The organism is Paractinoplanes deccanensis (assembly GCF_016862115.1).
GTDB lineage: Bacteria > Actinomycetota > Actinomycetes > Mycobacteriales > Micromonosporaceae > Actinoplanes > Actinoplanes deccanensis.
Window position 1 is genome coordinate 1 of the sequence record NZ_BOMI01000005.1, and the last position, 54330, is coordinate 54330.

52 protein-coding genes and 3 tRNA genes (1 of these 55 only partly in view) are annotated in these 54330 nt (G+C 72.0%); 23 read left to right on the forward strand and 32 right to left on the reverse strand.

Annotated features, from left to right (window positions below; genetic code table 11):
• Nucleotides 1-144: 144 nt before the first annotated feature.
• The 3 genes from Ade02nite_RS01775 to Ade02nite_RS01785 all read right to left on the reverse strand — a co-directional run bounded on the left by Ade02nite_RS01775 (nucleotide 145) and on the right by Ade02nite_RS01785 (nucleotide 418).
• A tRNA-Val gene (locus Ade02nite_RS01775) sits at nucleotides 145-216 on the reverse strand.
• A 21-nt stretch (nucleotides 217-237) separates the two neighbouring features.
• A tRNA-Cys gene (locus Ade02nite_RS01780) sits at nucleotides 238-308 on the reverse strand.
• Nucleotides 309-345: 37 nt separating this feature from the next.
• A tRNA-Gly gene (locus Ade02nite_RS01785) sits at nucleotides 346-418 on the reverse strand.
• 178 nt (nucleotides 419-596) lie between these two features.
• On the opposite strand from Ade02nite_RS01785, the gene Ade02nite_RS01790 reads away from it, so the two are divergent.
• Nucleotides 597-1778 carry a GNAT family N-acetyltransferase gene (locus tag Ade02nite_RS01790; RefSeq protein WP_203759702.1) on the forward strand — a complete coding sequence of 394 codons (1182 nt, stop codon included), beginning with the start codon at nucleotides 597-599 and terminating at the stop codon, nucleotides 1776-1778.
• Between the two features lie 11 nt (nucleotides 1779-1789).
• Nucleotides 1790-2038: a hypothetical protein gene (locus Ade02nite_RS01795; protein WP_203759703.1), complete on the forward strand. Its 249-nt coding sequence runs from the start codon at nucleotides 1790-1792 to the stop codon at nucleotides 2036-2038.
• Between the two features lie 46 nt (nucleotides 2039-2084).
• On the opposite strand, the gene Ade02nite_RS48980 is transcribed toward Ade02nite_RS01795, so the two are convergent.
• A complete protein-coding gene (locus tag Ade02nite_RS48980) occupies nucleotides 2085-3833 on the reverse strand; it encodes a CocE/NonD family hydrolase (protein ID WP_275409863.1) in 1749 nt (582 codons plus the stop codon).
• Between the two features lie 150 nt (nucleotides 3834-3983).
• Here Ade02nite_RS48980 and Ade02nite_RS01805 point away from each other — a divergent pair, with 150 nt between their 5' ends.
• A complete protein-coding gene (locus Ade02nite_RS01805) occupies nucleotides 3984-4544 on the forward strand; it encodes a TetR/AcrR family transcriptional regulator (RefSeq protein ID WP_203759704.1) in 561 nt (186 codons plus the stop codon).
• Here the strand turns inward: Ade02nite_RS01805 and Ade02nite_RS01810 are convergent.
• The 3 genes from Ade02nite_RS01810 to Ade02nite_RS01820 all read right to left on the reverse strand — a co-directional run bounded on the left by Ade02nite_RS01810 (nucleotide 4512) and on the right by Ade02nite_RS01820 (nucleotide 8854).
• The gene (locus Ade02nite_RS01810) at nucleotides 4512-6341 is read right to left on the reverse strand and encodes an ABC transporter ATP-binding protein (RefSeq protein WP_203759705.1); all 1830 of its coding nucleotides are present in this window, start codon (nucleotides 6339-6341) and stop codon (nucleotides 4512-4514) included. The genes Ade02nite_RS01805 and Ade02nite_RS01810 overlap by 33 nt on opposite strands.
• Nucleotides 6338-7921 (reverse strand): ABC transporter transmembrane domain-containing protein, encoded by a 1584-nt coding sequence (locus tag Ade02nite_RS01815; RefSeq protein WP_203759706.1) that lies wholly within the window; start codon nucleotides 7919-7921, stop codon nucleotides 6338-6340. Before Ade02nite_RS01815 ends, Ade02nite_RS01810 begins: the two co-directional genes overlap by 4 nt.
• Nucleotides 7922-8278: 357 nt before the next feature.
• Complete coding sequence (locus Ade02nite_RS01820) at nucleotides 8279-8854, reverse strand: TetR/AcrR family transcriptional regulator (RefSeq protein WP_203759707.1); 576 nt, start codon at nucleotides 8852-8854, stop codon at nucleotides 8279-8281.
• A gap of 86 nt (nucleotides 8855-8940) precedes the next feature.
• Here Ade02nite_RS01820 and Ade02nite_RS01825 point away from each other — a divergent pair, with 86 nt between their 5' ends.
• A complete protein-coding gene (locus Ade02nite_RS01825; RefSeq protein WP_203759708.1) occupies nucleotides 8941-9309 on the forward strand; it encodes a DUF4267 domain-containing protein in 369 nt (122 codons plus the stop codon).
• Between the two features lie 21 nt (nucleotides 9310-9330).
• On the opposite strand, the gene Ade02nite_RS01830 is transcribed toward Ade02nite_RS01825, so the two are convergent.
• The gene (locus Ade02nite_RS01830; RefSeq protein WP_203759709.1) at nucleotides 9331-9504 is read right to left on the reverse strand and encodes a hypothetical protein; all 174 of its coding nucleotides are present in this window, start codon (nucleotides 9502-9504) and stop codon (nucleotides 9331-9333) included.
• A 130-nt stretch (nucleotides 9505-9634) separates the two neighbouring features.
• Here Ade02nite_RS01830 and Ade02nite_RS01835 point away from each other — a divergent pair, with 130 nt between their 5' ends.
• Nucleotides 9635-10597: an NAD-dependent epimerase/dehydratase family protein gene (locus tag Ade02nite_RS01835; RefSeq protein WP_203759710.1), complete on the forward strand. Its 963-nt coding sequence runs from the start codon at nucleotides 9635-9637 to the stop codon at nucleotides 10595-10597.
• On the opposite strand, the gene Ade02nite_RS01840 is transcribed toward Ade02nite_RS01835, so the two are convergent.
• A complete protein-coding gene (locus Ade02nite_RS01840) occupies nucleotides 10594-11331 on the reverse strand; it encodes an SDR family NAD(P)-dependent oxidoreductase (protein ID WP_203759711.1) in 738 nt (245 codons plus the stop codon). The two genes, Ade02nite_RS01835 and Ade02nite_RS01840, sit on opposite strands and share 4 nt — an antisense overlap.
• Nucleotides 11332-11340: 9 nt before the next feature.
• Nucleotides 11341-12141, reverse strand: a complete 801-nt coding sequence (locus Ade02nite_RS01845) for a TIGR03620 family F420-dependent LLM class oxidoreductase (protein ID WP_203759712.1) — start codon at nucleotides 12139-12141, stop codon at nucleotides 11341-11343.
• 79 nt (nucleotides 12142-12220) lie between these two features.
• On the opposite strand from Ade02nite_RS01845, the gene Ade02nite_RS01850 reads away from it, so the two are divergent.
• The 3 genes from Ade02nite_RS01850 to Ade02nite_RS01860 all read left to right on the forward strand — a co-directional run bounded on the left by Ade02nite_RS01850 (nucleotide 12221) and on the right by Ade02nite_RS01860 (nucleotide 14152).
• Complete coding sequence (locus Ade02nite_RS01850) at nucleotides 12221-12823, forward strand: TetR/AcrR family transcriptional regulator (RefSeq protein ID WP_239168448.1); 603 nt, start codon at nucleotides 12221-12223, stop codon at nucleotides 12821-12823.
• 80 nt (nucleotides 12824-12903) lie between these two features.
• Nucleotides 12904-13740 carry an enoyl-CoA hydratase/isomerase family protein gene (locus tag Ade02nite_RS01855; RefSeq protein ID WP_203759713.1) on the forward strand — a complete coding sequence of 279 codons (837 nt, stop codon included), beginning with the start codon at nucleotides 12904-12906 and terminating at the stop codon, nucleotides 13738-13740.
• A 64-nt stretch (nucleotides 13741-13804) separates the two neighbouring features.
• Entirely contained in the window at nucleotides 13805-14152 is a 348-nt protein-coding gene (locus Ade02nite_RS01860) for a hypothetical protein (RefSeq protein WP_203759714.1), read from the forward strand.
• A gap of 130 nt (nucleotides 14153-14282) precedes the next feature.
• On the opposite strand, the gene Ade02nite_RS01865 is transcribed toward Ade02nite_RS01860, so the two are convergent.
• From Ade02nite_RS01865 to Ade02nite_RS01875, 3 genes are read right to left on the reverse strand one after another with little or no spacing between them, the layout of a single operon-like run.
• Nucleotides 14283-15011, reverse strand: a complete 729-nt coding sequence (locus Ade02nite_RS01865; protein ID WP_203759715.1) for an FAD:protein FMN transferase — start codon at nucleotides 15009-15011, stop codon at nucleotides 14283-14285.
• A gap of 32 nt (nucleotides 15012-15043) precedes the next feature.
• A complete protein-coding gene (locus tag Ade02nite_RS01870) occupies nucleotides 15044-15556 on the reverse strand; it encodes an FMN-binding protein (RefSeq protein WP_203759716.1) in 513 nt (170 codons plus the stop codon).
• Between the two features lie 13 nt (nucleotides 15557-15569).
• Nucleotides 15570-17303 carry a ferredoxin reductase family protein gene (locus tag Ade02nite_RS01875; RefSeq protein WP_239168449.1) on the reverse strand — a complete coding sequence of 578 codons (1734 nt, stop codon included), beginning with the start codon at nucleotides 17301-17303 and terminating at the stop codon, nucleotides 15570-15572.
• A gap of 115 nt (nucleotides 17304-17418) precedes the next feature.
• Between Ade02nite_RS01875 and cbiE the strand changes: the two genes are divergently transcribed.
• The 6 genes from cbiE (at nucleotide 17419) to Ade02nite_RS01905 (ending at nucleotide 22709) form a co-directional block, all read left to right on the forward strand.
• Entirely contained in the window at nucleotides 17419-18630 is a 1212-nt protein-coding gene (gene cbiE / locus Ade02nite_RS01880) for a precorrin-6y C5,15-methyltransferase (decarboxylating) subunit CbiE (protein ID WP_203759717.1), read from the forward strand.
• Nucleotides 18585-19373: a precorrin-4 C(11)-methyltransferase gene (cobM, locus tag Ade02nite_RS01885; protein ID WP_239168450.1), complete on the forward strand. Its 789-nt coding sequence runs from the start codon at nucleotides 18585-18587 to the stop codon at nucleotides 19371-19373. Before cbiE ends, cobM begins: the two co-directional genes overlap by 46 nt.
• A complete protein-coding gene (locus Ade02nite_RS01890) occupies nucleotides 19358-20074 on the forward strand; it encodes a cobalt-precorrin-6A reductase (protein WP_203759718.1) in 717 nt (238 codons plus the stop codon). Before cobM ends, Ade02nite_RS01890 begins: the two co-directional genes overlap by 16 nt.
• A 250-nt stretch (nucleotides 20075-20324) precedes the next feature.
• Entirely contained in the window at nucleotides 20325-20765 is a 441-nt protein-coding gene (locus Ade02nite_RS01895) for a MarR family winged helix-turn-helix transcriptional regulator (protein ID WP_203759719.1), read from the forward strand.
• Complete coding sequence (locus Ade02nite_RS01900) at nucleotides 20762-22114, forward strand: MFS transporter (protein WP_203759720.1); 1353 nt, start codon at nucleotides 20762-20764, stop codon at nucleotides 22112-22114. The genes Ade02nite_RS01895 and Ade02nite_RS01900 overlap by 4 nt, the downstream gene beginning before the upstream one ends.
• Before the next feature lie 10 nt (nucleotides 22115-22124).
• Entirely contained in the window at nucleotides 22125-22709 is a 585-nt protein-coding gene (locus Ade02nite_RS01905) for a hydrolase (protein WP_203759721.1), read from the forward strand.
• Nucleotides 22710-22713: 4 nt separating this feature from the next.
• On the opposite strand, the gene Ade02nite_RS01910 is transcribed toward Ade02nite_RS01905, so the two are convergent.
• From Ade02nite_RS01910 to Ade02nite_RS01925, 4 genes are all read right to left on the reverse strand, one after another.
• Nucleotides 22714-24105 carry a glucose-6-phosphate dehydrogenase gene (locus Ade02nite_RS01910; protein ID WP_203759722.1) on the reverse strand — a complete coding sequence of 464 codons (1392 nt, stop codon included), beginning with the start codon at nucleotides 24103-24105 and terminating at the stop codon, nucleotides 22714-22716.
• A gap of 30 nt (nucleotides 24106-24135) precedes the next feature.
• A complete protein-coding gene (locus Ade02nite_RS01915) occupies nucleotides 24136-25095 on the reverse strand; it encodes a GlxA family transcriptional regulator (RefSeq protein WP_203759723.1) in 960 nt (319 codons plus the stop codon).
• Between the two features lie 238 nt (nucleotides 25096-25333).
• Nucleotides 25334-27016, reverse strand: coding sequence for an alpha/beta hydrolase (locus tag Ade02nite_RS01920; RefSeq protein ID WP_203759724.1), 1683 nt, complete (start codon nucleotides 27014-27016; stop codon nucleotides 25334-25336).
• Nucleotides 27017-27186: 170 nt separating this feature from the next.
• Nucleotides 27187-27903, reverse strand: a complete 717-nt coding sequence (locus tag Ade02nite_RS01925) for a SemiSWEET transporter (protein WP_203759725.1) — start codon at nucleotides 27901-27903, stop codon at nucleotides 27187-27189.
• A gap of 180 nt (nucleotides 27904-28083) precedes the next feature.
• Between Ade02nite_RS01925 and Ade02nite_RS01930 the strand changes: the two genes are divergently transcribed.
• Entirely contained in the window at nucleotides 28084-29295 is a 1212-nt protein-coding gene (locus Ade02nite_RS01930; RefSeq protein ID WP_203759726.1) for a hypothetical protein, read from the forward strand.
• On the opposite strand, the gene Ade02nite_RS01935 is transcribed toward Ade02nite_RS01930, so the two are convergent.
• Both Ade02nite_RS01935 and Ade02nite_RS01940 read right to left on the reverse strand, forming a co-directional pair.
• Nucleotides 29296-29745, reverse strand: coding sequence for a YdeI/OmpD-associated family protein (locus Ade02nite_RS01935; RefSeq protein WP_203759727.1), 450 nt, complete (start codon nucleotides 29743-29745; stop codon nucleotides 29296-29298). It abuts the gene before it with no gap.
• 5 nt (nucleotides 29746-29750) lie between these two features.
• Entirely contained in the window at nucleotides 29751-31532 is a 1782-nt protein-coding gene (locus Ade02nite_RS01940) for a penicillin acylase family protein (protein WP_203759728.1), read from the reverse strand.
• A 50-nt stretch (nucleotides 31533-31582) separates the two neighbouring features.
• Here Ade02nite_RS01940 and Ade02nite_RS01945 point away from each other — a divergent pair, with 50 nt between their 5' ends.
• Nucleotides 31583-31999, forward strand: a complete 417-nt coding sequence (locus Ade02nite_RS01945; protein WP_203759729.1) for a nitroreductase/quinone reductase family protein — start codon at nucleotides 31583-31585, stop codon at nucleotides 31997-31999.
• Between the two features lie 42 nt (nucleotides 32000-32041).
• Here the strand turns inward: Ade02nite_RS01945 and Ade02nite_RS01950 are convergent, their stop codons facing one another.
• From Ade02nite_RS01950 to Ade02nite_RS01970, 5 genes are all read right to left on the reverse strand, one after another.
• On the reverse strand, nucleotides 32042-32614 hold the full coding sequence (locus tag Ade02nite_RS01950; protein ID WP_203759730.1) for a hypothetical protein: 573 nt from the start codon (nucleotides 32612-32614) through the stop codon (nucleotides 32042-32044).
• 755 nt (nucleotides 32615-33369) lie between these two features.
• Nucleotides 33370-34020 carry a class I SAM-dependent methyltransferase gene (locus tag Ade02nite_RS01955; protein ID WP_203759731.1) on the reverse strand — a complete coding sequence of 217 codons (651 nt, stop codon included), beginning with the start codon at nucleotides 34018-34020 and terminating at the stop codon, nucleotides 33370-33372.
• Between the two features lie 37 nt (nucleotides 34021-34057).
• On the reverse strand, nucleotides 34058-35020 hold the full coding sequence (ligD, locus tag Ade02nite_RS01960) for a non-homologous end-joining DNA ligase (RefSeq protein WP_203759732.1): 963 nt from the start codon (nucleotides 35018-35020) through the stop codon (nucleotides 34058-34060).
• A 1-nt stretch (nucleotide 35021) separates the two neighbouring features.
• Nucleotides 35022-36740, reverse strand: coding sequence for an acyl-CoA dehydrogenase (locus tag Ade02nite_RS01965; RefSeq protein ID WP_203759733.1), 1719 nt, complete (start codon nucleotides 36738-36740; stop codon nucleotides 35022-35024).
• A 47-nt stretch (nucleotides 36741-36787) separates the two neighbouring features.
• Complete coding sequence (locus Ade02nite_RS01970; protein WP_203759734.1) at nucleotides 36788-38575, reverse strand: sensor domain-containing diguanylate cyclase; 1788 nt, start codon at nucleotides 38573-38575, stop codon at nucleotides 36788-36790.
• 167 nt (nucleotides 38576-38742) lie between these two features.
• Here Ade02nite_RS01970 and Ade02nite_RS01975 point away from each other — a divergent pair, with 167 nt between their 5' ends.
• Nucleotides 38743-40500: an alpha/beta hydrolase gene (locus Ade02nite_RS01975; RefSeq protein ID WP_239168451.1), complete on the forward strand. Its 1758-nt coding sequence runs from the start codon at nucleotides 38743-38745 to the stop codon at nucleotides 40498-40500.
• Here Ade02nite_RS01975 and Ade02nite_RS01980 read toward each other — a convergent pair.
• Entirely contained in the window at nucleotides 40497-41039 is a 543-nt protein-coding gene (locus Ade02nite_RS01980) for an antibiotic biosynthesis monooxygenase (RefSeq protein WP_203759735.1), read from the reverse strand. The genes Ade02nite_RS01975 and Ade02nite_RS01980 overlap by 4 nt on opposite strands.
• An 83-nt stretch (nucleotides 41040-41122) precedes the next feature.
• Here Ade02nite_RS01980 and Ade02nite_RS01985 point away from each other — a divergent pair, with 83 nt between their 5' ends.
• Together Ade02nite_RS01985 and Ade02nite_RS01990 are read left to right on the forward strand one after the other, a co-directional pair.
• Nucleotides 41123-42166, forward strand: coding sequence for a WD40/YVTN/BNR-like repeat-containing protein (locus Ade02nite_RS01985; RefSeq protein WP_203759736.1), 1044 nt, complete (start codon nucleotides 41123-41125; stop codon nucleotides 42164-42166).
• 36 nt (nucleotides 42167-42202) lie between these two features.
• Complete coding sequence (locus tag Ade02nite_RS01990; protein ID WP_203759737.1) at nucleotides 42203-42925, forward strand: Type 1 glutamine amidotransferase-like domain-containing protein; 723 nt, start codon at nucleotides 42203-42205, stop codon at nucleotides 42923-42925.
• Between the two features lie 30 nt (nucleotides 42926-42955).
• Here the strand turns inward: Ade02nite_RS01990 and Ade02nite_RS01995 are convergent, their stop codons facing one another.
• From Ade02nite_RS01995 to Ade02nite_RS48985, 7 genes are all read right to left on the reverse strand, one after another.
• Complete coding sequence (locus Ade02nite_RS01995) at nucleotides 42956-43714, reverse strand: GNAT family N-acetyltransferase (RefSeq protein ID WP_239168452.1); 759 nt, start codon at nucleotides 43712-43714, stop codon at nucleotides 42956-42958.
• Nucleotides 43715-43788: 74 nt separating this feature from the next.
• Nucleotides 43789-44133 (reverse strand): hypothetical protein, encoded by a 345-nt coding sequence (locus Ade02nite_RS02000; protein ID WP_203759738.1) that lies wholly within the window; start codon nucleotides 44131-44133, stop codon nucleotides 43789-43791.
• A gap of 61 nt (nucleotides 44134-44194) precedes the next feature.
• The gene (locus Ade02nite_RS02005) at nucleotides 44195-46933 is read right to left on the reverse strand and encodes an ATP-binding protein (RefSeq protein WP_239168453.1); all 2739 of its coding nucleotides are present in this window, start codon (nucleotides 46931-46933) and stop codon (nucleotides 44195-44197) included.
• Complete coding sequence (locus Ade02nite_RS02010; RefSeq protein WP_203759739.1) at nucleotides 46900-47103, reverse strand: hypothetical protein; 204 nt, start codon at nucleotides 47101-47103, stop codon at nucleotides 46900-46902. The genes Ade02nite_RS02005 and Ade02nite_RS02010 overlap by 34 nt, the downstream gene beginning before the upstream one ends.
• 134 nt (nucleotides 47104-47237) lie before the next feature.
• Nucleotides 47238-47651, reverse strand: a complete 414-nt coding sequence (locus Ade02nite_RS02015) for a pyridoxamine 5'-phosphate oxidase family protein (protein ID WP_203759740.1) — start codon at nucleotides 47649-47651, stop codon at nucleotides 47238-47240.
• Nucleotides 47652-47672: 21 nt separating this feature from the next.
• Entirely contained in the window at nucleotides 47673-49634 is a 1962-nt protein-coding gene (locus Ade02nite_RS02020) for a KAP family P-loop NTPase fold protein (protein WP_307871191.1), read from the reverse strand.
• Nucleotides 49635-49686: 52 nt separating this feature from the next.
• A complete protein-coding gene (locus Ade02nite_RS48985) occupies nucleotides 49687-50814 on the reverse strand; it encodes a toll/interleukin-1 receptor domain-containing protein (RefSeq protein WP_239168454.1) in 1128 nt (375 codons plus the stop codon).
• Nucleotides 50815-50896: 82 nt separating this feature from the next.
• On the opposite strand from Ade02nite_RS48985, the gene Ade02nite_RS02025 reads away from it, so the two are divergent.
• The 4 genes from Ade02nite_RS02025 to Ade02nite_RS02040 all read left to right on the forward strand — a co-directional run.
• Nucleotides 50897-51577 (forward strand): VOC family protein, encoded by a 681-nt coding sequence (locus Ade02nite_RS02025; protein ID WP_203759742.1) that lies wholly within the window; start codon nucleotides 50897-50899, stop codon nucleotides 51575-51577.
• 92 nt (nucleotides 51578-51669) lie between these two features.
• Nucleotides 51670-52680, forward strand: coding sequence for a LacI family DNA-binding transcriptional regulator (locus Ade02nite_RS02030; RefSeq protein ID WP_203759743.1), 1011 nt, complete (start codon nucleotides 51670-51672; stop codon nucleotides 52678-52680).
• Nucleotides 52677-53969 carry an ABC transporter substrate-binding protein gene (locus Ade02nite_RS02035; RefSeq protein WP_203759744.1) on the forward strand — a complete coding sequence of 431 codons (1293 nt, stop codon included), beginning with the start codon at nucleotides 52677-52679 and terminating at the stop codon, nucleotides 53967-53969. Before Ade02nite_RS02030 ends, Ade02nite_RS02035 begins: the two co-directional genes overlap by 4 nt.
• A protein-coding gene (locus Ade02nite_RS02040) for a carbohydrate ABC transporter permease (RefSeq protein WP_203759745.1) crosses the window boundary here: on the forward strand, nucleotides 53969-54330 show its 5' portion. It continues 520 nt past the right edge of the window; only the first 362 of its 882 coding nucleotides appear in the window; it begins with the start codon at nucleotides 53969-53971; its stop codon lies beyond the right edge, outside the window. Before Ade02nite_RS02035 ends, Ade02nite_RS02040 begins: the two co-directional genes overlap by 1 nt.

A 54330-nucleotide genomic window follows, 5' to 3' on the forward strand; every position in this document is an offset into this window, starting at 1 on the left:
TCAGCGCAACCGGGCCCCACCGCAACCAGGCCCCTCAGCGCAACCACCGCACCGCGGGGCGTCCGGGGGCTCGGCCCCCGGAGCAGACATGACGAGGCGGCCCCGGCTCGCGCTCTCCGCGAGCAGGGGCCGCCTGCCGTCTCGTGGGCGATACTGGGATCGAACCAGTGACCTCTTCCGTGTCAAGGAAGCGCGCTCCCGCTGCGCCAATCGCCCTCGGGGTACTGCTCTACTGCGAGGTGGAGACGGGATTTGAACCCGTGTACACGGCTTTGCAGGCCGTTGCCTCGCCTCTCGGCCACTCCACCGAGCCGGCCCCGCACGTGTCCTGTGAAGGCCTCTCCGAGCGGACGACGGGATTCGAACCCGCGACCCTCACCTTGGCAAGGTGATGCGCTACCAGCTGCGCTACGTCCGCGTTGTCTTCCGGGCGGCTGTCCCGGCGACGGAAGAAACATTAGCGGGTGACCGGGGGGCTTGCCAAACCGGGGTACCCCGGCGCGTCGCGGCACGGCGTTCACCTGGTGTTTTCCGGGTTATCCACAGGCGGCAAAACAGGCGAGCGCCCAACGGGCCTCCCAGTGTTTGATGGGCACATGGACTTCCGGCAGATCAGCGCGGCGGAGCGCGCGGCGACGATGTTCCCCCTTCAGACCTACGCCTTCCTGCCGTCGCCGTGGCCCGACGAGGAGGAAGCGGCCTATCGGCGGCGTCAGCCGTTCTTCGAGTCGGCGATCAGCATGATCGCGGAGGAGGACGGGCAGGCGCTGGCGTGCGCGGCGGCCCTGCGCATGCGGCAGAACGTGCGTGGCCTGGTCCACGACATGGCCGGCGTGGCGTCGGTGGCGTCCCATCCGTCGGCCCGCCGGCGTGGGCTGGTCCGCGAGGTGCTGACCCGGCTGCTCAGGCAGTCGCGCCAGGAGGGGTTCGCGGTCAGCGCGCTCTATCCGTTCCGTCCCAGCTTCTACGCCCGGTTCGGGTTTGTCGGCATTCCCCGGCACCGCACGGCGAGCTTCGCTCCGGAGGGGCTTTCCCATCTCGTACGGGTGGAGCTTCCCGGCACTGTCGAGCGGCTGCCGATGTGGGACGGCTTCGAGGCGTTGCAGCAGCTCAAGGGTCGGCTGCTCGGCGAGCGGCACGGGTTCGCGGTGTTCGACGCGGTCCGGAGCGCGGAGTTCCGCGAGGAGAAGAGCTGGGTGGCGGTGGCCCGGGTCGACGGCGAGATCGTGGGGGCCGTGCAATACCGCGTGGATCGGTACGGTGGCGACCTGCTCGCCTCCGACCTGCTGACCACCGGGCCGCTGGGGCGGGCGCTGCTGCTCCAGTTCTTCAGCCGGCACGTCGACCAGGTGTCGCGGGTCGTGGTGACGCTCAGCACGGACGAGGTGCCCGAGCTGTGGGGCACCGACTTCTCGGTGACCACCGAGGCCAAGGTCACACATCCGCGGCAGGGCGGCCCGATGGTGCGGGTCCTCGACATGGAGGCGCTGACCGGCTCGCAGGCCGGCGACGGCGACGTGACCGTCGAGATCCCCGACGACGAGCACGTGGGCGGCGTCTGGCGCCTGACCGGCGAGGGCGGCCGGCTGACCGTGGCCAAGGGCACCTCGGAGCCGTCGGCCACGCTGACCGTGGGCGGTTTCAGCGGCCTGCTCTACGGGGTGCTCGACCCGGTCGAGGTCGTCACGCGCGGGCTGGGGCGCGTCGAGGCGGGCGCGATCGAGCCGTTGACCAGTCTGTTCCCGCGCCAGATGCCCTACATCTGCGCGGACTTCTGAGAGGAGTGGGCGTGCGAAAGGGTTCGATCCTGTCGTACCGGTCCGAGGACTCGGTGCTGAGCATCTATTCGAAGGGTTCCGTGCTGTCGGTCGGCTCGACGGGCTCGGTGCTGTCCGTGGGTTCGATCGGCTCGTTCGGCTCGGTCCTGTCGATCGGCTCGTGGCTGTCGGTCGGCTCGGTGCTCTCGGCCCTGTCGATCGGCTCGGTGATGGCGTGGCGCGCCCGCAAGGCCATCATGCGGGCGAGCGACGGCGCCTGACCCCGAGCTGGGGCGCCGCCCGTGCGACGCCCCGGCTGGCCTGGAGCTAGGAGCGGACGGGGACGTCGAGGTAGGAGCCGGCGCCGATGGTGACGGTTTCGCCGGGGGCGTTGGCGTCGTAGTAGAGGGGGTCGACCGTGTCCACGACCAAGGTCAGGGAGTGGCCGGCGGGGATGTCGTAGGCGGCCGCGGAGAGGGCTACGTCCACGGATGAGCGGGGCTCCAGCCATGTCACCGGGGCGTGGGTGATGAGCTTGGCGGTGCCGAGAGCGTCCAGGTCGTAGAGGTAGACGACGGCGGAGCCGGGGGCGTGGGTGCCGGCGAGGTCGAGGTGGACCTTCGGGATGCCGCGCAGGCGCAGCGGGGACGCCGGGCGGGAGCTTGCCCAGACGCCTGCCCGGAAGCGGTCGACGGTGGGCAGCCAGATCTGGGGGCGCTGGTTGGTGAAGGCGGCCACGCCGTTCGTCAGCAGCACCACGCCGCCCGCGGCGGTGGTGTCCTTGTCGGTGGGCAGGGACTTCGTCCAGGCCGGGGAGGGGCCACCGCCGAGGAGGCCGGTGCCGTCCAGGGTGCGGATCTTGCCGAGGTCGAAGCGGCGCTGGGTGGTGCTCAGGCTCGGCCAGTCGGGGTAGGACTCGGCGGGTGCGTTGTCCGGCTTGATCAGCACGGGAAGCTGCGCGGACGCGGACGCGGCACGGGTAGGCGCGCTGACGCCCGCGGACGTCGTGTGGGACGCGGCAACGGTGGGCGCGCTGAGGCCCGCGGACGTCGCGCGGGACGCGGTCGGGTCGGTGCCCTTGGTGGCCAGGTGGGTGTCGAACCAGGTTCGGACGCTGGACCAGACCTCGTTCTCGAAGCCGAAGATGCCGCCCAGCTCGGCTATGGCGTGGTCGCCGGGGCGGAGTTCGAGGCGCTTGGGGGTGGTCAGTCTCTGGTAGAAGTCGACCAACTGGTTCGGCGGGAAGAACGAGTCGCCCCAGGCGTTCGCGATCAGGATGGCGGGCTTGTTGGTGTTCAGGGCGTTCAGGTAGGTGGCGGCGGAGCGTACCCGTGCCCAGGCCATCACCTCGGGGACGTTGCGGTTGGCCTTGAAGTCGGCGAGCTTGCCGCCCAGGTCGGGGCCGACGTCGCCGAGCAGGCCGGCGGCGATCTCGAGGAGGCCGGCGGACTGCTTGTGCCGGGTGGAGTCGCTGTAGAGCGAATACACCAGGTCCGTCCAGCCGCTCATCATCGCGACCACCCGGATGCGGCTGTCGAAGGCGGCGCCCAGCAGGCTGATGCCGGCGCCGTACGAGATGCCGGCGACGCCGATGCGGGACGGGTCCGCTCCCGTGTTCGCGATCGTCCAGTCGATCACCTTGGAGAGGTCGGCCATGTCGCGCGGGCCGGCCGTGTCGATCTCGCCGCCGGAGGACCACCAGCCGCGCGGGGTGTACGACACCACCACGTAGCCGGCCGACGCCAGCGTGCGGGCCTGGGCCAGGTACTCCAGGTCGTTCAGGCCCCAGCTCGCGGGCAGCAGCACCGCCGGGTGGGGGCCCGCGGTGGACGGGGCGATCACGTTGGCCTTGAGCGTCACCCCGTCACCGGGGATGTCGACGAAGTCGAACCCGGTGGTCGAGCCGGCCGCGGCAGCGGGGACGGGGGTCGGGCCGGCCGCGGACGCGGGGACGGGGGTCGGGCCGGCCGCGGACGCGGGGACGGGGGTCGGGCCGGCCGCGGACGCGGGGACGGCGGTCAGTGCGAGCGCGGTCGCCACCGCGGCCGGAAGGGTGAACACACGACGAAGCCCCATGCGCACTCCTCGAGGGAAGGCGTAGCCGAAGACGGGAGAGGCTGGAGCGCTCCAGTTCCGGCAGCGTAGGAGCCTGTTCCGAGAAATTGAACTTCATGACATTATCGTTACTAGCCAGTAACGTAGGTCACTTCGGAGAGGGGGAACGCCATGATCTACGGCGTCCAAGCCCCGCGCCGGCGCGATGCCCAGCGCAACCGGCTGGCGATCCTCGAGGCGGCCAGCGACCTGATGACCGGGCGAGCCGACATCGCGGGGATGCCCGAGATCGCGCGGCGGGCGGGTGTCGGGCAGGCCACCCTCTACCGGCATTTTCCCGACCGGTACGCGCTGACGTCCGCCGTGATCGCGCACCAGGTGGAGCGTCTCGAGGCGTGCGTGACCGCCAACCAGCAGCAGCCCGCCGCGTTCCGCCCGATGCTCGACGCCGTGCTGCGGTCCCAGGTGGCGATGCGGCCGCTGGTGCACCTGGCCCGCCGCCTCGAACCCGCCGTGCAGGGCCGCTACCTGCGGCAGATCGTGACCCTGCTGGCCGGCCCGCTGCAACGAGCGCAGGAGCAGGGCCACGTCCGCCGCGACCTGGTGCCCGCCGACCTGATGGTGCTGTTCGGCATGGTGGAGGGCGTCGCCGAGGGCATGCTCGGCGACGCCGGCGACCAGACCGCCAAGGCGATCGAACTAGCCCTCGACGGCCTGATGCCCCTGCCATGACGCCCTTGCCGACCCGGCACCGGCGCCAGCAGGCCCGGCAGGAGACGGCCCGGCAGGAGACGGCCCGGCAGGAGACGGCCCGGCGTCCGACGAGCCGTGCCACGAGTGCCACAGGGCCGCGTAGGGGCCGTTCGCCGCGACCAGCTCGTCGTGGGTGCCCAGCTCGATGATCCGGCCGTCCTCCATGACCACCACCCGGTCGGCGTCGTGGGCCGTCTGGAGCCGGTGCGCGATCGCGATCACCGTGCGCTCGTGCAGCACCGCCGCCAGCGCCCGCTCGGCCGTGCGGGCCGCCGTCGGGTCGAGCAGCGCCGTCGCCTCGTCCAGGATCACCGTGTGCGGATCGGCCAGCACCACCCGCGCCAGCGCCAGCTGCTGCGCCTGCGCGCCGTCCGGCGGGTCTTCGCCCAGGTCGCGGTCGAGGTCGTCGGCCCAGTCTGCGCCCACCGTCTTCAGCGCCCGGCGCAGCTCGTCGTCCGGCGCCGCCACCATCAGGTTGTCGCGCAGCGTCTCGCGGAACACGTGGTGCTCCTGCGTGACCAGCACGACCTGCCGGCGCAGCTCGTCCGGCGGCAGGTCCGCCACCGGCACCCCGCCGACCGTCACCGTCCCGGCGCCCGGCCGGTCCACGCCCGCGATCAGCCGGCCCAGCGTCGACTTGCCCGCGCCCGACAATCCCACGATCGCCAGCCGCTCGCCCGGCCGCACGGTCAGGTCCACGTCGTGCAGGACATCGAGACCTTGCTCGTACGCGTACCGCACGGCCCTGATCTCGATGCGGTCGTCCGCCGGCAACCGGGTCCCATAGCTCGGCGGCGGGATCTCGGCGAGCCCTTCGACCCGGGCGAACGACGCGCTGCTGCTCTGCAACTGCTCGATCCAGATCATGATGTTGTCGAGCGGCCCGACGAGCTGCCGCAGGAACAGCACGGCCGCGCTCACCGTACCGAGGCTGACGTTGCCGTTGATGTAGAGCAGGCCGCCCACGAGCAGCACGAGCACGCTCGGCACCGCGTACGAGATCTCCACCGAGGGAAAGAAGACGCTGCGCAACCCCAGTGTGGCGAGCCGCGTGCGGCGAGTCTCGGCGATCGCCGCGTGGCCCGCCGCGAGGCGCTTGTCCGCCAGGCCGAAGGCCTCGATGGTGCGGGCGCCGGCCGTCGTCGCCGCCAGCTCCTCCGCCAGCTGCGAGTTCGCCTCGCCCTCCTTGAGGTACGCGGGCCGCGCGCGCCGCAGGTACCAGCGGGTGGAGAACCAGATGCCGGACAGCCCCGCCAGTCCGAGCACGCCCAGCAGCGGGTCGAGCAGCAGCAACGCGCCCACGATGAAGATCATCTGCACCAGGCTGATCAGGAGCATGGGCAGGATGTCGCGCAGCGTGGTGGCCACCGCGTCGACGTCGGTGGTGCCGCGGGCCGCGATGTCGCCCGCGGGCACCCGTTCGACCACCGAGGCGGGCAGGGCGAGCGAGCGCCGCAGGAACGTCTCGCGGATGCGCGCCGCCGTCCGCTCGCCGAAGCGGTAGGCGATCGCCAGCGCATAGCGCGACAGCACCGTCTGCACCACCGCGCAGGCCAGCACCGCCGCGGCGAGCCTGTCCACCGCGCCGAGCCCGCCCTCGCCGTGCGTGACCGCGTCGATGATCCGGCCGAGCAGCCACGGGCCGCCGACCCCGGCGAGCGCGGCCAGCGAGTTGAGCACCAGCAACGTGACCACGGCGCGCCGGTCCGCGGCGATCAGGCGCAGCGCCGCGCGCGCCACCGTGCGCTGGTCGGCGACGGGCAGGATGGTGCTCATTCGTCCTCCCCGAAGACGCGGGTGACCAGCGCCCGGTAGCCGGGCTCGGCGGTCAGCAGCTCACGATGGGTTCCCGACGCGGCCACCCGGCCCTCGACCAGGTAGTGCACGACGTCGGCCCGGTCGAGCAGCACCGGCGACGTGGTCGCCACGACCGTGCCCCGGCCGCGCCGCGCCGCGCTGAGCCGCTCGGCGATGGCGGCCTCCGTGTGCGCGTCCACCGCGGACGTCGGCTCGGCCGCGAGCAGCATCTCCGGGTCGGCGTGCACGGCGCGCGCCAGCCGCACCCGCTGCCGCTGACCGCCGGAGAGGTTGCGGCCCGCCCACTCGACCGGGCGCCCCAGGTCGGCGGCGACGTCGTGGGCCACGGCGGTCTCGATCGCCGCGCGCACCTTCGCGTCGCGCGGCTCGTCCCGGCCGGCCACCACCTCACGCAGCGTGCCGGCGAACAGGTCGGCGCCCGGCTCGGTGACCAGGATCCGTTCGCGCACCTCGGGCTGGGCGATCTCGTCGAGCCGCACGTCACCCCAGGTCGCGCGCGTGGGGCCGTACCGCCCGAGCCGGTCGATGACCTCGGCGGCGTCGGCGGGCCGGGCCCCGGCGAGCGCGGTGAACCGCCCCGGCTCGGCGACCACACCGGACTCCGGGTCACGCAGCGGCGCGGGCCCGTCCGGCGCCGGCCGCCCGGACGGATCGTCGACCGGGATCTTGAGGAAGTTGACCACCCGCCGAGCGGCGACGATCCCCCGGGTCACGTCGAACGAACAGAAGATCAGCACGTTGACCGGGATCACGAGCATGGCCGTGTAGCCGTAGACGGCGACCAACTGCCCCGCGGTGAGCTCGCCCTGGGCCGCCAGCCGCGCGGCGAGCCACACGACAACAGCGAGGAACACGACGGGCAGACCGTCACCGAGCGCCCCGATCCAGCTCGACGGCCCGCCCACGCGATAGCCCTGCGCCCTGAGCTTGGCGGACTCCCCCACGTACCGCCGCAGATGGGTCTGTTTGCCGCCGAGCCCGTTGAGGATACGCAGCCCGCCCAGCACGTCGACGAGGCGCGCGTTCAGCTCACCCTGCCGCTCGCGATACCCGCTGGACGCACGCTGGCTGCGCTGCAGCAGCGGCCCGACGAACAGCGCCAGCACCGGCACCCCCGCCAGCACGACCACGGCCAGCGACGGTGCCGTCCGCGACAGCAGGGTCGCCACCACGATGTACGCCAGCGTCGCCGCCACGCCGACCCCGCCGACGTTCATCGCCCGCCCGATCGTCCACACGTCGGAGATCCCGATCGTGACAACCTCACCGGCCGTCACCCGCCGCGGCAACGCCGCCCCGAGCCGCGTCGCATGCGACATGACCAGATCGGCGGTACGCAGGGCAGCCGCCATCCGCAGCTTGGACATGCTCCGATGCCGCATGATGCCGAGCACCGCACTGGCCACGCCCACCACCAGCACGGCGACAACCCAGCCCACGAGAGCGCCGGGCCGCCGCGCCCCCAACCCTCGATCAATAGCCTGCGAGATCAGGTACGGCGTGGTCGCCAAACTGACGAACCACAGCGACCCGAACATCGCCCCCAGCCCGACCCGCCCCTTGAGCTCCCGTCCCAACCACCACAAAAACCGCCCAGGTCCCCGTATGTCCACGACGGCCACTCTGCCCCAGAGGGGCGCAAGCGCGCTGCCCGATTTCGGTCGATGTGGCGGCGGCCGGTGGGGTCAGAGGAGCGCGTACTCGACCATCGATGCCGCCGCGGCGGCGGCCTGCCAGGCCAGCACCGTCGCGGCTGCGGCGGCGACGACGATGACGAGTCGTTTGACGGCACGCATGGGGCCTCCTCGAGTCTGCGGCATGGCGCTCAGGTGAGCATTCATGCTTGCCGATCTCAGGCCCGGCGGGAATGGCCCGTCCGGTCACAGTGGCGGGTGTCAGGCGCCGAAGCGGTGCAGCAGCAGGGCCAGCCGGTGCTGGTGACCCTCGGCGGGGAGGCGGCTGCCCCTCGTCAACGTCATCAGGCCGTGCAGGGCGGCCCAGAAGACCTCGGTGTTCGCGTCGAGGTCGTCGTCGCCGGTCAGCGGGCGCAGGGCCTCGCGCAACTCGCCGAAGCCCTGCTGAAGCGCGGGCGGTGTCTCCTGTGGGCTGGCGAAGGTCAGCTCGATGGCGTTGGTGAACATGGCCTCGTAGAGGACCGGGTGCGTCTCGGCGAACCGCGCGTACGCCTCGGCCAGGGCGGCCAGTGATGCGCGGGGGTCGGGCGCCGAGGTGCGGGCCGCTCGCATCAGGGTGGCCAACTCGGCGAAGCCCTCGAGGGCGACGGCGGCCATGATGGCGTCCTTGCCCTTGAAGTGGCTGTAGAGCACCGGCTGGCTGTATTCGATCTGTTCGGCGAGCCGGCGCGTGGTGACCGCGTCCCAGCCCTCGGCCTCGGCGAGCTCGCGCGCGGCGTTCACGATCAGCCGTTCACGGTCCCTGCGTTCGCGCTCACGCCGCTCTCGTATCGCCATGACAAGAATCCTAGCGGCGCTAGCGCGAGTGTCAAAGGCAGTGTTAGTGTCGCTCTCGAATCTAGCGTTGCTAGCAAGGAGTCGTCATGCTCAGTGCGATCGCCTATGGGCTCGCCATCGTGCTCGATCTGTTCATCGTCTTCATCGGCGCCCGCTTCCTGCTGGCGCCCGAGGCCGCCGCGGCGGGCTACGGCGTGCCGGCCCAGCGGGGAGACAGCGCCTACCTGACGGTCAAGGGTGGGCGCGACTTCAGCCTCGGCCTGATCGGCCTGGCCCTGCTCGCCTTCGTGGGCGCGGAGGCGGGGGCCTGGTTCATGCTGATCGCGGCCCTGATGCCGCTGGGCGACACGCTGATCGTGCTCCGGCACGGCGGCACCAAGGCCACTGCCTTCGGCATCCACTTCGCCACCGCCGTGGTGGTGCTGATCAGCGCCGCCCTGCTGTTCGCGCTCTGATCGGACGTCCAGCGGGCGTCGTCAGGACGCGCTGACGCCGCTCCGAAGAACCGCCGACATCTCGACGGTGTCGGCGGCCGCGGGCTCCTCGATGGCGGGCGGCGGCGATCCGAAGCCGCTGAGGTCGACGAAGGTGCCGCCGCTGTCGAACCGGATCGGGTAAGGCCCGCCGGTCGCGGCCACCCACAGTGACATCGTCGTTCGCGGTGTTGATGACGGGGATGGCCCCCATCAACGTTCGCATTCTGTTCCCGCCCCCGTGCCGCGTCCGGACGGCGGTGACTCTAGCGCCTCGGCCGGGCGGTGGTGGGCTTAGCCTGACGGCATGAAGGTTGTGGTTGTCGGAGGTAGCGGGCACATCGGCACGTTCCTGGTGCCGCGGCTGGTGCGGGCCGGGCACGAAGTGGTCACCATCAGCCGGGGGCAACGGAGCAGCTACGTCGATGACCCCGCCTGGGCGCAGGTGCGGCATGTGGTGGCCGACCGGGAGGCCGAGGACCGGGACGGCACCTTCCCGGGGCGGGTGGCCGCCGAGCGGGCCGATGTCGTCGTCGACCTGATCTGTTTCACACTGGAGTCGGCGAAGGCGCTTGTGGAACGGCTTCGCGGGGAGACCGGGCATCTGCTGCACTGCGGGTCGATCTGGCGGGCCGGGCCGAGTGTGCGGCTGCCGATCACCGAGGAGAACGGGGAGCCGCCGCTCGGGGAGTACGGGATCGCCAAGGACGCGATCGCCCGGATGCTCAAGGCGGAGCACCGGCTGGTGACCACCTCGCTGCATCCGGGGCACATCGTGGGGCCGGGGTGGCATCCGATCGGGCCGCTCGGCAACCTCGACCCGGGGGTGTGGCGCCGGCTGTCGGCGGGTGAGCCGCTCGACGTGCCGGGGATCGGGGCCGAGTTCCTGCATCACGTGCACGCCGACGATGTGGCGCAGGCGTTCGAGGCGGCCATCGCGCGGCGGGACGCTGCCGCCGGGCAGGACTTCAGTGTCGTGGCGCCGTCCGCTCTCAACGTTCGCGGGTTCGCGCAGATCGGGGCGTCGTGGTTCGGGCAGCAGGCGCGGCTGCGCACCGTCAGCTGGGAGGAGTTCCGCCGCGGCACGGAGGCCGAGGCGGCCCAGGCCAGCTGGGAGCATCTGTCCCGCAACCACTACTTCAGCATCGACAAGGCTCGTACGCTGCTCGGCTACGCCCCGCGTTACCAGCCCGAGGAGGCGGTGCTCGAGTCGGTGCGGTGGCTCGTCCACCACGACCGACTCGAAGTCGCCCGCCCCCTGACGGTTTAGACCTGGCTGGCGCCGCCGTCCACGTAGATCTCGGCGCCGGTGACGTAGGCGCTGGCCGGGGTGGCCAGGTAGAGCACCGTCTCGGCGATCTCCTCGGGGGTGCCGAGGCGAGCCATCGGCACGCCCGAGGCCAGGCCCTTGAGCAGCTGCGCCGCGTCCTCGGGGGTGCCCGCCAGGCCGGAGAGGCCGGGCGTGTCGATCGGGCCGGGGGCGATGGCGTTGACGCGGATGGAGCGCTCGACGAGCTCGGCGGCCCAGCTGCGGGTGAAGGAGCGCAGGGCGGCCTTCGACGCGGCGTAGACGCTGAACGCGGGAGCGGCCTTCACGTCGATGTTCGAGCTGGTGATGATCACCGAGGCGCCGGGGTTGAGCAGCGGCAGCGCCTTCTGCACCGTGAAGATGGTGCCGCCCACGTTGGTGTTGAACGTGGTGGCGTAGTGGTCCCAGGTGATGTCGGGCAGGGCCGAGAACTCGCCGCCGCCCGCGTTGGCGAACAGGACGTCGAGGCCCTTGCCGCGCTCGGCGATGGCCGCGTAGACGCGGTCGAGGTCGCCGGGGCTGGCCACGTCGGCCTGGAGGGCGGTGAAGCCCTCGCCGAACGCGTCCAGGGCCTCCTTGCGGCGGCCGGTGACGAAGACGTGCGCGCCCTCGGCGGCGAGGCGGCGGGCGGTCGCGAGGCCGATGCCCGCGGTGGCGCCGGTGACGAGAGCGGTCTTGGTGTCGAGCTGTCCCATGGTGATCTCCTAGAACGAGGACTTGGCAAGGAAAGAGAGCTCGCGCCACTGCGCGAGGGGAAGCGAGCGGGAGCCGAGGACGTGCAGGGCGACGTGGTCGGCCCCGGCGTCCAGGTGGTCCCGCACGCGGCGGGCGATGTCGTCCGCCGAGCCGTGCGCGACGAGGGCGTCGATGAGGCGGTCGCTGCCGCCGGGCACGAGGTCGTCGTCGGTGAAGCCGAGCCTGCGCAGGTTGTTGCGGTAGGCGGGGAAGCCGATGAACATGCCGATCTCGGCGCGGGCCGCCGCGCGCGCCTCGGCCGGGTCGGACGTCAGGACCACCGCCTGGTGCGGGGCGATGATCGGGCCGTTGCCGGCGCGGGCACGTTCCCGGGCCACATAGGAGGGCGTGACCAGGAACGGGTGCCAGCCCGACGTGCGGGCCACGGCGAGGTCGACCATCCGGGGGCCGAGCGCGCCGAGCACCCAGGCGGGCCGTTCGAGCTCGTCGAGGTACTTGTTCATGGCGGCGAACGGGTCGCCGTCGCGGCTGCCGACGCCGAGGCCCACGCGGACGCGCTCGCCGTACGGCCTGAATCGGTCGGAAAGCTCCTGGGGTGTCTGGCCCCAGATGTTGAGCACGCCGGTGACGACGGTGCTGCGGGGCGCGGCGCCGGCCAGCGCGACCACGTCGGCGAGGGCGCCGGTGCCGTCGAGGCCGGGCAGCCAGAGCGTGTCCCAGCCGAGCTCTTCCAGCTCGGCCACGGCGTCGCGCACCTGCGGACGGGCCGCGCCCCGGAACTGCATGCTCCAGAGTCCTACCTGCTTCATGGGTCACCTCCTCATTTCTGTATCGCTCGGTACGGAAAGAACGTAGCTCATTTCTGTACCGAGCGGTAGACTGATCGGTGTGACGGTGAAGACAAAGGGACGGCCGCGCGGCTTCGACGCCGACGCGGCCCTCGACCGGGCCATCGAGGTGTTCTGGCGACACGGGTACGAGGGCGCGTCCCTCACCGACCTCACGGACGCGATGGGCATCAACCGGCCGAGCATGTACGCGGCGTACGGCAACAAGGAGGAGCTGTTCCGCCGCGCGGTGGCCCGGTATGCCGAGCACGACATGGCATACGCGCGGGAGGCGCTCGCGCGGCCCACCGCGTACCAGGTCATCGAGAGCTTTCTCCGCGCGAACGTCGAAGCGCTCACGCGGGCCGACCGCCCGTCCGGATGTCTGTCGATCCAGGGCGGCCTGGCCGGCGGCAGCGACCACGGCGAGGTGGCGCGCTTCCTGGCGGAGAGCCGGCTGGCCGGCGAGCGTGCCCTCGCGGCCCGGCTGGCCCGCGCGGTCGACGAGGGCGACCTGCCCGCCGGCACCGATCCGGCGGCCCTCGCCCGCTACGTCATGACGGTCAGCGAGGGAAACGCGGTGCACGCCGCCGCGGGCGTCGACCGGGCGAGCCTGCACGCCACTGTCGACATCGCGCTGAGGGCTGTCCCGGGCCGTCCTTGAGACTCGCCTACCGCCCTGGACACCGGCGACCAGGGTGTTTGACGGGTCTTACCGGTGGCCGGCGGCAGCAGGCTGGGGCCATGGAACAGTTCCGCGTCACCAAGGTGCAACCGTCGTACTGGCGGGTCACGTTCGACAACGGACCCGTCAACCTCATCGACCCCGACACGGTCGACCAGCTCGCCGCGCTGATCACGGCGATGGAGAACGATCCGGACCTCACGGTGGTCGTCTTCCGCAGCGAGAAGCCCGGCTACTTCATGGCCCACTGGGACTTCCTCGCCGACCCGCGGCGGGTGGCCGCGATGCGGCCCGGCCCCACCGGCCTGCACCCCTACGCCGACAACTTCGCCCGCCTCAGCAAACTCCCGGTCGCCACGATCTGCGAGATACGCGGCCGCGCCCGCGGCGCCGGCAGCGAGTTCGCGCTGGCCACCGACATCCGCTTCGCCTCCGGCGAGGCCACCCTGGGCCAGTTCGAGATCGCCGTGGGCGCGGTGCCCGGCGGCGGCGCAGCGGCCCGCCTGAGCCGCCTGACCGGCCGAGCCCGCGCCCTGGAGATCCTCCTCGGTGGCGACGACATCCCGGCTTCGCTGGCCGCGGCCTACGGCTACGTCAACCGCGTGATCCCGGACGCCTCGCTCGAGGACTTCACCGACCGCTTCGCCCGCCGCATCGCCGCCTTCGACCGGGTCGCCGTCACGGGCATCAAGAAACTCGTCGACGAGGCCACACTGCCGGCGGACGAGGAACTGGGCGAGAGCCTGAAGGCCTATTTCGCGACCGCGGGGCGCCCGGAGCACCGGCCGTTCGTCCAGCTGCTCTTCGAGAACGGCCTCCAACAGCCCGACGGCATCGAGCGCGACCTGGGCACCGCCATCGGCGACCTCGCGCGCCCGTCCACACGGCCGCGCTGAGCGCCGCCGCCGTGAGCCCCTCCCACCTCCCTTATCCTCCAGTCCGGATGCCGGCTCGACCATCGTGGTGTGGCACGGGCCGCCCGACAGCATCCAGCGGCACATCCTGGACGAAGCCCGCCGCCGGCACATCCCCGCCTCGATCCAGCAGCGAAAGCACAGCAAGGCCGACCTCCACCGGGCCGTCGAACAACTCGGTGCCATCGATTCGGGCACCGGCGTGTTTCACAACTTCGAGGTCAGCGCTCTCGCCGCCTTCGACATCGACTTCGACGGAGTCACCGTCATAGGCGACTACACCCAGCCCCCGGCCGAGGGAGTTCCCGCTGCGGACGCTGCACTCGCCCAGGCCCTGACCACCGAAACCGGCGTAGCGGTGGCAATCGAACACGGCAAATTCGAACTGCTGTAATCGACATGAGCCAATGCCAGCCCTGATCCGCGTTGGACAGCCGGCTGTCCCTTGGGCGCACGAGCGAGACGCCGGCGCAGCTCGATGGTCAAAGCCATGTGGCGGACTGTGATCGCCTCCGGCTCGTGGGTCAGACGGCGGCGGGCAGGCCGGCCGAGCTGAAGGCACGCCCGTCGTCGGTGATGACGGCCGAGTCGTAGCCGTCGGCTGCCCGCTTGGCCAGCCACGTTATGCCGGCCTCGCCCATGGCCAGGGCGGCGGTGGCGTAGGCGTCGGCGATCGACAGGTCGGGGCCGACCACGGTGACCGAGCGCAGGCCCTGGGCCGGCTTGCCCGTGCGGGGGTTGTGGACGTGGTCGCCCCGTTCGTAGGTGCCGGAGGTGGCCACGGCGCCGTCGGTGAGGGCCAGGACCCAGCTGACCTTGTCGGGCTCCCAGGGGTGGCGGATGCCGACGCGCCACGGGCCGCCGTCGGGGTGGTGGCCGCGCATGCGGATGTCGCCGCCGGCGTTGATGTAGTGGCTGGTGGAGCCGGCGGCCAGGAGTCTGGCGGAGGCCACCTCGACGGACCAGCCCTTGACGTAGCCGCTGGGGTCGAGCGGGCCGGTGGCGTACGCGTCGAAGTAGCCGTCCGTGTCGCGCCACAGGTCAGCGCACGCGTCGAGGACGTGGCGCATGTCGGCGGAGAGGTCCGCCAGCGTCAACGCTCCGTCACGGAAGCGGCAGACCTCGCTGTCCGGCTTGTACGTGCTGAAGCGGGCGTCCACCTCGTGCAGCCACCCGCAGACGTCCGCGATCAGGGCGCGGAGCTCGTGGTCGGGGCGGTCGGGGGTCAGTTCGATGCTGACCGTCGTACCCATCACATGCTCGACGTGGCGCACAGAGCGTGACCTTACGCCTTTGCGGCGTCCAGCGCTGCCTGGAGGGACTCGGCGTAGGACTTGCTGGTGTAGGTGGCGCCGGAGACGGCGTTCAGGTCCTTGGCGCTCTTCGCGCCGAGGGTCTCCTGCTTGAGGGCGGCGATCGCGGGCGGGTTGATGGTGCCGCTGTCGGCGGTCGTCGGGTAGGTCGCCTCGGCCGCGGTGATCTCGCCGCCCTCGATGCGGATGGAGACCTGGACCGTGCCGTACGGGTTGCGCGCCCCGTCGCCCTTGTATACGCCGTCCTTGAGGCCGGACTTGGGGGCTGCGCTCTTCGAGGCGGTCGCTTTGCCCGATTTGTTGCCAGCGGAAGACCCGGCGGCCGAGCCGGTCGGCTTCGGCTTCGGCGTGGGGGTCCCGCCGGCCAGGTCGACAGCGGGCGGAGCGGCGACCGGCGCCGCCGGCGGCTCCACGCTCAACCGCACGCCGACGATCAGCGCCGCCCCGGTCAGGGTGCCGACAGCTGCTGCGGTACTACGTCGCATCGCGGTAACTCCTCTAGAACTCGAACGGGTCCAGGTGCAGCTGACTGTCGGGCACATCCAGCTCGCGCAGGGTCGTCACGGCCGCCTCGACCAGGCCGGGCGGGCCGCACAGGTAGACGTCGCGGCGGCTCACGTCGGGCACCAGGCCGAGCAGGCCGTTCGGCGTGAACAGGCGCTTCGGGCCGGGATCGTTGCGGGAGCCGACGATGTAGCGCACCCAGGCGTCGCGGCGCTCGGCCAGGTCCTCCAGCTCGCCGCGGAAGACCAGCTCGTCGGGGCGGGACGCGCGGTAGATCACGATGGTGTCCGGCGGCATGTCCTCGAGCAGGGCCCGGATCGGCGCGATGCCGCTGCCGCCGGCGATCAGCAGGGCGCGCCGGCGCGTGCGGCGCTGGGCCGTGAAGACGCCGAACGGGCCCTCGGCCCAGATCGGTGTGCCCGGCTTCATCGTGGCCAGCCGGGACGTGTGGCCGCCGACCGCGGTGACGGTGAGCCGCAGCCACTGCGAGTTGGGCGCCGCCGACAGCGAGAACGGGTGCGACTGCCACCAGCCGTTGCGGGTCAGGAAGCGCCACCGCATGAACTGGCCGGCCTGCGCGGGCAGCTTCTCCAGGTTCTTGCCGCCGATGTAGATCGAGAACGTGCCGGACGCCTCGCCGACCACCTCGGCGACCTCGAAGCGGTGCCGCGCGTTGAGCCAGAGCGGCTCGATCAGGCGGCCCCACACCAGCGCCGAGATGACCAGGGCGCCGAGCCCGGGCCAGAACACCGAGGCGAAACGGCCGCTCAGGTCGGCGCCGGTGGCGACCTGGTGGCCGTACCCCAGCAGCAGCACCAGGTAGCCGGCGAGGTGGATCAGATGCCAGAGCTCGTACGGGAGTTTCGCCCGCGCGGCCCGGATCGAGATCAGGCTGATCAGCACGAGGATGCCGGTGGCGACCGTGGCGCTGATCATCTCGGGGAACGTCGTGATGATCGTCCAGCCCTGGTCGACGACGCCGGTCTCGCCGGTGAGCGCGTAGCCGTACACGATGAAGACGATGTGGGCGAGGACGAGGACGACCAGGGACGTGCCGAGCCAGCGGTGCCAGCGCAGCAGGTCACGCGCGCCGACCCAGTCCTCGAGCCAGGAGACGCGGCTCATCATGAGCAGCTGGATGAAGAGCAGGTAGCCGCCGATCAGCCCGGTGATCCGGCCGGCCGCGAGCATCAGCGTGGGCGTGTCGTTGACCGCGCCGGGCTGCGTGTCGAAGACCCACAGCGCGACGCTGGTGGCAAGCCCGGAGAAGAAGAGCAGGACGGTGAAGAGCCGGTTGCCCGAGACGGCCTCGGCGGGCGGGCGGTCGTCGGACATCGGCGGCTGCACCGAGCCGGTGGTCTTCCAGCCGGTCGGGTCGGTCTGCGACTCGATCAGGATGTCGCTGCGGCGAAACTCGTCGTCGGGCAGCCAGTTGTCGACCTCGCGGACGTCCCAGCCGGTCGAGACCTGCGGGTCGGCGTCCTGCCGGCCCCACGGGTCGCCCTGGCCGGCGGAGGAGGCCGTGCGAGCCCACGACTCGTCGGTGTCCGGTCCCGAGGATGCGCGGGCCCACGACTCGTCGGTGTCCGAGGCGGTGGCCGAGGCGGCGTACGGGGAACGGCGTGACCAGGGATCGTCGTCCTCCGGCGCCCCGCGCAACCCGGCGAAGTACTGCTCGTCCTCGTCCGGCGCGGAGCGCTGCTGGAACGTGGGGGGTCCCTGCGCCATAGTCCTCACCCGTTCACCGTCGTCATGCCGTCGGGGTGTTGTACGCACCGGCCGCGACCATCGCTCAACGGGATCCGGAAAATCTCACGACCCGGCCCCACGATAGGTTCGGCGCATGCGCGCCGACGACTCCGACCTGGTCACCGTGGTCGGCATCGGCGCCGGCGGGTGGCACGACCTGTCCGGTACGCAGCAGAGCGCGCTCCGGGCGGCGCGGGTGATCCTGGGCAGCGCGCGGCAGCTCGAGCTGATGCCGGCCGAGGTCGCCGCCGAACGGGTCGCGTGGCCGTCTCCGCTGGTCCCGGCGTTGCCCGGGCTGCTGGAGGAGCACGCGGGGCCGGGGCTGTGCGTGCTGGCGAGCGGCGACCCGATGTTCCACGGCATCGGGGCCACGCTGGTGCGCCTGGCCGGGCCCGACCACGTACGCGTGCTGCCGCACCCCTCGTCGGTGTCGCTCGCCGCCGCGCGGATGGGGTGGCCGCTCGCGACGACCGAGGTGGTGAGCCTGGTCACGGCCGAGGTGGCGGTGCTGCGGCGGGTGCTCAACCCGGGGCGGCGGATCCTCGTGCTGTCGCGGGACGCTTCGACGCCGGCCGCGGTCGCCGGGCTCCTGTCCGCGGCGGGATACGGCTCGGCTTCCCTCACTGTGCTCGGGCAGTTGGGCGGACCCTCGGAGACCCGGGTTACGGCCCAGGCGGACGACTGGGACGATCCGGGCGTCGATCCGCTGAACGTGATCGCCGTCGAGTGCGGGGACGGGCCGGCCTCGTCGCTCGCGCCCGGGCTGCCGGACACGGCGTACGCCTCGGATGGCCAACTCACCAAGCGTGAGGTGCGCGCCGTGACGATGGCGGTGCTGGCGCCGACGCCGGGCGCCCTGCTGTGGGATGTGGGAGCGGGCTCGGGCAGCATCGGCATCGAGTGGATGCGCAGCCACCCGTCGTGCCGGGCCGTCGCCGTCGAGCCGCACGCCGAGCGGATCGCGAACATCCGGGCGAACGCCGGCGCGCTCGGCGTACCGGGCCTCGAGGTGATCCACGGCAGCGCGCCGGCCGCGCTGGAGGGTCTGCCCACACCGGACACGATCTTCATCGGCGGCGGGCTGACCCGCGACGGCGTGCTCGACGCGTGCCTGGCGGCGCTGCGCCCCGGCGGGCGGCTGGTCGCGAACGCGGTGACCGTCGAGTCGGAGGCGTTCCTGGCCGCCGCGCACGCCAAGCTGGGCGGCGAGATGACCCGGCTCGCGGTGAATCGGGCGTCGCCGGTCGGCGGCTTCACGGGATGGAGAGCAATGATGCCGGTGACGATCTGGTCGGTGACCCGGTGACGATCCACTTCATCGGCGCGGGGCCCGGCGCGGCCGACCTGATCACCGTACGAGGGCAGCGGTTGATCTCGGAATCCCCGGTCTGCCTGTACGCGGGCAGCCTCGTCCCGGCCGAGCTGCTCGACGCGTGCCCGCCCGGCTGCCGCAAGGTCGACACGGCGAACCTCGACCTCGACCGGATCCTCGCCGAGATGGCGGACGCCCACGAGGCCGGGCACGACGTGGCGCGGTTGCACTCGGGCGACCCCTCGGTCTTCAGTGCGGTGGCCGAGCAGATGCGGCGCCTGGACGCGGCCGGCATCCCGTACGACATCACGCCGGGTGTGCCGGCCTTCGCGGCGGCCGCCGCGTCGCTGGGGCGCGAGCTCACCGTCCCGTCGGTGGCGCAGACCGTCGTGCTGACCCGCACGGCCGAGCGCGCCACGGCGATGCCGCCCGGCGAGGACCTGCGCACCCTGTCGGCGAGCCGGTCGACGATGGTGCTGCACCTGGCCGTCCAGCGCATCGAGGCCGTGGTGGCGGATCTGATCCCCTCGTACGGCCGGGACTGCCCGGTGGCGGTGGTGGCCCGGGCGAGCCGCCCCGACGAGGTGATCCTGCGCGGCACCCTCGCGGACATCGCGGCGCAGGTCGAAGAGGCCGGCATCAAGCGCACGGCGGTGATCGTGGTGGGCGCCGCCCTGACGGCGGCCCAGTTCCCGGACAGCCACCTCTACTCGACGACCCGATGCCGCGAATCCTGATCCTCGGCGGCACCACGGAGGCCCGGGCGCTCGCCGGAGCGCTGGCGCCCCGGTGCACGGTGATCACGTCGCTGGCCGGGCGGACCTCCGCTCCCCTGCTGCCCGACGGTCAGGTGCGGATCGGCGGCTTCGGCGGCGCGGAGGGGCTCCGGGCCTATCTGGTCGCCGAGCGGATCGACGTGCTGGTGGACGCGACCCACCCGTTCGCCGCCGGGATCAGCGCGAACGCCGCCACGGCCGCGCGCGCCGCCGGGGTGCCGCTGATCGTGCTGCGCCGGCCGGGCTTCCGCGAGGAGCCGGGCGACTCGTGGCATCGGGTGGCCGATCTGGCGGCGGCGGCGAGCCTGCTCCCCCGCCTCGGCGCCAGGCGGGTCTTCCTGACCACGGGGCGGCAGGGCATCGCGGCCTTCGCCGAGGTGGACGCCTGGTTCTTGGCGCGGTCGGTGGAGCCGCCGCAACCGCCGATGCCGGCCAGGATGGAAGTCGTGCTGGACCGGGGGCCGTTCACGCTCGACGGCGAGCGGCGGCTGCTCGACCAGCACCGCATCGACGTCGTGGTCACCAAGGACAGCGGCGGCGCGGACGGCAAACTCGTCGCGGCCCGGGAACGCGGCATCCCGGTGGTGATGGTGGAGCGGCCGCCGCTGCCGGCCGGCGTGGTCGTCGCGGCGTCGGTGGAGGAGACGGTCGGGCTGCTGTAGCCCGGGCCGCTGCCGGGCGACCCCCAACGCCCACCGACTCCCAGCGCCCACCGACACACAGCGCCCGCCCTCCCAAAGGGGGCCCCCGTCCTCTGGGCGACATCGTGCCCGAAAACGTCGAGATCGTGCAGCCGCCCTGTGGACAGGTCGCGGCACCACCCTGTGGACAACTCGGGATGGGGAGCAGTGTGCCCGAAAAGTCTTCAGGCTGGACTTGTCAGTTTGGGCTGAAGAAATTACCGTTGCAGGCGTGCCAGAGATCCCCGATTCCGCGCTGCGGGCCGCCACCGAGGTGCGCGTCGTCTTCAGTCGCCTGCGCCGGCGGCTTCGCGAGGTGGCGAGGCTCGACGAGCTGACGCCCTCGCAGACGTCGGTGTTGAGCCGCCTCGACAAGGGCGGGCCGGCCTCGTCGTCCGACCTGGCGGCCGCCGAGCGGGTGCGGCCGCAGTCGATGGCCGCCACGATCGCCGCGATCGAGCAGGCGGGGCTGGTCACGCGCACGCCGGATCCGGCGGACGGGCGCAAGCAGCTGATCTCGCTGAGCGAGCTGGGGCGCGAGAAGATCAGCGTCTCTCGCCAGGCGCGCGAGGAGTGGATGGCTCGGGCGCTCGCCGACGACTTCACCGAGGAGGAACGCCAGGCGCTGATCGCGGCGCTGCCCCTGCTGGACCGTTTGGCCGGCCGCCGATGAGGGTGGCGGTCGCCGAGAGCGGCACCGCGTTCGATCGGCGGCTGATCGTGCCGATGGTGCTCGGGTCGGTGCTCAACCCGATCAACTCGTCGATGATCGCGGTGGCTCTGGTGCCGATCGGGCTGGCCCTCGGCGCCCTGCCGTCCGAGACCGCCTGGCTCGTGTCGGCCCTCTATCTGGCCACCGCCACCGGGCAGCCCGTCGTGGGCCGGCTCGTCGACCGCTACGGACCGCGCAGGCTCTACCTGGCCGGCAGTGCGCTGGTCGGGCTGGCGGGGCTGATCGGCCTGCTCGCGCCGAACCTCGGCGTGCTCATCGTCTCGCGGGTGCTGCTCGGGCTCGGCACGTGCGCCGGCTATCCGGCCGCCATGTATCTGATCCGGCGAGGCAAGGACAGCCCCGGCGGCGTGCTGACCGCGCTGGCCGTCTCCGCGCAGACGATCGTCGTGGTGGGGCCGACGCTGGGCGGGCTGCTGATCGGCGCGGCCGGGTGGCGGGCGATCTTCGCCGTCAACGTCCCGCTCGCGCTGGCCTGCGTGGTGTTCGGGCTGCTGCGGCTGCCCCGCTTCGACGGCGCGGCGCCCGAGACGCCGCTCGACTTCCTCGGCATCGCGCTGTTCGCCGGGACGCTGACCGCGCTGATGCTCTACCTGATGGATCCGGCGGCCGGCGACCTGTGGCTGCTGGGGGTGATGGCGCTCTGCGCGGCCGGGTTCGCCTGGCGGGAGATGCGCGCGCCCGACCCGTTCCTGGACCTGCGCGTCTTCGGCGGCAACGCGCCCCTGATCGCCACGTACGGGCGCGCGCTGCTCGCGCAGACCGCCTCCTACGCGATCCTGTACGGCTTCACGCAGTGGCTGGAGGCGGGCCGTGGCCTGAGCGCCGCGCACGCCGGCCTGGTGCTGCTGCCGATGTCGCTGTTCGCCATCGTGATCTCGACCGTGACGGGGCGCCGCGCGGCGTACCGGGGCAAATTGATCGTCGGTGGTCTCGGGCAGCTGGTGGTCAGCGTGCTGATGCTCACCCTCGACTCGGGCAGCCCGCTCTGGCTGCCCGTGCTGCTGACGCTGATCTGCGGCCTGCCGCAGGGCCTGAACGGCCTGGCCAACCAGAGCGCCCTCTACTACCAGGCCGACCCGGCGCGCATCGGCGCCGCGTCGGGCCTGCTGCGCACCTTCAGCTACCTGGGCGCCATGGTCTCCTCGGCCGCCACCGGCGTCTTCTTCAAGCACGGCGCGGACACGGCGGGCCTGCACGGCCTAGCGATCTTCCTGAGCGTGGTGGCCGCGCTGATGCTCGTCATGACCCTGGCCGACCGATCCCTGTCCCGAGTCGGGCGAACCCCCTGAAAGGCACGACATGCCCATCACCACCCTTGACCCGAAGACCGCTCTCGTCGTGGTCGACCTCCAGCGTGGCATCGTCGCCGTGCCGGTCACCCCGCACGCCGCCACGGACGTCGTCGCCCGCACCGCCGAGCTGGCCGGCGCGTTCCGCGAGCGCGGCCTGCCCGTCGTGCTGGTCCGCGTGACCGGCCGCCCCGACGGCGCCGACTCGCCGAAGGGCCGCACCGACGCCGGCGCCGGCTCCCCGGCCGTACGCCCCGACGGCTGGGACGAGATCGTCGAGGAGCTCACCAGCGGCGACGACATCATCGTCACCAAGCGCAACTGGGGCGCCTTCTACGGCACCGACCTCGACCTCCAGCTGCGCCGCCGGGGCGTCACCCAGGTGGTCCTCACCGGCATCGCGACCAGCATCGGCGTCGAGTCGACGGCCCGCGCCGCCCACGAGCACGGCTATCACGTCACGATCGCCACCGACGCGGTGAGCGACCGCGACGCCGGCACACACCGCAACGGCATCGAGAAGATCTTCCCCCGCCTGGCCGAGACCGGCACGACCGCCGAGATCCTGGAGGTCCTGGCCGAGCGGGAGCGGTGAGCGGTCAGGATCCCAGCAGCCAGGTCGCCAGCTTGCGGGCCTTGGCGGGACCCCACGAGCCCTGCGGGTACGACGCGGGCGCGGGCGGCGAGTCGAGCAGCGGCCTGACGGTCTTCCAGGTGGCGCTCAGCCCGTCCGGGCGGGTGAAGAGCGCGCGGTCACCGGTCAGCACGTCGTGGATCAGGCGGACGTACGGGGGCAGCGGCTCGGCGTCGGGAAGCTCGGCCAGTGGCAGCTGGACGTGGCCGGGCTCCAGGTCGAGCGCCACGCCGGGGCGCTTGGCGAGCAGCGACAGGTCGATCGCGCCGTCGCCGGCCAGGTCGAAGGTGAGCACGTTCGACTGGGCCGGCAGCGCGGACAGCGGGCCCTTCGGGGACTTGAGGACCAGGCTCACCACCTGCCGGCTCTCGGCGAGCTTCTTGCCGGTGCGCAGCAGGAACGGCACGCCACGCCAGCGCGGGTTGTCGATCCAGAGCCTGGCGGCCACGTACGTGTCCGTGCGGGAGCCGCGGCGCACGCCCTTGATCTGCTTGTAGCCCGCGTACTGCCCCAGCACCACCTCGGCGGGGTCGAGCGGGCGGAACGCGCGGATCACCTTTTCGCGGGCGGCCTGCAGATCGGCCGAGCCGAGGCCGGCCGGCGGCTCCATGGCGACCTCGGCGGCCACCTGGAACAGGTGGGTCACCAGCATGTCGAGCACCGCGCCGGTCGCGTCGTAGAACTCGGCGCGCTGCTCGACGCCGAGGGTCTCGGGCACGTCGATCTGCACGCTCTCGATGTGGTCGCGGCTCCACATCGCGGCGAAGGCCTCGTTCGCGAACCGGGCGACATGCAGGTTCTGGGTCGCCTCCTTGCCGAGGAAGTGGTCGATCCGATAAACCTGCTCCTCCTTCAGCACCCGGTGCACGAGCCGGTTGAGCGACTGGAACGACGACGGCGAGGTGCCGAACGGCTTCTCGTAGACGACGCGCGCGTTCTCGGCGAGGCCGTGCGTGCCGAGCGCCTCGGTGATGCCGGGGAAGGCGACCGGCGGGATGGCCAGGTAGTGCACGAGCTGAGCCTTCTCGCCGAGCTGGGACCGGGCCTCGGCGATGACGTCGAGCAGGCTGCCGGGGTCCGCCGAGGCGAAGCCGCCGCCGGCGAAGCGCAGCCGCGACGCGAACTCCCGCCACGGCCCCTTGCCGGGTGCCGGGCCGAACTCGGTCAGCGCGTCGTGGACGTGCTTGCGGAAGTTCTCGTGCGAGACGTCACCGCGCCCGTTGCCGACCAGGATCCAGTCGTCGGGGAGCAGCCCCTCGATCGCGAGCGTGTAGAAGGCCGGCAGCACCATGCGCCGGGCCAGGTCACCGGTGGCTCCGAAGAGCACGAACAGGGTGGGGCCGGGAGTCGTCGCCATGAACCGGCGTTTGCCCGCGCGGGCGGGCGGTCACACCGGTTGTGACGACCGGAACGTTCCCCGGTAGGCCTGCGGGGTCGTGCTCAGCCGCTGGGCGAAGTGGTGCCGCAGGGTGGCCGCGCTGCCGAAGCCGGCCCGGTCGGCGATCACGTCGACGCCGAGCGACGTGTCCTCGAGCAGGCGGCGGGCGAGCAGCAGCCGCTGGCCGGTGAGCCAGTCGTGCGGGGTCGCGCCGGTCTCCTCCCGGAACTTGCGGGCGAACGTCCGCGGCGCCATGTGAGCCATCTCGGCCATGGTCTCGACCGTGTGCGGCCGGTCGAGGGTCTCCAGCACCGTGGTGAGCACCGGCTGCAGCGTCTCGCACTCGACCGGCTTGAGCGGGGTCTCGATGTATTGCGCCTGGCCGCCCTCGCGGTGCGGCGGCACGACCATGCGGCGGGCGAGCATCGTGGCGATCGTGCTGCCGTGCTCCTGGCGGATCAGGTGCAGGCCGGCGTCGATGCTGGCGGCCGTGCCGGCGCTGGTGAGGACGCGCCCGTCCTGCACGTACAGCACGTCGGGGTCGACGATCGCGGCCGGATATTGCCGCGCCAGGCGGGCGGCGTGCAGCCAGTGGGTGGTGCAGCGGCGGCCGTCGAGCAGGCCGGCGGCGCCGAGGGCGAAGGCGCTGGTGCAGACGCTCATCACCCAGGCACCCCGGTCGTGCGCGGCACGCAGCGCCGCACCCACCTCGGGCGGCGGCCCGTACCACGGGTTGTCGAAGGGCGCGACGACGACGAGGTCGGCCTCGGCGGCCCGGGAGAGGTCGTGCTTGACGGCGATGTCGAAGCCGGAGCGGCTGGGCACCGGGCGGCCGTCGACCGAGCAGACGGCGAAGTCGTACGAGGGCAGGCCCTCGGCGGAACGGTCGTAGCCGAAGAGCTCGCAGAGCACGCCGAGCTCGAACGGGGCGACGTCGGGAAGCGCGATCACGGCGACGTTTCGCAGCATGTGACGCAGCCTACGGTCACTTGGCAGGATTTTGAAGATGCGTGGCATGTCTGCCACTGTCGGCCGCCGCAGAACACGACGATGCTCAATGCATGGAACTCGTACTGGCGCTCTTCTTCCTGGTCATCCTCATCGCTTCGATCACCGGCAAGGTCGCGGACTCGCGTGAGGGAAGCGGCTGGCACAGCCACACCTGAGGCGGCGGCGGGGCGGCTTCGCACCGCCCCGCCGCCGGACATCAGATCTTCGCCGGAATCAGGATCGAGTCCGGCAGCGGCGCCGCGATCGGCGGCCGCTTCTTACCCGGCACGGCCGCCATGGTGGTCGCCGCCGGGGCCGGCAGCGGCTCGACGAACGGCTGCGGGGCGTCGGTGCAGACCGTCCCGCGGGCCGGCGGCTTGCCGGTCAGCAGATAGCTGTCGATCGACGTGGTCGCGCAGACCCCGGAGCCGTACGCGGTGTGGCCCCAGTTGTTGCTCGACAGCAGCACGGAGTTCGGCAGCAGCCGGCTCGACGCGACCGCGCCCCGGTAGTTCGTGGCCGGGTCCCAGAAGTTGCCGACCACCAGCACGGGCGCCGCCGTCCGGCGGGTGAACGGGCCGGTGTACGCATCCTCGTCCCGGACGGTCCACGTCTTGTTCGCGCACTGGCTGTCGACCCAGCCCCAGGCTCGGCCGAAGTACGGCGCCTTGCGGTCACGCTGGTCCGCGTAGGCCGGCCAGGCGCCCGCGTCGGCCGGGTGCCGCCCGTCCGTGCAGATCACCGTGGAGGTCGCCTCGAAGCTGTTCTCGTACGGGAAGTCGTACGACCGGGAGGCCCGCGCGTCACGCACCCGCTTGACCAGCGCCGCGCCGGAGCGGCCCTCGAGGGCGTCACCGACCTGGTCGGCGATCGCGGTGACCTGGTCGCCCGCGTCGAACTGGTAGAGCGAGCCGAGGATCGCGCCGATGAACACCGCGTACGTCACCTGGATCGTGCCACCCTCGCCGTCCGGCAGCGCGAGCGGCTCCTCCTTGAGCTCCTCGGCGATGGCGTCGAACCGCTCGACCGGGTCACCCTCGGCGAAGACGCACTTCGTCTCGCCCGCCCGGTCGCAGCGCTTCAAGATCTCGATGAGAGCCTTGTACGCGCCGTCGCTGGAGCGCAGCCGCTCGTCGAGCGGCTCCCGGGTGTTGCCGACCCAGGCCGTCGGGTCGAGCACGCCGTCGACGACGAGCGCCCGGAAGCGGTCGGGGAACATGTTGGCGTAGTACTGCCCGAGCGCGCTGCCGTAGCTGAAGCCCAGGTAGGTGAGCTTCTTGTCGCCGACCGCGCGGCGGATGACGTCCATGTCGCGGGCCACCTCGGCGGTGGAGGCGGCGCCGGTCAGCGGCTTGCCGGTGGTCGAGCACGCCTTGCCCAGCAGCTTCGAGCCCCGCACGTACGCCCTCTCCTCGGCCGCGGTGACCGGGAAGGGGACGTTCATCAGGTTGAGGACCTCGGTCTGCTCCTTGACCGACGTGAAGCAGCGGACGTTCTGGCTGGCGCCGACGCCGCGCGGGTCGACCCCGACGACGTCGAAGCGCTGGAGGATCGGGTCGGTCAGCCAGTACGGCGCGTCGAGCGCGAACTGCGTGGCGGAGCCGCCCGGCCCGCCCGGGTTGACGAACAGGCTGCCGAGCTTGGCCGACTGGTTCTTGGCCTTCACCCGCAGCACGGCGATCTCGGTGGTCGCGCCGCGCGGGTTGTCGTAGTCGAGCGGAAGCTGGACCGTCGCGCATTCGGCGTAGCCGTAGCACTTGTACCAGCCGAGCTTGGGCGTGGGCACCGCGTCGGCGCCGGTCTTGGGTGCGCCGCCGGCGAGCGCGGGGGCCGCGCCCATGCCGGCGGCCAGCACCCCGGCGAGGGCGGCGGTGAGTAGTCGGTGCGTCTTCAGAGGCATACAGAACGACCCTTCTGACGGGAATGGCGGCGGAGCCGCCACACGACGCCCGGCATAGTAGGGGGTCGATGCCACTCAGAGTGATCTTGCGAATTCGGGGCAAATAACAACACCCGGCACTTCCAGGCGGGAAGTGCCGGGCGTCAATTCACCTGAAGAACGGCAATATGTCAGACACCGGCCATGGCGAGGTTACGAGTAGTGATCGAGCTGCGCCAGCACACGCGGGTCACCTCGACGACGTCGGCCTCGGTCAGCACCGGGCGCTCGCGGCGCACGTGCAGCACCGTCACGACGATGCCGGCGCTGACGAGCCCGACCAGTGCGGACGACCACACCGCCGGCTGGCCGGTCAGCAGCCCGTAGGTGAACCACGACCCGCAGGCGCCCGCGGCCAGCCGCCAGCGCAGCGGCGAGAGGCCGGAGATGTCCATGTGACGGTTGCGCAGCAGCGCCAGCGGCTGCGGGATCGCCGAGACGAACGAGACGCTCGCCAGCGTCAGGCCCAGCACCGAGGCGGCCATGCCACCGGTCACGCCGGGCAGGGCCGCGGCGGCGAGGCTCAGCAGGGCGGCCGCGGCCACCGCGCCGGCGCTGCCGCCGGCGACCAGCAGCGCCCGGCCCGAGCGCAGCGACGGCTGCGTGACCATCAGCGCCACCAGGATCGCCAGGCCGGCCAGCCCGGTCGCCGTGTTCGTCATCACCTGGATGCGCTCGCCGCTGAGCAGGCCGTAGGTGATCCAGCCGAACGGCATGGCCACCCCGAGGGCGCAGGCGGTGGCGGACAGGCCGTTGGTCCGGCGCTGCACGCAGGACTTGTAGACCTGGGGCCAGGAGAGGGAAACGGACAGCACGGCGGCGACGAGGCCGAGGGCGTGGGTAAGCATGATCCGATCTCGGGTCGGGGTCTGGGGTCCGCCGCGGTTCGTGAAGATCCGCGGCCACGGTTCCCATCGCCCGGCCCCACCGGGTCCTGACGGCATCCGAGCCGATGCCACCCAGCTGCAACCTTTCGCATTGGGCAAGGGGGGTGACATCCGGTCCGCCGCATTTGGCACAGTGGACGAATGCTGACCGACGTGGACCTGCCCGCGCCCGGCTTGCTCTGGACGCGCTGGGCGACCCTGGCCGCCGCGCTCACCGGCATCGGGTACGACGATGTCTGGTACGTCGACGACCGCGGCGCGCACCACGACGACCACGGCGGCAGCTGGGCCCGGTTCGCCCTGCTCGACGGGGCTCGCGCCGTCCTGTTCGGCTATGACCGCGATCACAGCGGCACCGCCGACGCCGACCCGCCCATCGACCTGCTCACCGGCGCGCCCGACTGGCTGCCGTGGGACGACCTGACCACCCTCGCCGAGGCCGACTCGCTCGGCTTCGTGGTCTGGCACGCGGAGGGCCGCTGGTCACGCACCCGCTACAGCGACGCCGTGAGCGACGGGCTGGTGCAGACGGTCGGCGCCGTGCTCAGCAACGAGAACACGCTGGCCCAGCTCGCCGAGATCGTCTCCGAGTGGGGTCGGCACGAGCTGCACTCGCCGAGCGAGCGCGACGACGTGCGCGCCGCCGGCGAGGACCTGCTCGCCGCCGCGGTGCGCGGCCAGGTCACCGGCCCGGCCTTCGAACGGCTGCTCGGCCGGCTCACCGAGCCGGCGCTCGACCTGGGGGCCGCGCTCGACTGCGCCGCCCGCGGCGGGATCACGGCGGGCACCCGGCCGCCGCGCATCGCGGCCGGCGAACGCCCGCCGATGCGCCGCGTGCGCCGGCTCAGCCAGGGCGAACACGACCGTCTCGTGTGGACCGCCATGCAGGAGGCGGCCGAGCTCGACCGGCCCGCGCCGCCCGCGACCGGCGAGCTCGAGGCGCTGGCGGCGTGGATGCGCGACCGCTCGCCCCACGGCGACGGCCGGTGCACGGTCCTCGTCTACGCCGACGCCACCAGCCTCAGCGCGCAGCCCGGCAAGCACCCGCCGCTGGAACGCCCCGGCGAGGCGCGCTTCGCGTCCTTTCAGGAGCTGGGCGAGCTGGTGCGGCGGCTGCGCCGGGCCGAGGCCGACCCGCGCTACGGCCGGTGGTTCTTCCTGCGCGTGCAGACCACCGCCACCGACGTGCTGGTGGAGCGCCGCTACGACTCGTGGCCCTCGTGGTGGGCCGACGACGGCGTCTCCGGGCCGTGGCGCACCAACCTCCAGGAGGAGATGACTGCCCGCGGCCTGGCGTGGCGGCCCGCCTGGGTGCGCCTGCTCGACCCGGAGATCGCCTACCGCCCCCGGTGATCAGCGAGCCTTGCCGGCACTGAGCAGGGCGATCGACTTCGCCAGCCGGCGTGCCCGGGTCTCGGCCGTCTTCGCCGAGGCGAGCTGGTCGACGTGCCAGCGCTGGTTGCTGAACGACAGGGTCTGCCAGAAGTCGCGCGCCGCGGGCTCGGCGTCGAGCGCCTCGCTCAGATCGCCGGGCACCTCGATCTCGCGCGGGGCGGTGTCGAGCTCCACGTCGACGTCGAAGACCTCACCGCCCTCGACGCCGGCGGCGGCGCGGCGCTCGGCGCTGACGCCGAGCCAGTAGCTGCCGCCCATCTTGGCGATGGCCGAGCGCATCGTGAAGCCGTTGAAGGTGGCGACGACCTTGGGGCGGCCACCGCCGCCGAGCCCGGCGACGACGTCGTCGGGCACCTCGAAGCCGGTGGTGGTGCCACCCGTGCGCTGCAACTCGGCGCGAAACCTCATCCGTCTCACTCCTCGGTCAGCTCGGACCAGTCCGAGACCAGCGGGACCAGGCGCCCCGCCGCCCACAGCGGCAGCTGGTCCAGGAAATGGGGACTGCCGGGATCGCCGTGCGCCCCGAACGGGACGATCCAGCGGCTCCGCGCGCGGTCCCGGACGTCCCAAACATAGCGGGCCACGGGGCCCTTACGGCAGAGATCGCTGACGCCGGGAACGCTGGTGGTGCACAGGACGTCGTCGCGCTCGCCGGACAGCTCCGTGCGCGGGATCTCGGCGGTCATTCCCGGCAGCCGTACGGGGTCGAGCAGGTGCCGCTCGCCCCACCGGCCCGAGGTGATCGTCGCCGGGTCGACCAGATCAGCGGCGGTGAGCCCCAGCCCGGCGAGCAGGCTGTCCTGCATGAGCCCGACCTTGCCGCGCGGGTCGACCCCGAAGATCTCGTCGAAGCCGGTGGGCTCCGCGAGGGCCGCCACCCGCGGGTGCTCGTAGAGCCGGCGGGCCACCTCGGCCCGGATCGCGGCGCGGCGGCCGGCCTCGACGCTGTCCGCCGGCATGGTCGTGTCCATGTGGATGCGCTCGGGCGGCGCGCCCGCGTCGAGCAGCTCCCGGATGCGGCGGGCGCGGGCCTTGGAGGAGAACGAGACGCCGTACGCCTCGGTGTCCGGCCGGCGGTCGTTCGCGTTGACGGCGCTGCCGGACACCTGTTCGCGGGTCATCGGCACGTAGCCGGGCTTCCACGCGTACGCGGACTCCCACGCCGGCACCGGCAGCACCTTGTTGCGGTCGTCGCGCAGCGGCACCCGGCCCACGGTCAGCTGGAGGACCCGCCCGCTGGTGTCGGCGGTGAGGATGCTGTTGACCGGCTCCACCCAGCCGGTCAGCGCGTCCGCCACGTCGTCCACGGTGCGCGCGCGCAGCAGCGGCAGCAGCGCGGCGAACCCGAGCTCCAGGTCGACGCGTGACGGCGTACGGAGCGACAGGCTTTGATCGATGATCGGGCCCCGCGCCGTCTCGACGATCTCGACGACCTCGTCCGGGCCGTCCTTGACGGGGATCGTCTCGACGTGGCGCATGACCGGCTCCCAGCCCTCCGGCCCGCGCGCCTGATCGCCGTGCAACTCCTCGAGGTAGAGATCCTGGTAGTCGGCCTGCGCGTTGGTGACGGCCCAGGCCACCGTCTCGGTCTGGCCGAAATGCTGCACGCCCGGAACGCCCGGGAACGCCAGCCCCGCCACGTCGAACTCCGGGCACGCCAGCCGCACCTGCTGGTAGACCCCCGGCAGCTCGATCTGCCGATGCGGATCGCCGGCGATCTCGCCCGGCACCGCCCACGCGTTGCTGCCCGTCTCGCCCGGCCCCTCCGGATCGAACCAGGCGAGCTTGTCCTCACCCAGCGTCCGCGCGACGTGCGCGTTGAAGAGCTTCCACGGGAAGCTGGCGAAAAGGATGTGCCGGGCCAGGAAGACCCCCAACGGCGTCCAGGCGTGCCAGGTCAAACCCGCACTGCGGACCCCTTCCCCGTACGCGGTGAGCCAGGCTTGCGTCCGTTCGTCCACATTGTCGTACGCCTTGCGCGCCGTGTCATCGACCCGCGCCCGCCGCGCGAACCGGTCCCACGCCAGCCCCTCGGCCCCCACCAGCTCGGCGAGGAGCCCCTCCGAGCGCCGGCGCTCCACCTCGAGCTGCCGCCCCCGATCGGCGGCGGTCACCCGCCCCTGGAGAAACGCCAGCTCGTCCACCGAATCGGCCCGCAGGTGCGGGATCCCGTACGCGTCGCGCAAGACCTTCATGCCACATCCTTACCAGCCTCAATCGATCACGGCCCGGTAGCGTATGGACCATGGCTTCCTTCAACGACACGGTGATCGAGAACTTCCGTGCGAACGACGGCGTTCTCGGCGGTCACTGGGAGGGCAAGACCACCCTCCTGCTGCACACCCCCGGCCGCAAGACCGGCAAGGTCACCATCAACCCGCTCGTGGCCGCCCCCGACGGCGACACCTACGTCATCTGCGGCAGCGCCGGCGGCGCCCCCGAGGACCCGCAGTGGGTCGCCAACCTCGAGGCCCTCGACGGCCCGGTGACCATCGAACTGGGCGCCGAGACCCGCAAGGCCGACTTCCGCGTGGCCCGCCCCGGCCGCGACGCCGACTGGGAGCGCCTCTACGGCATCTGGCGCGCCTACTGGCCGGACGCCGCCGACTACGAGACCAAGACCGACCGCAAGTTCCCGGTCGCGGTCATCACCCCGCGCTAGTCACCACCACAGGCTGACCGCGCCCGGCGTCGCAGGGCGCGGTCAGCCACCCGCGGAGTCACCCGTGGCCCGCCCCACCACGTTGGTCTTGACGACCCCGTTGCCGACCTTCCCGGCGGCCGGCAGCCCGAAAGCCCGCCTCGCAGCACGATCCCCGGCCGAGATCCGCTCGCCGCCGTCGAGGAAGGTCCCGGGCGCCAACCCGCGGCCATAAGCGGGCGAATGCCACAAGAAGTAATTGGTGGTCGCGTCGTCGGTGTCGCAATAGTCCTCGTCGACGATCTCACCCTGGTCGTCGGCGCAGTAGAACACTTCCTCGCCCGCGCCAGCCTCGCCCGCGCCAGCCTCGCCTGCGTCGGCCTCGCTCTCGTCGACCTCGCCGACCGGATCGGCCACTGTCGGCGCGTCGCTGTCTTCGTCGCTTGCGCTGCCGTCGCCACCACTCTCGTCGCCGACGTCGCCACCGTCGCTGCTGCCGCCGTCGCTGTCGCTGTAAGTCGTCGTGTCGTACGAGCCGATGTCGTCGTCCCCGTCAGTGGCAGCGTCGCAAGCGGCCACGCCACCCGCGGCCAACGCCAGGAAGGCGGCGGTCAACACCACCCTGCTGGAGCTCATTCGCCGATGCACCGTTTCCCCGCTCGTCGTCGCGCACAGTCGAAGGCGGCCCAGGCCCGCCACCTCAGCCGCTGATCATGCCCGACCGCCAACCCCGCGACCGCCCCACACCACGGCGGATATGTGACAGCCGCTCACCTCGCCAGCGCAAACCACGATGGCGAGGGGAAGTTGCACCCGGGACCACCCGCTGGCTGAACCTCCGCCTTCCGTGGCCCACTGATGCCTTCCATGGCCCACTGATGCCTTCCATGGCCCACTGACCCGCACGGCTTCCACAACCCCGAAGCCGTCCACCGCAGCTCCACGCGCGCCCACTGCCACCTTGCAGGCACGGCATTCCGAGAGGGCCGCACCGGATTCGTGTCAAGTACCCGCGACGCTGAGACAAGGGCGCTTGACACTTTGACAACGAACCGCGACACAGCTGCCGCTGCAGCGAGCTCTACGGCAACGCCGTGGCCGGTTCCGACACCCCGACCCGCCCAGAACACAGCCGCGAGGACTTCCTCCTCCGCGCCACTCTCGCCGAGATGTGACCACGGGCCGAGGGAAGGAGCCACGGCGTCGCGGGCAAGGACGGTGCCGCACCGCGAGGCCGACAGCCGCAACGGAGCGTGTCCTATGGGTTGTGTCGAGCAACGAGGCAGCTGCTTGTCGCCGCCCATGGTGAATGCTCGCCGCGGACGCTGACGGCGGGTGATCGGGGTCGGCCGACTCGGTGCGGGGCCGGCTCGCCGAGTGAGGACGGGGTGTCAGGCGCCGGTTTTGCGGACGAGCATGTAGCCGTACGGCGGCTCCGCCCCCTCGGGTGGGGTGTGGCCCTGAAAGACCAAGGTGAACCCGGCGGCGGTGAGGCGGTCGGTCATCTCCTGAGGCGACAGCGAGTAGCGGTCGAAATCGATGCCGAGCTCCGCGACGCGGCTGCCCGGTGCGTTGCGGTGGGCGGTGCCGTCGCCGTGTTTGAAGGCCGCCACCAGGTGGCCGCCCGGCTTGACGACCCGGGCGAGCTCGGCGAACGCACGCGCCCGGGCTTCGGGGGCGAGATAGATCAGCGAGAACCAGCAGACCACCCCGGCCAGCGACGCGTCCTCGAACGGCAGGTCGCGCAGGTCGGCGACCTGGTATGCGAAGCCGGGGTGCTCGCGCCGCGCCACCTCGACCATTCGCGGCGAGAGGTCCACGCCGCGCGGCGACAGGCCGCGGCTCGCCAGGTAGGGAAGTAGCCGCCCGGTGCCGCAGCCCACGTCCGCGACCTCGGCACCGACTGCCCGGGTCATCTCGGCGAACAGGTCGAGCATGGCGCGTTCGACCGGCATGCTTTCGAGCACTCCGGGCAGGTTCGTCGCATACCACTCCGAGAGGATGTCGTGTGCGTCCCGCAACTCCTCGGTGGCGGCGTCCATCGTTGCCGGCCTTTCCGTCGTCGGGTGATGCGGTGGGTCAGGGGTGCTGGTCGGCGTCCGCCGGGCCGGCCAGGCCGGCCTTTTCGTCCCGGTCGGCCCACTCCAGCAGCGGGTCCAGGGAGAAGTGTTCGTCGTCGATGGTGGCGTGCAGGTCGCCCAGCTCGGCGAAGCGGGCGGGGACCGTCTGGATGGTGAAGTCGTCCGGCTCGACGTCGGGGATCTCGGACCAGGTGATCGGGGTGGAGACGGTGCCTTGCTGGTTGCCGCGGACCGAGTAGGCGCTGGCGATCGTGTGGTCGCGGGCGTTCTGGTTGTAGTCGACGAACAGGGCGCTCGGGTCCCTGTCCTTGCGCCACCATGTCGTCGTCACGTCGTCGGGGGCCCGGCGCTCGACCTCGCGGGCGAAGGCCAGCGCGGCGCGGCGCACGTCCGAGAATCCCCGGTCGGGGCGGATGCGCACGTAGATGTGCAGGCCGCGGCCGCCGGAGGTCTTGGGGTAGCCGGTGATGCCCAGGTCGTCGAGGACCTCGTGGGCGACGCCGGCGACGCGGCGGACGCGGTCGAACGGGCAGTCGGGCATCGGGTCGAGGTCGATGCGCCACTCGTCGGGCTGTTCGGTGTCGGCGCGGCGGGAGTTCCACGGGTGGAACTCGACGGTGGACATCTGCACGGCCCAGATCACGTCGGCCAGCTTGGTCACGCAGAGCTCGTCGGCGTGGCGGTTGTAGCGGGGGAACTTGACGCGGACCGTCTCGAGCCAGGGCGGGGCGCCGTTCGGCACGCGCTTCTGGTGGACCTTTTCGCCGGCGAGGCCGTCGGGGAAGCGGTGCAGCATGCACGGGCGCTCGCGCAGCGCTCGGACGATGCCGTCGCCCACGGACAGGTAGTAGTCGACGAGGTCGCGCTTGGTGAGCCCCAACGACGGGAAGTAGACGCGGTCGGGGTTGGAGACGCGCACCTCGAAGTCACCGACCTGGACCTGGATCGACGGGGACGCCATGTCAGCCCAGCCAGGCGGGGTCGAGGTCCACCAGCAGCGTGTCGCGCGAGTCGAGCAGGTCGAGCAGCGGGCCGATGCGCGGCAGCTCATGGGTGATGAAGTAGCGGGCGGCGAGCCGCTTGCCGTCGTAGAAGTCGCCCGGCTTGTCGCCCGCCGCCGCGGCCTGCGACAGCCAGATCCAGGCGACCACCAGATGGCCGACGGCGTCGAGATAGGCCGTGGCATTGGCCAGCGCGACCGTGGGGTTGCCGTCCTGCCACAGCCGCGCGGTCGTGGCGGCGACGCGGTCGCACGCGGCCAGCACGGGCGCCCCCAGATCCGACGCCGACGCGGTGGCCCGGATCCGGTCCAGCAGGAGGGTCAGCCCGGCGCCGCCGCGCATCACGGCCTTGCGCCCGAGCAGGTCGAGCGCCTGGATGCCGTCGGTGCCCTCGTGGATCGAGTTGAGCCGGTTGTCGCGGTAGAACTGCTCGACCGGATATTCGCGCGTGTACCCGTACCCGCCATGGATCTGGATCGCGTGGTCGTTGGCCAGCCGGCACCACTGCGACGGCCACGCCTTGACGATCGGGGTGAGCACGTCGAGCAGCAGGTCGTTCTCCTGCGAGGGCTCGTCGAGCAGCTTCGCCGCGTAGAGGATCAACCCCAGGCCCCCTTCCACGTACGCCTTGGAGGAGAGCAACATGCGCCGGACGTCGGGGTGGTCGACGATGGCGACCGGAGGCGCGGCCGGGTCCTTCGCGGCGACCGGGCGGCCCTGGAGCCGCTCGCGCGCGTAGTCGAGGGCGTGCAGGTATCCGGTGTAGCCGAGCGCCACCGCGCCCGCGCCGACACCGATCCGCGCCTCGTTCATCATGTGGAACATGTAGGCAAGGCCCTTGCCCTCCTCGCCGACCAGGTAGCCGGTGGCGTCGTCGAAGGAGAGCACCGCGTTCGTCGTGCCACGCCAGCCCATCTTGTGGTTGAGCCCGGCGAGCGCCACGCCGTTGCGCTCGCCGACCGTGCCGTCCTCGGCGACGTGGTGCTTGGGCACGATGAACAGCGACAGGCTCTTGACGCCGGGCGGCGCCCCCGCGACCCGGGCCAGCACCAGGTGGACGATCGTCTCGCTCAGCTCGTGGTCGCCGCCCGAGATCCACATCTTGCTGCCGGTGATCCGGTACGAACCGTCCTCGGCCTTGGCGGCCCTGGTCAGCACGTCGCTGAGCGAGGAGCCGGCCTGCGGCTCGGAGAGGCACATCGTGCCGGTAAAGCGCCCGTCGACCATCGGCTGCACGAACCGAGCGACCTGCTCGGGCGTGCCGTAGGTGGTGAGCAGGTGGGCGTTCGCCATGGTCAGCAGCGGGTACGACGAGGTGGCGATGTTGGCGGCCTGGAACCACAGGAAGCAGGCGCGCGCCACCACGGCCGGCAGCTGGAGGCCGCCGAGCGAGGCGTCCATCGTCCCGGAGATCAGCCCCGTCTCGTTGAAGACCTTGAGCGCGGCGGCGACCTCGGGGATCACGTTCGCCCGGACGCCGTCGAAGGCCGGCTCCTCGAGGTCGTTGCGCCGGTTGTGCGGCGCGAAGTCGCGCTCGGCGATCTGGGCGGACACGTCGAGGAAGGCGTCGAACGTCTCGCGCGAGTGCTCGGCGAAGCGCTCCCGCTCGGTGAGCGCCTCGACGTCGAGCCACTCGTACAGGAGGAAGTCGAGATCGCGACGCGAGAGGATCTTGGACACCGCCGGCACCACCTTCGATCGGGGACTGCCGTACAGTCTGCCGGTTCCTACGCCTCCGCGCGGTGCCTGCCGGCGCCGACCGGGCGATCGCGGCCGGATTTCTTGACCGCGTACATGGCGTGGTCGGCGGCGCGCAGGGCCTCGTCCGGGTCGCCGGCGCTCGGCGCGAGGTGCACGCCGACGCTGGCGCCGATGCGTACCTCGTTGCCGTCGATCCGGAACGGCGACTCGATCGCCGCGCGGATCCGCTCGCACATGGCGCCGGTGTCGCCGGGGCCGGCCGCGCCGGGCATGAGCACGACGAACTCGTCGCCGCCGACCCGGGCCAGCACGTCGCCCTCGCGGACGCAGCCGGTCAGCCGCCGCGCGACCTGCCGCAGCAGCTCGTCGCCGGCCTCGTGGCCGTGCGCGTCGTTGACCGGCTTGAACCCGTCGAGGTCGACGAAGAGCACCCCGACCGGCTGCTCGCGCAGCGAGGCGCCGAGCGCGTCCTGCATGCGCCGCCGGTTGGGCAGCCCGGTGAGCGCGTCGTGCTGCGCCTCGTGCGCCAGCCGCTCCTGGAAGGCGCGGGTCTCGGAGATGTCCCGCGCGTTGATGACGATGCCGTGCAGCGACGGGTTGTGCATCTGGTTGGACGCCGTGAACTCGAACCAGCGGTAGTCGCCCTTGGCGGAGCTGGCGCGGCACTGCAGGCGCAGCACCGCGTCGCGGCGGCTCAGCAGCACGGCGAACTGCCGCCGCATGTACTCGCGGTCGTCGGGGTGGACGATGTCGAAGACGCTGCTGCCGACGAGCTGGCCCTGCTCGAAGCCGAGGATCCCCTTGGCGCTCGGGCTGGAGTACTCGATGTCGCCGTTCGCGTCGATCACCGACACCAGGTCGGGCGCGTGCTGGAAGAGGGCCTGGAAGCGCTCGTCGGCGCGGCGGCGCTGCATCACCGTGCGGTAGCCGAGCGCGGCGATCGCGAGCACGCCGATCAGCAGCATCGCGAGCAGGGTGAGGTTGAGCGTCTGGCTCTTGGTGTGCACGGCGCCGTCGAACGACGCCCTGCTCTGGGTGCGCACGTACGCCCATCCGCCGGGCAGGCCGTTCACCACGATCGCGATCATCTCGGCGCCGGAGGAGTCGGTGAACTCGACGAACTCGGTGGCCGGGTCCTCGCCGAGCGCGCTGCTGATCGCCGGGTCGATCTTGTGGCCGACGTCGATCGGGTCGCTGGCCGCGGCGATCGTGCCGGTGCTGTCCACGATCGTGGTGAGGTGCGCGGGGCTGCCGAGCGAGACCGTGTACCGCTGCAGCGGGGTCTTGGCCACGTCGTTCAGGCCGACCAGCAGCGCGACCGGGCTGCCGCCGACGACCACGGGCATGGCGACGGCCTCCAGATAGGTGGCGTCCACCGACATGATCGACGAGACGCCGTACGTCTCACCGGCGGTCAGCATCGCCAGCATCGGCTGCCAGCCGGCGTTGTCCGCGGCGGGCACCCCGGAGGTGCGCGAGCTGGTCAGGACGGTGCCCTCGAGATCGGTCACCAGGGCCCCGTACGAGAAATAGGTGCTCTTGGACGCGAGGACCTGCAGCGCCGCACGGTCGGTGGCGCTGTTCTTGCCCAGGTGCAGCGAGTTGTCTCTCAGGAACTCGCCGAGCTCGCCCGCGGACAGCGCCTGCATGGCGCCGACCAGCGTCTTGTTGTTCACGCCGAGCGCACGCGAGTCAGCCCGGTGAACGTCGTCGGCGGCACGCAGCGCCGAGCGGTTCACCAGGATGCCGATCGTGCCCGCGGCGGCCAGCAGCACGACGCTGATCACGACGGCGATCCAGGTGCGCAATCGCATGTATTCGCTCCTCCTCGGCGTCTGTGATCGGCAGCCGGCGGCCGAACTCAACCGGAAACCGGCCCGGATTGTCGAAGTTGTCGCTCACGGCACGAAGGGACGGGAAGGGGCGAGTACGCAGGTACCGCCGCCGTAGTCGATCAACCGCAGGTAAAGGTGGTTGCGGCGTGACCACGGAGAGGAAGATCCTGCGTTCGGGGGCGGATTGGGGGCGGTCCATGCGCAGGCTCGTGGTGACGGCTCCGCCTCGACCGTGGATACCCGGCCAGCGCCGCGCCCCCGGTCGCGCTCCCGTCCCGCTGCCACCCCGCCGCCGGGTCCTGCGGTGCGGCCTGAGCGTCACCGGCTTCGGCCTCTGCGCCGTCTTCTACTGCCTCTCCTACACACCGTCGCTGCTGCCGCGCCCGTGGTCGCTCCAGGGAGTGGTCGCCGGTCTCACCGCCGCCATCGGGTACGCCTTCGGCACGTCGATCGGCGCGCTCGTCCGGCTGCGGTGGTGGCCGTCGCGGCGCGCCGAGCGCATCGCGTGGCAGGCGCTCTTCCTGCTCGTACCGCCGCTGATCCTGCTCTTCCTCTGGCTCGGCACCCGCTGGCAGCGCGACCTGCGCCTGCGCCTGGGCATGCCACCCCAGCAGGAGTACGACCTGATCCGCACCGTCGGCATCAGCGTGCTCACCTTCGGGGTGCTGCTGCTGGTCGCACGCTGCCTGCGGCTGGCCGCGCACGGCCTGGCCCGGCTCTTCGGACGGCTCGTGCCCGAGTCGGCCGCCTACTGCGCCGGCTTCGTGGTGGTCACCGTGCTCAGCTACACCGCGTTCGACGGACTGCTGATCGGCAACCTCTACACCACCGCCGACCGCTCGGCCGCGGTCACCGACAGCGGTACGGGACGTGGCGTCGAACGGCAGATGTCGCCACTGCGCTCCGGCAGCCCGGCGTCGCTCGTGTCGTGGGAGTCGCTGGGCCGGCAGGGCCGCAACTTCGTGGCCAAGGCGCCGAGCCACGAGCAGCTCGCGTCCTTCGCGCACCGGCCGGTCATGGAGCCGATCCGCCTCTACGCCGGGCTCTCCTCCGCCGACTCGGTCACCGAGCGGGCCGGCCTGATCGTCCGCGAGATGGAGCGCACGGGCGCCTTCGACCGCGAGGTGATCGCGGTCTTCACCCCCACCGGCACCGGCTGGGTCGACAACGACGTGCCCAGCTCGCTCGAGTACATGTACGCCGGGGACACCGCGCTGGTGTCGATGCAGTACTCGTACCTGCCGAGCTGGATCTCGTTCCTGGCCGACCGCGCCAAGGTCGTGGAGGCCTCCTCGGCCCTGATCACGGCGGTGCAGGAGCGCTGGGCCGCGACGCCCGCCGCCGACCGGCCCAAGCTGCTGATCTTCGGGGAGAGTCTGGGGACGTACGGGACGGAGAAGACCTTCGGCACCGCGGAGCGGATGGTCGACGGGGCGGACGGGATCCTGCTCGAGGGCCCGACCTTCGCCAACCCGATCCACCGGCGGCTCACCGAGGCCCGCGCCGAGGGCACGCCGGTCTGGGACCCGTCGTACGCCGCCCTGCCGGTCGAGTTCTCGTCGCGCGCCGAGGAGCTGCGCGACCTGGCCGGCCCCCGCCGCAAGGTCGTCTACATGCAGAACTCGTCGGACCCGGTGGTCTGGTGGAACCCCAACCTGCTCTGGAAGAAGCCGCAGTGGCTGAGCGGCACCCGGGGCCCCGACGTCACGCCCGCGATGCACTGGTACCCCGTGATCACGTTCTGGCAGACCACGGTCGACGCCGTCTTCGCCAACAAGGTCCCGACCGGCCACGGGCACGTCTACAGGTCCGGCGCCGTCGACGGGTGGGCCGCGCTGGCCCCGCCCCCGGGCTGGACCGTCGGCGACACGATCCGGCTGCGGGCCGTCCTGGACGCGCGTTAGCGCTGGAGCCAGGGTTGCAGCATCCGGGTGACGCGCGGCAGCACCAGGTAGGTCATGATCGGGGTCAGGCACAGGGTGCTGACCAGCGTGCGGAGCACCACGTGCAGATCGGCGATCAGGTGGTTGAGGGTCACCGCGGCCAGCAGGCTGACCGGGAAGAAGCCGAGCCAGATGGTGACGGCCTGCTTCCAGCGAGGCGGGGCCTTTACCGCACTTTGCACGTTTTGCTCCTGTGGCGGGTCGAACCAGCCCTCGATGCCGGTGCGGCGCTCGACGCGGGTGTGCTCGACGAAGCCCTCGGCCGACGACAGCCACCAGCGGCGCTGCGGCGACTCCTCCCAGTTGCGCAGCGACTCCGCGTCGGCGAAGCGGTAGAGCATGTGCCACTCGTCGGACGCCTGGGCGGGGCGCACCCAGCCGGTGCCGAGGAAGCCGGGGAAGTCCTCGGCCAGGGTGGTGCCCGCGTTCACCCAGGCGATCATCTCCGCCGTACGCGACGGGTCCGCACGGCGCGTGATGGCGACGGTGACAGTCTGCATGTCCCACATTGTGGTATCCCCCGGTTTCGAACGGGGTCCGCTCCCGGTTTCCGTGCCGTGGCACACACGGTAAGTTCCGCCACATGACCTTGAAGCGAAAGTTGTCGATGGTGGTGGCGCTGTCGGCCCTGGCGGCCGTCCTGCCCGCCGCTGCCGCCTCGGCGTCGACTTCCTCCCTGAAGTGGCGCCTCACCGAGACGGGCTCGACCGCCCAGTTCCGCGGCCTCGCCCCGGTCAGCTCCCGCGTCGCCTGGGTGGCCGGCTCCGCGGGCACCGTCCTGCGCACCGTCGACGGCGGCCGCAGCTGGGCGAACGTCAGCCCGCCCGGCGCGTCCGGCCTGCTCTTCCGCGACATCGAGGCGTTCGACTCGCGCACCGCGCTGGCGCTCAGCATCGGCAACGGCGCGGCCTCGCGCGTCTACGCCACCCGCGACGGCGGCCGCACCTGGACCGAGACGTTCCGCAACGAGGACGAGGCCGCGTTCTACGACTGCATGACCTTCCTCGACCGCAGGCACGGGCTCGCCCTCTCCGACCCGGTCGACGGCAAGTTCCGCATCCTCGCCACCGACGACGGCGGCCGCTCCTGGGCGGTCCGCCCCACCCAGGGCATGCCCGACGCGCTCGCCGGCGAGTTCGCCTTCGCCGCCAGCGGCACCTGCCTGGTCTCGGCGGCCGGCAAGGCCATGTTCGCCACCGGCGGCGGCGCGGTCTCGCGCGTCTTCACCTCGCGCGACGGCGGCCGGTCGTGGTCGGTCACGTCGACCCCGGTGCCCAGCGGCCCCTCCGCGGGCATCTACAGCCTGGCCGTACGCCCGTCCGGCGAGGCCATCGCCGTCGGCGGCGACTACGCGGCCCCCACGTCCGCGCCGGACGGCGCCGCCTACCTGCACGGGCGGACGTGGAAGATCGCCCGGACCGTGCCCGGCGAGTATCGCTCGGGCTCGGCGTGGGCCTCCCACGGACTCGCGCTGGCCGTCGGCCCCACCGGAAGCGACTACTCCCGCGACGGCGGCCGCACCTGGAAGCGCTTCGACACGGGCGCCTTCGACGCCGTCGAGTGCACCGCCGACGGCTCCTGCTGGGCGTCCGGCCCGACCGGCCGCGTGGCCAGGCTGACCCACTGACCGCGCGGGCCCCGGCCCCCCAGAAAGGCGGCACCCATGAGAGCCCTGCTCACCTCGTCCGGCGTCCGGAACGACAGCATCCGCGACGCGCTGACCGGCCTGCTCGGCAAGCCGATCGGCGAGTCCACCGCGCTGCTCGTTCCCACCGCCCTCCAGCCCTTCCCCGGCGGGCCCGGCATGGTCTACCGGGCGGTCAACGGCACGGGCCCGTCGCCGCTGGCCGAGCTGGGCTGGAAGTCGCTGGGCGTCCTGGAGCTCACGGTGCTGCCGAGCATCGAGGAGTCCGTCTGGGTGCCGGGCGTGCGCGCGGCCGACGCCCTGCTGGTCTGCGGCGGCGACCCGCTCTACCTCGCCCACTGGATGCGGCGCTCCGGCCTGGCCGCGCTGCTCCCGGCACTGCGACCCGAGACGGTGTACGTCGGGGTGAGCGCCGGGAGCATCGCGGCCGCGTCCACGTTCGTGGAGACGTACGTGGACCCGCCCCGCGGCAGCGACGGGCCACTGAAGTCGGAGAAGGCCGTCTTCGGTGACGCGGAGAGGATCCTGGTCACCGGCCAGGGAGTGGGGCTGGTCGACTTCGCGGTGATCCCGCACCTGGAGAACCCGCACCACCCCGACGCCTCCCTGGCGAACGCGGAGAAGTGGGCGGCCCGGATCCCCGCGCCGACCTACGCGATCGACGACGACACCGCCGTCAAGGTGGACGACGGCGGTGTCGAGGTCGTGTCCGAGGGCCGCTGGAAACTGTTCCGGCCCTGACGGCTCCGGGCCGCCCGGCCCGGCCGCCGGTCAGTCCAAGGCGATGTAGAGCCGCCGGCCCGCCGGCCGGTAGCCCACCCGCTCGTAGACGCGCCACGAGTCCTCGCCGGACGCCTCCAGCCAGGCGAGCTCGCCGCCACCGGCGAAGAGCCGGCGCGTGATCTCGGCGGTCATCGCGCCCGCCACACCCCGGCGCCGGTGCGGCTTGCGCACGGCGATGCCGGCCACCTCGCTCACCCCGTCATGCGGCGGCACGGCCTGCCCACCACCGGCGCAGGTGCCGTCCGGCGCGACCACCATGACCGCGACACCACCGTTGCCCTGAAGCCGGCGGACCCGAGCGACATCCGCCTCGGCGGCGATCGTGTCCGCCCCGAACGCGGCATGCTGGGCCGTCACCAGAGCCGCCCGGTCGGCGTCCGTGGCCGGCTCGCGCAGCTCGTACCCGTCCGGCGCCGGCGGCACGGCCAACGAGCCGGGCGTGCACACTAGATATTCGTGCCGCTCCTCCACGGCGAACCCCGCGGCGAGCAACAGCTCCTCGAGACCGGGCGCCGAGCTCACCACGTACTCCAGCCGGGGCTTGCGGCCGTACGACCGGAAAGCCGCGACAAGCGCAGTGACATCAGCCCCCGAGATCGGGGCCCCGGGAACCGGCGTCGCGTAATTGATGCCCGGATGCTCGATCGCCGGATCGAGCCCGACGACGAACGGCCCACAACGCACGGGCAGGGGCCGGGCGGAAAGATTGGCAACGACAGACTGCTGGATGCGAGCATCCACATGCATTTTGGAAACCCTCTGCGAAAGAAAGAAGACAGGACGAAACAGCAACGTCCGGCCGCCGTGCAGGCAGCAAACCCTCAGGCGGCCGTCAGGCCATCCGAGATCACAGGCTTCATTCCCTCGAGCAGAGTGCCCACGCCGAATGCGCGGGAAGCCCCCGAAGCATGCCAGCCCTCGCCCGCCCCCGTCAACGGCGAAGATCGCCGGCCCGCCGTTTGCGAATCGTCACCCCGGCGGCGCGGCACCATCGCGAGCACCAGAGTCGCCACCAGCGCCAGCAGAAAGACGGCGACGACGACGAGTCCGAGGTCACCCGGAGCGTCGGGCATGGACCAGCCGCCGCCCGAGTCCACGGCCCCGCGCACCCGCCTGACGTGCCAGTGGACCCAGAGGCCGTCCGCGTTCCTGGCGAGCACCTTCACCCCACCATCATGATCGACAACATCCAGCCGTGCTCGTAGCCAGGCGAGCAGCGGCTCCGGGTCAGGCGCCGCCCACGTGGGCGCCCACTTCCGTGCGGGAGGAGACGCCCAGCTTGCGCAGGATGTTGGAGACGTGGACGGCGGCCGTCTTCGGGGAGATGTAGAGGCGGCGAGCCAGCTCCGAGTTTGTCAGGCCGTCGCTGATCAGGACGGCCACCTCGCGTTCGCGTGGGGTCAGGGCGGCCGGGCCGGTGACCGTTTGCTCGGTGCCGGGTGGGGCCAGGCCCAGCTGGGCACGGACCTGGGCGAGCTGGGCGACCCGCCAGCCGCGCCACTCGGCGAGCAGGGGCTCGGCGGCTTCCGCCTGGGCCGTGGCCTCGGCTCGGCGGTCGGCCGCCAGGAGGCAGCGGGCGGCGCCGACGCGTACGGTGCCGCGGATCGCCGGGCCCAGGGCCGGGGAGTCGGCGATGGACAGGTAGCCGGTCAGGGCCTCGGCGTGGCGGCCGTGCGCCTCGGCGAGCTGGGCGTCGACCAGGGTGCGGTAGGCGTCCCACACGTCGGCGCAGAGCAGGGCCTCGGCCATGGTCTCGATGCGGTCGATCGGCAGGCCGAGCTCGAGGGCGGCCGAGACCAGGTCGTGGGCCTGTTCGCCGCTGCGCCAATTCTGCTCGGGGAGGGCGGCGAGCAGATCGTCCAACGCGGACTCGGCGCGGGGCAGGTCGCCCCGGCGGCAGGCCAGGTGAAAGGTGAGGCCGGGGATCGTGGTCGGCGGGTTGTCGGTCAGCGTGGCCAGGTCGGCGATGAGCTCCTCGACCCGGTCGAGCTCGCCGGCCTCCAGGGAGAGCCCGGCGAGGAAGACGCCGTGGTAGTCGGCCCAGCGGCCCCGGCGCTGGTAGCCCCGGTCCTGGCCGCGGCCCTCCTCCAGGGCGTCGATCGCGGCGCACAGGTCGCCGGTGCGCAACGCCAGCCGGGCCCGGCCCTGGAAGTACGAGGCCACCGCCAGCGACTCGAAGCCGGCCCGCTCGGCGTCGACGCGCATCCGTTCCAGGGTCTCGGCGTGCTCGGCGGGCGAGGTGGGCGGCACCTCCTGCAGCAGGGTGTTCAGGGCGCGGGCGGCGAGCACCCACTCCCCCGCCTTCTCGGCCTCGTCCACGAGAGCGGAGAGGATCTCGCGGCCGTCCGCGGCGGTCCGGGCCCGCTCGGTGAGGGTCGCGCCTTTTTCCAGGAGCGCCGACAGCCGTACGGAGGGAAGGTCGAACTCCGCCGCCAGCGCGAGGGCACGATCGCACCACAGCAGCGCGACGTCGAGATCGTCGCGAAGGTAGGACGACTGGGCGATCGCGGTCATCGCGCGGGCCTGACCGGCGCCGGGCGGAAGCTGCGCGATCAGGGTCTCGATCTCGTGGGTGAGGGCCCGCATCTCGTCGAACTCGCGGGACTCCCAGGCGATGCGCACCAGCAGGTAGAGCGACTCGGCGCGATCGGTCGCCGCCGTCGCCCGGTCGCGCCAGCTGCGGCCGTACCGCAGAGCGTCGTCCAGGAGGCCGGCCAGCCACGCGGCCCGGGCCGCGGCCGCGAGCAGCTCCGTGTCGTCGGGCAGCTCGTCGAGGCCCATCTCGGCCAGCTGCAGGGCCTGGTACGCGGAGCCGATGGACAGGTAGAGCGCGGCGCCACGGCGGGCCGCGGCCACCATGTCGTCGTACCGCCCGGCGCCGTGCGCGTGATGGGCCACCATCGCCGGGTCGGAGGATCCGCCGCGCAGCAGCACGTCGAGCGCCGCCTCGTGCAGCCGGCGCCGCTGCCGGCCGAGCAGCTGACCGGCGATCGCCTCCCGGACCAGCGCGTGCCGGAAGGCGAACTCGTCCTCACCGGACTCGACCAGCACGCCCCGCGTCACCAGGTCGCGCAGCACGGCGATCAGCTGCTCCTCGTCGGCGCCGGTGACGTCGGCGAGCAGGTCGAACGGGATGCGGTGGCCGAGCACGGTGGCCGCCTCGACGATCCGGTGGCTGACCGGGTCGAGGTCGTCCACCTGGCGGCGCAGCACCTCGGCGAGGCTCCACGGCAGCGGCTGCTCGACGAGCGCCTCCACGTCGTACCCGGGAAGGGCCCGCAACAGCTCCTCGAGGAAGAACGGGTTGCCACCGGTGCGGTGGTGCAGCGCGGTGGCGGCACGCAGCGGCGCCGGGGAGCCGGTCGCCGCGGCGAGCATGGCGGCGGTCTGCGCCGGGGTCAGGCGATCCAGCCGTACGTGGGTGACGGCGTGCCGGCGCTCCAACCGGGCGAGCAACCCCGCGACCGGCTGCCGGCGGGTGACCTCGTCCGGCCGGTAGGTGCCGATGAGCAGCCGGGGCCCGCGCTGGTCGGCGATCCGCTCGAACAGGGCGGCGCTCTCCGAGTCGGCCCAGTGCAGGTCCTCGAAGACGACGACCGCCGGCGCGTCGCCGATCAGGTCGGACAGGATCGCGAGCCCGGTGTGCAGCCGCTCGACCGGGCTGCGGCTCGCGTCGGCGAGGGCCGCCAGCTGCTCGTCGTCGACCTCGGGACGGCCGTCGATGGCGTCGAGCAGCACCTCGTACGGCCGGGAGAGCGACCCCGGCTCCGCCTGGCCCACCAGAACCACGGTGTCGGCCGGCACGGTCGCGAGAAGCTCGTGCACCAGCCGGGTCTTGCCGATGCCCGGCTCCCCCGCGACGACGGCGACGGCCGGCTCACGCGCCGAGGCGAGCCGCGCCAACCGGCGCAGCTCGCCCTCCCGGCCGATCATCACCGGGCTGGCACCACCGCGGATGGTTCGCACGACGCGATGGTACCGGCGGGCTGCCCCCGCACCGCCTGCTTTTTGCTCGCCTTCCGAGCGGCCCGCGCCAGCCGCGCCGACGTGAGCAGCCGCCCCCGGTCGGCCTCGGCGATGAGCTCCCGGTGGCGGTCGTGCGCCAGGGTCAGCATCAGATCCGAGTGCAGCAACATGAGGTGCCTCCTTGTCCGCCGTTGATGGATTCCATCCTCGGCTGGACGGGAGGCCGCCACATCGGCACCCGTTGCGTATCTTCGCTGGTCAGAACGGTCTAGGTATGCCTTAGGGAGGCTCTAGGCATACCTAGTCAGGCGGCGTAACGGTTGACCCGCTCCGGGTGCAGGACGATGCGGACGAGGCCGCCCGCGCGCCACTCGCCGAGATATTTCTCGTGGTCCGGGTCGTCGAAGGTCCAGTACCGGCCGGCCAGCCGCTCGGCGAGCTCGACGCCGCCGTCGTCGTGCAGGGTGACGGTGCCCTCGACGGCCACCCAGTGCTCGGGCTCCCCGGCGGGCGCGGCCACGACCACGGAGGCCCGGGGCTGGTGCCTCAGCTGGTCGACCTTGGGCGCGCCGGGCAGCGAGAACATCTGCAGGGTGCCGTCGCCGGCCAGCTCGAACCACACCGGCCGGGGCGACGGCCAGCGCTCCCCACGAGGCGCGACGGTCAGGAAGGCGTAGAGCGGCCGCCCCAGCAGGGCGAGATCCTCATCGCGAAACATGCCTCAGGTTTACCAGGCCGATCACAGCAGCCGCTCCCCCGCGGCGCCGATGCGCGGCTCGGTCCTGAGGAAGTTGAGCAGAGGCGTGGGCAGGATCGGCGCGCCGGCGACGTCGCCCTGTTCCCACCTGCCGAGGTTGCCGCGCGCCGCCTCCGCCAGCAGGTGCGGCCAGCGGATCGCGAAGGCGGCCAGCTTGGCGATCTCGGCGCCGCTCACCGGAGGCAGCCCCTGCAATTGCTGCTGCTGGACGACGAACCGGTAGAACCGGAACAGGTTCACGAACCGCTTGATCTCACGCGGGTTGTCGGAGTCGAGCCCGGGCACGCCGGCCACGATCGCGGTGCGCGCCTCGTCGTCGCTGTACAGCCCGACCAGCACGCGGTTCGCCGCCTCGGACGTCTCCGGCAGGAGGTTGTCACCGGCTTCGGGCAGGACCTCCTTCTGTGCCTGCAACGCCGCGGCGGCCAGCGTGTCGGTGACCGGTGATCGCCGCCGGATCGCGATCTCCAGCAGCCGCACGCGGGCGGCCCGGCCCGCGTCGTCCGCGGCGCCCGCCCCGGGCGCCTCGGCAGGGGGCGAAGACGGGCTCGCACTTGGCTCTTCGGCTGAGTCGAGGGGTGGAGTAACGGGAGGGGACGCCGCCGGCTCCGCTGTCGCCGGTGGCACCGATCCCCGCGGCTGGTCGAGGAGCGCTGTCATGTAGCGCGATCTCTGCCTGTCCGGATCGGGCGGCGGCAGGCTCAGCGGCAGCTGCACGATCTTTTCGAGGAACCGCCAGCCCAGGGTCGGTGCGGCCGGCTGACTGGCGAGGTCCTTGTAGACCGCTTCGACGTGCGCCGCCACCACGGCCGGCTCCATCGCCACCACGAAGACGCAATGGGGAAACTCGCCGGCGAGGAACAGGTTGATCGCCTCGATCACCTGCACCACCGTGCCCGGCGAGCAACGGTCCAGGTCGTCCACGAAGACCACCAGCGGCCGGCGCTCGGTCGCGACCAGATCGAGAACCCGGCGCATGTCGGTCTGCACCAGGTGGAGAAAGCCGAGCCGGCTCTCGTATCGCGGGTCCGGGACCAGGTCCGGATAGGCGCCTTTCATCCCGGCGCCGGCCTGGCCGGCAGCCGCCTGCACCGGGTTGGGCACCTGGAGCAACGGGCCGAAGGGGACGGCCGCCCGCGACCGGAGGAACCGGAGGGCCGCCACCACCGAGCCGGCCACGAACGTGGCGCCACCCACCGACGCCAACCCGGCCGAGACGGCTCGCAAGGCGTCCGCGGCGGGCGGAACGACGATCGCCACGAGCACGCCGATCAGCGCGATCGCCACGGCCAGCCCCAGCCAGAGCAGCCACGGCAGGAACCGCTCGGCCAGTTGCTGGTAGATGCGCCGGCGCAGCGCCTGCCGGTCCACCCGGCGCAGGTTGAGCGCCAGCCAGAACCGCTCCCGATCAGCCGGCTTCAGGCGGCCCGTGACCTGGGTGATGATCTCGTACGCGAGCCCGGCCCAGATCTGCTCGCCGCTCTGGTACATCCACGGGTTGAACCAGACGGTCGGACGCCATTCGTCGTCCGGGATCCGGCGGGAGTGCGGCGGCTGCACGTCGAGGTCGTCCGTGTCCGGCACGGGCTCGGTGGTGCGGGCGAGCAGTTCCCGGTTGGTGACCGGCTCATCGGCGGCGCCCCGCTTCGGCCGCAGGGAGCGGCGAGCGTCGTCGCTGAGCCGGAGCGGCGTGGCCGTCCACCGGTCACGGTCGGCGCGCGGGTCGAGGCGTTCCTGCACCATCCGCATGAGTGACGTCTTCCCCGCGCCCCAGGGTGCGGTGACGCCGATGGTGAGCGGCGGCCGGGTGCCCCGATGCCGGACGAAGGCGGCGATCGCGTCGGCGTAGGGCGCGTAGCCGAGCGCGTCGTCGGCCGTCCAGAAGTCGCGGGCGATCGGCATGTCCGGCTCGAACCCGGTGCTGATCGACATCCACTGGACCATGCGCTCCGTCACCGACCGGCGTTCGGCCTCCGGCTCGGTGGCGCGCAGCCTCTCAGCGGCGAATTGAAGAATCAACTCGCTGAGGTGATAGCGGTCCGGCCCGATCTCGTTGATCAGTCGAGCGTGGGCGAGCGCTCGCAACTCCGCCGCGGCCGACGCGGTGTCGTAGCCGGCCATCGCCGCGGCCAGGCCGGTCTCGAAGACCGGGGTGGACAGCGCCCCCAGCACCCGGAGGAGGCGTTGCTGGGCCGGCGGCAGCATCTCGTAGACCGAGTCGAACACGCCCGAACCGGAAGCGCCGCTGTCGGCGACGGACAGCAGCGAACCTTCGGACCTCGCCTGAGTCCCGATCAGCGAAAGCAGCAAAGGCAGGCCCTGGGCGAATTGCACGAGCCGCTTCGCAGCCGCCAGATCCGCGTCGACCACCGACGCTCCCGCCGTCTCGCTCGCGGACGATCTCGCCGAAGCGGCTGGGCCCGGCATCCTCGGCCTCGTACGAGTCGATGTTCAGCGCCAGGAGGAACGACCTGACGGCCTCCGACGAGCCGCCACGCTGATCGAGGCTGGCCCACAGGACACCGTCGGGAAACCGGACGGCCGCCTGTCGCGCCGCCGCCTGAGCGAGAACCGTCTTGCCACTCCCCGCCGGCCCCATGATCGCCACGACGGATCCGGGACGCAGGCCCTCCACGACCGTTCGCACCTCGGCTCGGTCGACCAGCCCACTCGGCAGGGGTGGCAGCATGTCCGGCGCCTGCGCGGGCATCATCGCTTCGGCGATCAGCGCGGTCAGCGCACCGACGTCGTCGGCCCAGTGCTTGTCGCGAAGCACCAGCACGGGGCCCTTGGCCTGGATCGGTGAGGAGGCGATGGCGCGGGGGTCGCCCTCGACCAGCACCGAGATGACTCGCCCTCCTCCGCGGCGGACGGCGTCGAACACCGAGGACTGCGCCGCGGACGGAGCCGGCTCCCCTCGCCCGGAACCGCCGATCAGCTGGACCAGCACGTCGGCCGCGTCCATGGCTCGCCGGATCTCCGACTCCCACCGGTCGGCGGAGCCCAGCTGGGAGTCGTCGAAGTACTCCATCCACGGCGTCGTCGCGGCCAGGTCGCGACGCAGCCGCTCGCCGACCTCCCTGTTGGTGCGCTCATAACTCAGGTAGACCAGCGGGCCGCTCATCCATACATCCTTCCGTCATCGGTGCGGAACCGTCGGCAGAAACTCGGGTGCGATATGGATGGGCAGGCGTCTATGAAGGGGCATGACGACTCGACTTCACTCGGTCTGTTTCGCGGCTCATCGGCCTCTCGCGCTGGCTCAGTTCTGGGGGGAACTGCTCGGCTGGCGGGCGGCGGACGGTGATCCTCTGCTGCTGGTGTCCGGCGACGAGCGCGCGATCCCGATCCGGTTCGTGGCCACCGCGGAGCCCAAGGTTCAGCAGACCAAGATGCACTTCGACCTGACGAACGACTCCGCGCAGGAGCAGCTGCGCATGGTCGAGCGGGTGCTGGCGCTGGGCGGCCGGCACGCCGATGTCGGGCAGAAGGGTGACGAGGGGCATGTGGTGCTGGCCGATCCGGAGGGGAACGAGTTCTGCGCGATCGAGCCGGGCAACGCCTTCCTCGCCGGGTGCGGGCAGGTCGGCGCGGTGTCGAGTGAGGGGACGCGGGCGCTGGGGCTGTTCTGGAGCGCGGCGCTCGGCTGGCCGCTGGTCTGGGATCAGGACGAGGAGACGGCGATCCAGTCGCCGCGGGGCGGCACGAAGATCACGTGGGGTGGGCCGCCGGTGTCGCCGTCGGTGGGCAAGGATCTTTTCCTGACGGTGGAGGTCGACGGCGCGGCGGATGCGGAGCGGCTGGTGCAGCTTGGCGCGTCCTCACTCGACCAGGGGACATGGATCGACCCGGATGGCAACAAATTTTCCGTGTTAACACGCCTGTAACAGGGTGATATCGGGCGCGCCTCCGATTGCGCGGCCTTTCAAACCGGTTTAGGTTCGCGTTCAAACCGGTTTGACAGCCCGCCGGAGGTGGCATGACCAGGCCGACGATCCGCGACGTCGCTCAGGCGGCGGGAGTGTCCAAGGGCACCGTCTCGTTCGTCCTCAACGGACGGCCGGGCGTCGCCGAGGACACCAAACGGCGCATCCTCGCGGCCGCCGAGGCGCTCGGGTGGACGCCGAGCCATCAGGCCCGCGCGCTGTCGGTGTCGCGCGCGTTCGCCGTCGGGCTGGTCCTCGCCCGCGAGCCCGAGCTGCTCGGCGCCGACCCGTTCTTCCCGGCCTTCATCGCCGGCGTGGAGCGCACGCTCTCCGACCGCGGGCAGTCCCTCGTGCTCCAGGTCGTGCCCGAGGACGAGGAGGAGGCCGGCTACCGGCGGCTCGCCGGGTCCAAGCGGGTCGACGGCGTCTTCGTGCTCGACCTGCGTGTCGGTGACACCCGGATCGCCCTGCTCGAGGAGCTCGCGATGCCGGCGGTCACCATCGCCCGGCCCGACGTGCCCAGCTCCTTCCCGGCCGTGCTGGTCGACGACCGGCCCGGCATCGTCGCCGCGGTCCGTCACCTGCAAGAGCTCGGCCATCGCCGCATCGCCCACGTGGGCGGCCCGGCGCACTTCCTGCACGCGGCGATCCGCAAGGACGCGTGGGAGCGGACCACCGAGGACGGGCCCTACGTCGAAGCGGACTTCTCCGCCGCCGGCGGCGCCCAGGCCACGCGCGCGCTGCTCGAGTCGGGCCAGCGGCCCACCGCGATCGTCTACGCCAACGACCTCATGGCGATCGCCGGCATGGCGGTCGCGCAGGAGTACGGCATCGCCGTGCCCGCCCAGCTCTCCGTCACCGGTTTCGACAACACCGAGCTGGCCGGCTACGTCAGCCCGCCGCTCACCACCGTCCGCACCGACCCGTACCTGTGGGGCCGCGAGGCCGCCCAGGCACTTCTCGACCTCATCGAGGGCGGCGACCGGCACGGCGACATCCCGGTCCCGCCCGCCCAACTCGTCGTCAGGGGATCCACCGCTCCGACAGGAGGCACCGAACGATGAAACGCACCCTCCCGGCCGTACTCATGTCCCTCACCCTCGCCGCCGCCGGAGCCGCCGCGTGCGACGGCAGTGGCGGCGGCGACGCCGGCCAGGCTAACGCCGCCACCGGGCCGATCACGATCTGGCTCTCCAACAACCAGGAGGAGCTGGCCTGGGGCAAGGCCATGGTCGAGTCGTGGAACACCCAGCACGCCGACCAGAAGATCACCGCGCAGGAGATCCCGGCCGGCAAGAGCTCGGAGGAGGTCATCGGCGCGGCCATCACCGCGGGCAACGCGCCCTGCCTGATCTTCAACACCGCCCCGGCCGCCGTGCCGCAGTTCCAGAAGCAGGGCGGCCTGGTCGCGCTCGACTCCTTCGACGGCGCCGCGCAGTACATCGCCGACCGCACCGGCGGCGCCGCGGACCAGTACAAGTCGCCGGACGGCAAGTTCTACCAGCTGCCGTGGAAGTCCAACCCGGTGATGATCTTCTACAACAAGGACATCTTCGCCAAGGCCGGGCTCGACCCCGAGAAGCCGGCGCTCACCACGTACGACGAGTTCCTGTCCGCCGCTCGCAAGATCAAGTCGAGCAACGCGGCGCAGGCGGCGATCTACCCGGCACCGACCAGCGAGTTCTTCCAGTCGTGGTTCGACTTCTACCCGCTTTTCGCCGCCGAGACCGACGGCAAGCAGCTCGTGCAGGACGACAAGGCGCAGTTCAACTCGCCCGAGGGCCAGCGGGTCGCCGCGTTCTGGAAGACGCTGTACGACGAGGGCCTGGCGCCGAAGGAGCAGTACAACGGCGACTCGTTCGCCGACAAGAAGGCGGCCATGGCGATCGTCGGGCCGTGGGCGATCGCGGTGTACGGCGACAAGGTCAAGTGGGGCGCGGTGCCCGTGCCCACGTCCACCGGAAAGCCCGCCGAGCAGATCAGGACGTTCAGCGACGCGAAGAACGTGGCGATGTACAGCGCCTGCCAGAACCGGGCCACCGCCTGGGAGGTCATGAAGTTCGCGACCGGCAAGGACCAGGACGGCGCGCTGCTCGACAAGACCGGCCAGATGCCGCTGCGGGCGGACCTGACGACGGCGTACCCGGACTACTTCGCGAAGAACCCCGCCTACAAGCAGTTCGCCGACCAGGCCGCGCGCACGGTCGAGGTGCCGAACGTGCCGAACTCCGTGTCGATCTGGCAGACGTTCCGCGACGCGTACAGCGCATCGGTGATCTTCGGTAAGCAGCCGGTGGCGGACGCCTTCACCGGGGCCGCACAGAAGGTCGACCAGCTCGCCAGCGGGTCCTGATGGCGAAGGGCACCGTCCTGGGGCGCCACCCGGTCGGCATGATCCTGGCCGCGCCCTACGCCGTCTACATCGCCGTCATCTTCGCGTACCCGCTGGGCTTCGCGATCTGGATGAGCTTCCACGACTACTTCTTCGCGGCGCCCGGCGCGATCGTCGACCACCCGTTCGCCGGGCTGGACAACTACCGGGCGGTGCTGAGCGACCCGGGGGTGCGCCAGGCGTTCGCCAACATCGTCGTCTTCCTGGTCATCAACGTGCCGCTCACGACCGGCCTGGCGCTGGTGCTGGCGGTCGCCCTCGACAAGGTGGTGCACGCGCGCACGTTCCTGCGGGTCGCCTTCTATGTCCCGTACGTGACCGC

What these genes read in the sequence shown, in the direction of transcription:
- Ade02nite_RS01790 (WP_203759702.1), top strand. Translation starts at nt 597, where the DNA reads ATGGACTTCCGGCAGATCAGCGCGGCGGAGCGCGCGGCGACGATGTTC.
- Ade02nite_RS48980 (WP_275409863.1), bottom strand. Translation starts at nt 3,833, where the DNA reads ATGGGGCTTCGTCGTGTGTTCACCCTTCCGGCCGCGGTGGCGACCGCG.
- Ade02nite_RS01805 (WP_203759704.1), top strand. Translation starts at nt 3,984, where the DNA reads ATGATCTACGGCGTCCAAGCCCCGCGCCGGCGCGATGCCCAGCGCAAC.
- Ade02nite_RS01810 (WP_203759705.1), bottom strand. Translation starts at nt 6,341, where the DNA reads ATGAGCACCATCCTGCCCGTCGCCGACCAGCGCACGGTGGCGCGCGCG.
- Ade02nite_RS01815 (WP_203759706.1), bottom strand. Translation starts at nt 7,921, where the DNA reads ATGTTCGGGTCGCTGTGGTTCGTCAGTTTGGCGACCACGCCGTACCTG.
- Ade02nite_RS01820 (WP_203759707.1), bottom strand. Translation starts at nt 8,854, where the DNA reads ATGGCGATACGAGAGCGGCGTGAGCGCGAACGCAGGGACCGTGAACGG.
- Ade02nite_RS01825 (WP_203759708.1), top strand. Translation starts at nt 8,941, where the DNA reads ATGCTCAGTGCGATCGCCTATGGGCTCGCCATCGTGCTCGATCTGTTC.
- Ade02nite_RS01830 (WP_203759709.1), bottom strand. Translation starts at nt 9,504, where the DNA reads ATGTCACTGTGGGTGGCCGCGACCGGCGGGCCTTACCCGATCCGGTTC.
- Ade02nite_RS01835 (WP_203759710.1), top strand. Translation starts at nt 9,635, where the DNA reads ATGAAGGTTGTGGTTGTCGGAGGTAGCGGGCACATCGGCACGTTCCTG.
- Ade02nite_RS01840 (WP_203759711.1), bottom strand. Translation starts at nt 11,331, where the DNA reads ATGGGACAGCTCGACACCAAGACCGCTCTCGTCACCGGCGCCACCGCG.
- Ade02nite_RS01845 (WP_203759712.1), bottom strand. Translation starts at nt 12,141, where the DNA reads ATGAAGCAGGTAGGACTCTGGAGCATGCAGTTCCGGGGCGCGGCCCGT.
- Ade02nite_RS01855 (WP_203759713.1), top strand. Translation starts at nt 12,904, where the DNA reads ATGGAACAGTTCCGCGTCACCAAGGTGCAACCGTCGTACTGGCGGGTC.
- Ade02nite_RS01865 (WP_203759715.1), bottom strand. Translation starts at nt 15,011, where the DNA reads ATGGGTACGACGGTCAGCATCGAACTGACCCCCGACCGCCCCGACCAC.
- Ade02nite_RS01870 (WP_203759716.1), bottom strand. Translation starts at nt 15,556, where the DNA reads ATGCGACGTAGTACCGCAGCAGCTGTCGGCACCCTGACCGGGGCGGCG.
- Ade02nite_RS01875 (WP_239168449.1), bottom strand. Translation starts at nt 17,303, where the DNA reads ATGGCGCAGGGACCCCCCACGTTCCAGCAGCGCTCCGCGCCGGACGAG.
- cbiE (WP_203759717.1), top strand. Translation starts at nt 17,419, where the DNA reads ATGCGCGCCGACGACTCCGACCTGGTCACCGTGGTCGGCATCGGCGCC.
- cobM (WP_239168450.1), top strand. Translation starts at nt 18,585, where the DNA reads ATGGAGAGCAATGATGCCGGTGACGATCTGGTCGGTGACCCGGTGACG.
- Ade02nite_RS01890 (WP_203759718.1), top strand. Translation starts at nt 19,358, where the DNA reads ATGCCGCGAATCCTGATCCTCGGCGGCACCACGGAGGCCCGGGCGCTC.
- Ade02nite_RS01900 (WP_203759720.1), top strand. Translation starts at nt 20,762, where the DNA reads ATGAGGGTGGCGGTCGCCGAGAGCGGCACCGCGTTCGATCGGCGGCTG.
- Ade02nite_RS01905 (WP_203759721.1), top strand. Translation starts at nt 22,125, where the DNA reads ATGCCCATCACCACCCTTGACCCGAAGACCGCTCTCGTCGTGGTCGAC.
- Ade02nite_RS01910 (WP_203759722.1), bottom strand. Translation starts at nt 24,105, where the DNA reads ATGGCGACGACTCCCGGCCCCACCCTGTTCGTGCTCTTCGGAGCCACC.
- Ade02nite_RS01915 (WP_203759723.1), bottom strand. Translation starts at nt 25,095, where the DNA reads ATGCTGCGAAACGTCGCCGTGATCGCGCTTCCCGACGTCGCCCCGTTC.
- Ade02nite_RS01920 (WP_203759724.1), bottom strand. Translation starts at nt 27,016, where the DNA reads ATGCCTCTGAAGACGCACCGACTACTCACCGCCGCCCTCGCCGGGGTG.
- Ade02nite_RS01925 (WP_203759725.1), bottom strand. Translation starts at nt 27,903, where the DNA reads ATGCTTACCCACGCCCTCGGCCTCGTCGCCGCCGTGCTGTCCGTTTCC.
- Ade02nite_RS01930 (WP_203759726.1), top strand. Translation starts at nt 28,084, where the DNA reads ATGCTGACCGACGTGGACCTGCCCGCGCCCGGCTTGCTCTGGACGCGC.
- Ade02nite_RS01935 (WP_203759727.1), bottom strand. Translation starts at nt 29,745, where the DNA reads ATGAGGTTTCGCGCCGAGTTGCAGCGCACGGGTGGCACCACCACCGGC.
- Ade02nite_RS01940 (WP_203759728.1), bottom strand. Translation starts at nt 31,532, where the DNA reads ATGAAGGTCTTGCGCGACGCGTACGGGATCCCGCACCTGCGGGCCGAT.
- Ade02nite_RS01945 (WP_203759729.1), top strand. Translation starts at nt 31,583, where the DNA reads ATGGCTTCCTTCAACGACACGGTGATCGAGAACTTCCGTGCGAACGAC.
- Ade02nite_RS01950 (WP_203759730.1), bottom strand. Translation starts at nt 32,614, where the DNA reads ATGAGCTCCAGCAGGGTGGTGTTGACCGCCGCCTTCCTGGCGTTGGCC.
- Ade02nite_RS01955 (WP_203759731.1), bottom strand. Translation starts at nt 34,020, where the DNA reads ATGGACGCCGCCACCGAGGAGTTGCGGGACGCACACGACATCCTCTCG.
- ligD (WP_203759732.1), bottom strand. Translation starts at nt 35,020, where the DNA reads ATGGCGTCCCCGTCGATCCAGGTCCAGGTCGGTGACTTCGAGGTGCGC.
- Ade02nite_RS01970 (WP_203759734.1), bottom strand. Translation starts at nt 38,575, where the DNA reads ATGCGATTGCGCACCTGGATCGCCGTCGTGATCAGCGTCGTGCTGCTG.
- Ade02nite_RS01980 (WP_203759735.1), bottom strand. Translation starts at nt 41,039, where the DNA reads ATGCAGACTGTCACCGTCGCCATCACGCGCCGTGCGGACCCGTCGCGT.
- Ade02nite_RS01985 (WP_203759736.1), top strand. Translation starts at nt 41,123, where the DNA reads ATGACCTTGAAGCGAAAGTTGTCGATGGTGGTGGCGCTGTCGGCCCTG.
- Ade02nite_RS01990 (WP_203759737.1), top strand. Translation starts at nt 42,203, where the DNA reads ATGAGAGCCCTGCTCACCTCGTCCGGCGTCCGGAACGACAGCATCCGC.
- Ade02nite_RS01995 (WP_239168452.1), bottom strand. Translation starts at nt 43,714, where the DNA reads ATGCATGTGGATGCTCGCATCCAGCAGTCTGTCGTTGCCAATCTTTCC.
- Ade02nite_RS02010 (WP_203759739.1), bottom strand. Translation starts at nt 47,103, where the DNA reads ATGTTGCTGCACTCGGATCTGATGCTGACCCTGGCGCACGACCGCCAC.
- Ade02nite_RS02015 (WP_203759740.1), bottom strand. Translation starts at nt 47,651, where the DNA reads ATGTTTCGCGATGAGGATCTCGCCCTGCTGGGGCGGCCGCTCTACGCC.
- Ade02nite_RS02020 (WP_307871191.1), bottom strand. Translation starts at nt 49,634, where the DNA reads ATGGTCCAGTGGATGTCGATCAGCACCGGGTTCGAGCCGGACATGCCG.
- Ade02nite_RS48985 (WP_239168454.1), bottom strand. Translation starts at nt 50,814, where the DNA reads ATGAGCGGCCCGCTGGTCTACCTGAGTTATGAGCGCACCAACAGGGAG.
- Ade02nite_RS02025 (WP_203759742.1), top strand. Translation starts at nt 50,897, where the DNA reads ATGACGACTCGACTTCACTCGGTCTGTTTCGCGGCTCATCGGCCTCTC.
- Ade02nite_RS02030 (WP_203759743.1), top strand. Translation starts at nt 51,670, where the DNA reads ATGACCAGGCCGACGATCCGCGACGTCGCTCAGGCGGCGGGAGTGTCC.
- Ade02nite_RS02035 (WP_203759744.1), top strand. Translation starts at nt 52,677, where the DNA reads ATGAAACGCACCCTCCCGGCCGTACTCATGTCCCTCACCCTCGCCGCC.